This is a genomic window from Thermodesulfobacteriota bacterium, from assembly GCA_040757775.1.
Taxonomy (GTDB): Bacteria; Desulfobacterota; UBA8473; order UBA8473; family UBA8473; genus UBA8473.
The window spans coordinates 1-57,671 of the sequence record JBFLWQ010000018.1; the positions used below are offsets into that span (position 1 = coordinate 1).

General features: G+C 42.6%; 53 protein-coding genes (1 of these 53 running past the window's edge). 29 read left to right on the forward strand and 24 right to left on the reverse strand.

The annotated features are described in order from the left end of the window. The first annotated feature begins 120 nt into the window (after window positions 1-120). The 12 genes from AB1401_11050 (at window position 121) to AB1401_11105 (ending at window position 13,637) form a co-directional block, all read left to right on the forward strand. On the forward strand, window positions 121-1,224 hold the full coding sequence (locus AB1401_11050; protein MEW6615985.1) for a radical SAM protein: 1,104 nt from the start codon (window positions 121-123) through the stop codon (window positions 1,222-1,224). A gap of 107 nt (window positions 1,225-1,331) precedes the next feature. Beyond that, complete coding sequence (locus AB1401_11055; protein ID MEW6615986.1) at window positions 1,332-2,585, forward strand: 2-hydroxyacyl-CoA dehydratase family protein; 1,254 nt, start codon at window positions 1,332-1,334, stop codon at window positions 2,583-2,585. Window positions 2,586-3,002: 417 nt separating this feature from the next. Beyond that, window positions 3,003-3,593, forward strand: a complete 591-nt coding sequence (locus tag AB1401_11060; protein MEW6615987.1) for an AMP-binding protein — start codon at window positions 3,003-3,005, stop codon at window positions 3,591-3,593. Between the two features lie 101 nt (window positions 3,594-3,694). Then, window positions 3,695-4,741, forward strand: coding sequence for an epoxyqueuosine reductase (locus AB1401_11065; GenBank protein MEW6615988.1), 1,047 nt, complete (start codon window positions 3,695-3,697; stop codon window positions 4,739-4,741). A 257-nt stretch (window positions 4,742-4,998) separates the two neighbouring features. Then, a complete protein-coding gene (locus AB1401_11070) occupies window positions 4,999-6,048 on the forward strand; it encodes a hypothetical protein (protein ID MEW6615989.1) in 1,050 nt (349 codons plus the stop codon). 136 nt (window positions 6,049-6,184) lie between these two features. Then, window positions 6,185-6,952, forward strand: coding sequence for an acyl-CoA dehydratase activase (locus tag AB1401_11075; GenBank protein ID MEW6615990.1), 768 nt, complete (start codon window positions 6,185-6,187; stop codon window positions 6,950-6,952). Between the two features lie 101 nt (window positions 6,953-7,053). After that, window positions 7,054-7,845, forward strand: coding sequence for an acyl-CoA dehydratase activase (locus AB1401_11080; GenBank protein MEW6615991.1), 792 nt, complete (start codon window positions 7,054-7,056; stop codon window positions 7,843-7,845). A gap of 112 nt (window positions 7,846-7,957) precedes the next feature. Next, complete coding sequence (locus AB1401_11085) at window positions 7,958-9,082, forward strand: 2-hydroxyacyl-CoA dehydratase family protein (protein ID MEW6615992.1); 1,125 nt, start codon at window positions 7,958-7,960, stop codon at window positions 9,080-9,082. A 1-nt stretch (window position 9,083) separates the two neighbouring features. Next, window positions 9,084-10,343: a 2-hydroxyacyl-CoA dehydratase family protein gene (locus tag AB1401_11090; GenBank protein MEW6615993.1), complete on the forward strand. Its 1,260-nt coding sequence runs from the start codon at window positions 9,084-9,086 to the stop codon at window positions 10,341-10,343. A 5-nt stretch (window positions 10,344-10,348) separates the two neighbouring features. Beyond that, window positions 10,349-11,131 carry an AAA family ATPase gene (locus AB1401_11095; GenBank protein MEW6615994.1) on the forward strand — a complete coding sequence of 261 codons (783 nt, stop codon included), beginning with the start codon at window positions 10,349-10,351 and terminating at the stop codon, window positions 11,129-11,131. Window positions 11,132-11,334: 203 nt separating this feature from the next. Then, entirely contained in the window at window positions 11,335-11,988 is a 654-nt protein-coding gene (locus AB1401_11100; GenBank protein ID MEW6615995.1) for a TIGR00730 family Rossman fold protein, read from the forward strand. Window positions 11,989-12,017: 29 nt separating this feature from the next. Next, complete coding sequence (locus AB1401_11105) at window positions 12,018-13,637, forward strand: MBL fold metallo-hydrolase (GenBank protein MEW6615996.1); 1,620 nt, start codon at window positions 12,018-12,020, stop codon at window positions 13,635-13,637. 42 nt (window positions 13,638-13,679) lie between these two features. Here the strand turns inward: AB1401_11105 and AB1401_11110 are convergent, their stop codons facing one another. The 6 genes from AB1401_11110 to AB1401_11135 all read right to left on the reverse strand — a co-directional run bounded on the left by AB1401_11110 (window position 13,680) and on the right by AB1401_11135 (window position 21,528). After that, complete coding sequence (locus AB1401_11110; GenBank protein MEW6615997.1) at window positions 13,680-16,703, reverse strand: transglycosylase domain-containing protein; 3,024 nt, start codon at window positions 16,701-16,703, stop codon at window positions 13,680-13,682. Continuing rightward, on the reverse strand, window positions 16,704-17,471 hold the full coding sequence (locus tag AB1401_11115) for an ABC transporter ATP-binding protein (GenBank protein MEW6615998.1): 768 nt from the start codon (window positions 17,469-17,471) through the stop codon (window positions 16,704-16,706). Beyond that, entirely contained in the window at window positions 17,464-18,237 is a 774-nt protein-coding gene (locus tag AB1401_11120) for an ABC transporter ATP-binding protein (GenBank protein ID MEW6615999.1), read from the reverse strand. Before AB1401_11120 ends, AB1401_11115 begins: the two co-directional genes overlap by 8 nt. An 11-nt stretch (window positions 18,238-18,248) precedes the next feature. Then, window positions 18,249-19,433, reverse strand: coding sequence for an ABC transporter substrate-binding protein (locus tag AB1401_11125; protein ID MEW6616000.1), 1,185 nt, complete (start codon window positions 19,431-19,433; stop codon window positions 18,249-18,251). Window positions 19,434-19,477: 44 nt separating this feature from the next. Beyond that, complete coding sequence (locus AB1401_11130) at window positions 19,478-20,359, reverse strand: branched-chain amino acid ABC transporter permease (protein ID MEW6616001.1); 882 nt, start codon at window positions 20,357-20,359, stop codon at window positions 19,478-19,480. A gap of 116 nt (window positions 20,360-20,475) precedes the next feature. Further along, complete coding sequence (locus AB1401_11135; protein ID MEW6616002.1) at window positions 20,476-21,528, reverse strand: branched-chain amino acid ABC transporter permease; 1,053 nt, start codon at window positions 21,526-21,528, stop codon at window positions 20,476-20,478. A gap of 324 nt (window positions 21,529-21,852) precedes the next feature. Here AB1401_11135 and AB1401_11140 point away from each other — a divergent pair, with 324 nt between their 5' ends. The 3 genes from AB1401_11140 (at window position 21,853) to AB1401_11150 (ending at window position 25,133) form a co-directional block, all read left to right on the forward strand. Continuing rightward, window positions 21,853-22,572, forward strand: a complete 720-nt coding sequence (locus AB1401_11140) for a TIGR02266 family protein (protein MEW6616003.1) — start codon at window positions 21,853-21,855, stop codon at window positions 22,570-22,572. A gap of 149 nt (window positions 22,573-22,721) precedes the next feature. Beyond that, a complete protein-coding gene (locus tag AB1401_11145) occupies window positions 22,722-23,843 on the forward strand; it encodes an MFS transporter (protein MEW6616004.1) in 1,122 nt (373 codons plus the stop codon). An 81-nt stretch (window positions 23,844-23,924) separates the two neighbouring features. Next, complete coding sequence (locus AB1401_11150; protein ID MEW6616005.1) at window positions 23,925-25,133, forward strand: class I SAM-dependent RNA methyltransferase; 1,209 nt, start codon at window positions 23,925-23,927, stop codon at window positions 25,131-25,133. 49 nt (window positions 25,134-25,182) lie between these two features. Here AB1401_11150 and AB1401_11155 read toward each other — a convergent pair whose 3' ends face one another. From AB1401_11155 to AB1401_11235, 17 genes are all read right to left on the reverse strand, one after another. After that, window positions 25,183-25,395 (reverse strand): type II toxin-antitoxin system HicB family antitoxin, encoded by a 213-nt coding sequence (locus AB1401_11155; protein ID MEW6616006.1) that lies wholly within the window; start codon window positions 25,393-25,395, stop codon window positions 25,183-25,185. Further along, complete coding sequence (locus AB1401_11160) at window positions 25,395-25,649, reverse strand: type II toxin-antitoxin system HicA family toxin (protein MEW6616007.1); 255 nt, start codon at window positions 25,647-25,649, stop codon at window positions 25,395-25,397. Before AB1401_11160 ends, AB1401_11155 begins: the two co-directional genes overlap by 1 nt. Window positions 25,650-25,723: 74 nt before the next feature. Continuing rightward, a complete protein-coding gene (locus AB1401_11165; protein MEW6616008.1) occupies window positions 25,724-27,112 on the reverse strand; it encodes an ATP-binding protein in 1,389 nt (462 codons plus the stop codon). 82 nt (window positions 27,113-27,194) lie between these two features. After that, entirely contained in the window at window positions 27,195-27,506 is a 312-nt protein-coding gene (locus tag AB1401_11170; protein ID MEW6616009.1) for a DUF2442 domain-containing protein, read from the reverse strand. Next, a complete protein-coding gene (locus AB1401_11175) occupies window positions 27,487-27,723 on the reverse strand; it encodes a DUF4160 domain-containing protein (GenBank protein ID MEW6616010.1) in 237 nt (78 codons plus the stop codon). The genes AB1401_11170 and AB1401_11175 overlap by 20 nt, the downstream gene beginning before the upstream one ends. A gap of 96 nt (window positions 27,724-27,819) precedes the next feature. Beyond that, on the reverse strand, window positions 27,820-29,544 hold the full coding sequence (recJ, locus tag AB1401_11180; protein ID MEW6616011.1) for a single-stranded-DNA-specific exonuclease RecJ: 1,725 nt from the start codon (window positions 29,542-29,544) through the stop codon (window positions 27,820-27,822). Between the two features lie 262 nt (window positions 29,545-29,806). Beyond that, entirely contained in the window at window positions 29,807-30,022 is a 216-nt protein-coding gene (locus tag AB1401_11185) for a PIN domain-containing protein (protein MEW6616012.1), read from the reverse strand. Between the two features lie 245 nt (window positions 30,023-30,267). Further along, window positions 30,268-30,855, reverse strand: coding sequence for a DUF4919 domain-containing protein (locus AB1401_11190; GenBank protein MEW6616013.1), 588 nt, complete (start codon window positions 30,853-30,855; stop codon window positions 30,268-30,270). Between the two features lie 67 nt (window positions 30,856-30,922). Further along, the gene (locus tag AB1401_11195) at window positions 30,923-31,615 is read right to left on the reverse strand and encodes a hypothetical protein (GenBank protein ID MEW6616014.1); all 693 of its coding nucleotides are present in this window, start codon (window positions 31,613-31,615) and stop codon (window positions 30,923-30,925) included. Between the two features lie 297 nt (window positions 31,616-31,912). Further along, the gene (locus AB1401_11200) at window positions 31,913-32,911 is read right to left on the reverse strand and encodes a hypothetical protein (protein ID MEW6616015.1); all 999 of its coding nucleotides are present in this window, start codon (window positions 32,909-32,911) and stop codon (window positions 31,913-31,915) included. Between the two features lie 189 nt (window positions 32,912-33,100). Further along, window positions 33,101-34,318, reverse strand: coding sequence for a tetratricopeptide repeat protein (locus AB1401_11205; GenBank protein ID MEW6616016.1), 1,218 nt, complete (start codon window positions 34,316-34,318; stop codon window positions 33,101-33,103). Window positions 34,319-34,522: 204 nt separating this feature from the next. Further along, window positions 34,523-34,723, reverse strand: a complete 201-nt coding sequence (locus AB1401_11210) for a hypothetical protein (GenBank protein ID MEW6616017.1) — start codon at window positions 34,721-34,723, stop codon at window positions 34,523-34,525. 504 nt (window positions 34,724-35,227) lie between these two features. Then, a complete protein-coding gene (locus AB1401_11215) occupies window positions 35,228-35,566 on the reverse strand; it encodes a hypothetical protein (GenBank protein ID MEW6616018.1) in 339 nt (112 codons plus the stop codon). A 55-nt stretch (window positions 35,567-35,621) separates the two neighbouring features. Continuing rightward, window positions 35,622-35,780: a PIN domain-containing protein gene (locus tag AB1401_11220; protein MEW6616019.1), complete on the reverse strand. Its 159-nt coding sequence runs from the start codon at window positions 35,778-35,780 to the stop codon at window positions 35,622-35,624. Then, a complete protein-coding gene (locus tag AB1401_11225; GenBank protein MEW6616020.1) occupies window positions 35,768-35,971 on the reverse strand; it encodes a type II toxin-antitoxin system VapB family antitoxin in 204 nt (67 codons plus the stop codon). The genes AB1401_11220 and AB1401_11225 overlap by 13 nt, the downstream gene beginning before the upstream one ends. A gap of 353 nt (window positions 35,972-36,324) precedes the next feature. Beyond that, window positions 36,325-36,714 carry a HEPN domain-containing protein gene (locus AB1401_11230; GenBank protein MEW6616021.1) on the reverse strand — a complete coding sequence of 130 codons (390 nt, stop codon included), beginning with the start codon at window positions 36,712-36,714 and terminating at the stop codon, window positions 36,325-36,327. After that, window positions 36,711-37,028: a nucleotidyltransferase domain-containing protein gene (locus tag AB1401_11235; GenBank protein ID MEW6616022.1), complete on the reverse strand. Its 318-nt coding sequence runs from the start codon at window positions 37,026-37,028 to the stop codon at window positions 36,711-36,713. Before AB1401_11235 ends, AB1401_11230 begins: the two co-directional genes overlap by 4 nt. 450 nt (window positions 37,029-37,478) lie before the next feature. On the opposite strand from AB1401_11235, the gene AB1401_11240 reads away from it, so the two are divergent. Next, entirely contained in the window at window positions 37,479-37,715 is a 237-nt protein-coding gene (locus AB1401_11240; GenBank protein ID MEW6616023.1) for a DUF4911 domain-containing protein, read from the forward strand. A 21-nt stretch (window positions 37,716-37,736) separates the two neighbouring features. Here AB1401_11240 and AB1401_11245 read toward each other — a convergent pair whose 3' ends face one another. Then, the gene (locus tag AB1401_11245; GenBank protein ID MEW6616024.1) at window positions 37,737-38,435 is read right to left on the reverse strand and encodes a creatininase family protein; all 699 of its coding nucleotides are present in this window, start codon (window positions 38,433-38,435) and stop codon (window positions 37,737-37,739) included. Between the two features lie 393 nt (window positions 38,436-38,828). On the opposite strand from AB1401_11245, the gene AB1401_11250 reads away from it, so the two are divergent. The 13 genes from AB1401_11250 to AB1401_11310 form a co-directional block, all read left to right on the forward strand. Then, window positions 38,829-40,163 carry an HAD-IB family phosphatase gene (locus AB1401_11250; protein ID MEW6616025.1) on the forward strand — a complete coding sequence of 445 codons (1,335 nt, stop codon included), beginning with the start codon at window positions 38,829-38,831 and terminating at the stop codon, window positions 40,161-40,163. Next, a complete protein-coding gene (locus AB1401_11255) occupies window positions 40,138-41,283 on the forward strand; it encodes a DUF362 domain-containing protein (protein MEW6616026.1) in 1,146 nt (381 codons plus the stop codon). Before AB1401_11250 ends, AB1401_11255 begins: the two co-directional genes overlap by 26 nt. Window positions 41,284-41,396: 113 nt before the next feature. Next, on the forward strand, window positions 41,397-42,080 hold the full coding sequence (locus tag AB1401_11260; GenBank protein MEW6616027.1) for an alternative oxidase: 684 nt from the start codon (window positions 41,397-41,399) through the stop codon (window positions 42,078-42,080). Window positions 42,081-42,202: 122 nt separating this feature from the next. After that, the gene (locus tag AB1401_11265) at window positions 42,203-43,576 is read left to right on the forward strand and encodes a phenylacetate--CoA ligase family protein (GenBank protein MEW6616028.1); all 1,374 of its coding nucleotides are present in this window, start codon (window positions 42,203-42,205) and stop codon (window positions 43,574-43,576) included. Window positions 43,577-43,663: 87 nt separating this feature from the next. Beyond that, a complete protein-coding gene (locus AB1401_11270; GenBank protein MEW6616029.1) occupies window positions 43,664-45,196 on the forward strand; it encodes a class I adenylate-forming enzyme family protein in 1,533 nt (510 codons plus the stop codon). Between the two features lie 92 nt (window positions 45,197-45,288). Then, window positions 45,289-47,691, forward strand: a complete 2,403-nt coding sequence (locus tag AB1401_11275; GenBank protein ID MEW6616030.1) for a pyruvate formate lyase family protein — start codon at window positions 45,289-45,291, stop codon at window positions 47,689-47,691. 163 nt (window positions 47,692-47,854) lie between these two features. Beyond that, window positions 47,855-49,066: an ABC transporter substrate-binding protein gene (locus AB1401_11280; GenBank protein MEW6616031.1), complete on the forward strand. Its 1,212-nt coding sequence runs from the start codon at window positions 47,855-47,857 to the stop codon at window positions 49,064-49,066. Window positions 49,067-49,787: 721 nt separating this feature from the next. Continuing rightward, window positions 49,788-50,993 carry an ABC transporter substrate-binding protein gene (locus AB1401_11285; protein ID MEW6616032.1) on the forward strand — a complete coding sequence of 402 codons (1,206 nt, stop codon included), beginning with the start codon at window positions 49,788-49,790 and terminating at the stop codon, window positions 50,991-50,993. A 335-nt stretch (window positions 50,994-51,328) separates the two neighbouring features. Next, entirely contained in the window at window positions 51,329-51,778 is a 450-nt protein-coding gene (umuD, locus tag AB1401_11290) for a translesion error-prone DNA polymerase V autoproteolytic subunit (protein ID MEW6616033.1), read from the forward strand. 3 nt (window positions 51,779-51,781) lie between these two features. Continuing rightward, a complete protein-coding gene (locus AB1401_11295; GenBank protein ID MEW6616034.1) occupies window positions 51,782-53,041 on the forward strand; it encodes a Y-family DNA polymerase in 1,260 nt (419 codons plus the stop codon). After that, window positions 53,041-53,649, forward strand: coding sequence for an SOS response-associated peptidase (locus AB1401_11300; GenBank protein MEW6616035.1), 609 nt, complete (start codon window positions 53,041-53,043; stop codon window positions 53,647-53,649). The genes AB1401_11295 and AB1401_11300 overlap by 1 nt, the downstream gene beginning before the upstream one ends. Before the next feature lie 310 nt (window positions 53,650-53,959). Next, window positions 53,960-56,407 (forward strand): pyruvate formate lyase family protein, encoded by a 2,448-nt coding sequence (locus AB1401_11305; GenBank protein ID MEW6616036.1) that lies wholly within the window; start codon window positions 53,960-53,962, stop codon window positions 56,405-56,407. 465 nt (window positions 56,408-56,872) lie between these two features. Then, a protein-coding gene (locus tag AB1401_11310; GenBank protein MEW6616037.1) for an ABC transporter substrate-binding protein crosses the window boundary here: on the forward strand, window positions 56,873-57,671 show its 5' portion. It continues 407 nt past the right edge of the window; 799 of the gene's 1,206 nt are visible here — the first part of the coding sequence; the start codon lies at window positions 56,873-56,875; its stop codon lies beyond the right edge, outside the window.

The following is a 57,671-nucleotide window of genomic DNA, read 5'->3' on the forward strand; positions in this document are numbered from 1 at the left end:
AGCGAACCGTAGAAGGATACCCTCACCTGAAGGTGGGGGTATCCTTTATTTATGCTTAAGTATTTAACTTTCTTATTTACACAGGGCATTTTAATTCAGTGGTAAAGGAGAGAGAAGAGGATGAGTACCTCTTTAAAGTGTTTACACTTATCGCCATCAGACATTCTGGATTTTACCTGGGATAAATATCAAAGGAAGGTCTCCCGGCTGAATCGTCCTGTGGTTATTGCCTGGGGGCTAACTAATGCCTGTGATCTAAGATGCATTCATTGTGCGGTGGAAGCAGGGAAACCTGCCAAGAATGAATTGTCTACTGAAGAGGCATTTATGGCAATAGACAATATGGCAGAGGCGGGGACAAAACACCTGTTGATAGCCGGTGGAGAGCCACTTGTAAGGGAAGACATCTTTACTCTGGCAGACTATGGATCGAAAAAGCTATCGGTAGGGATTAATACCAATGGGTTTTCCCTTAACCGATCCGTAGCACAAAGATTGAAGGATGCCGGTGTTAATCAGATAAGAATCAGCCTTGATGGGGCTAAATCAAAAACCCATAACTTAATAAGAGGAAAAGACTCATTTGAAAGGGCGGTAGAGGCAATAGAAACCTGCGTCAGCCTGGGTTTTGCTGATGTGGGAATTGAGGCAACCATATCTCTATTAAACTATGATGAACTTCCTGAAATGATCAAACTCGCTTCTGATCTTGGAGTAGGTGTATTTGAAGCAGGGGATATGGCACCTGCAGGAAGGGCAAAGAAACTTGCACACTTCTGTTTATCGAGAGAGCAAAGGAGAGAAATGCTGAAATTCCTTGCTGAAATACAGGAGACTATACCCACGCTTATTATAACCTCCGAGCTGCCCCATATTTTTATAGTAAGTAAGAGCATGCAGAATAAATGCATCGATCCTTATTCAAAAGAAGTATCCCTGGGTTGTGGGGCAGGGATAGCAGGTGCCGGTCTCACAGTGGATGGCAAAATCGTACCCTGTCCTCTTGGTTTACTGGCAGAAGTTGGCGACATCAGAAGAGATAGGTTGAAGGATGTCTGGTTAAATTCTCCCTTATTGAAGAAACTGCAATCAAGGAAAGTAGGCGGTAAATGCGGGAGGTGTGAGTATCAGTACGCATGTGGTGGATGCAGAGGGGCAGCCGCTATAGCAGGAGACCCCATGGGAGAGGACCCCAGTTGCTGGCATGAACCTGCTCTCAAATAGATAGGTCTATACATATTTTCCTTGACCTTCCTATCTGACCGGCAGGCAAAGCTTTAGCTTTTTTAATATGCAATCCCCGTCCAAGAATCGGCATTAGGAGGTGTAATATGACAACAAAAATGACCGAGCCGGGAAAAAAGAGTTTACAGACAACATCAGAGATAGGCAAAGCTATAAAAGCGTATTACGGGCTTGTAAAGGCAGCAAAGGAGGAAGGGAAACCGGTGATCTGGTCTGCTGGACTGATACCCAGGGAGATCTATCATTGTGTTGATGCACCGATAATCGCGATTGAGCATCTCCCGCTTGTACTTGCATCCAAACAGTTATCCAGTCATTATTGCCAGATCGCTGAGGCAGACGGGCTTTCGAGGGATGTCTGTCCCTATCATAGGACTTTTGCAGGGTGTGCGATTGCTACGGAGCGTGATGCATATCTTGAGAAATTTTTTGTCCCTCCTGATCTTATAATAGCAAGCAATCTTCCGTGTATGTCCGAATCCAAGTCCTTCCTGTATTCGGTTAATCATTACAATTGTCCTTACTACTTCATTGATGCTCCAATAAATACATGGGGGAAAGAGATTCCTGACTATGCTATCGAGTATTATGCAGGTCAGTTGAAAGGCGCAATAGATTTTATGGGAGAGCACGGATACAAAGTAGATATGAACAAACTCAAAGAGGCCGTCCGGCTTTCCAAAAGGCTTATTGAACTCTGGAATGAGATAGACAACTGTAGAAAGACTGTGCCTACACCAATGAGTGCTGTTGATGGCAACACTGCGTGCTATCCGCTTTTTCAAATGAGCGGAACCGAGCTTGGGGTTACCCTTTATGAAAAAGTGCTTGAAGAGGTGAAGGGCAAGGTAGAGAGAAAGGAGGGCGCCCTTGACGATGAAAAGTTGAGACTTCTGTGGGTTGGGGTGCCTCCTGCCTATAACCTCGGGCTTCTCAACTATGTTGAGAAATACGGCGCCATCTTTGTGAAGAGCATGGCTGAGTATTTAGCCGGCGGTGCATATGACCCTGCCATTATTGATCCTGAGAGACCCCTTGAAAGCCTTGCCTACAGGCAGCTTGTTGACATAGCCAATCCAACATCAGCAAACTATGTTGATTTTGTTGCAAAAATAGTCAGAGATTTCCGGATAGATGGGGTTATTGTGGGAATTCAGAGGACTTGTGGATTGTTGCCAGGACGCACGAGATTGGTAAAGGATGCTGTATACGAACAGGTCGGAGTCCCGACAACAATCTTTGATATGGATGCTGTGGATTTGAGGGAATACGATGACACCACTGCGAAGGCAAATCTTGATTCCTTTATCGAAGCCTTGCTGGCTAGCAAGGCCGGGTAGACAATTTTTAAAATGTGCGTGCAGCTGAGCTTCGAATCGTAAGCCTTTAAAAGGAGGTGTTAAATGGTTATTGGTGATATTGTGAGGCGGTATGTCAAAAGGGTTTGCAAAAAGACAGCGTTGATTTTTGAACAAAAAATTTATGGGTTCTGTCAAAAGCGTTTACACTGGCGGTAGATAATTGATAAAGAAAGGGTAACTGACATTTTCTTACCAACTGCGTTTTTTCAACCGATTATAGAATGCCCTGACCTCGACAAGTATGATTACACTAGCTTACGCCGTATATTGATATTCGGATATTATCCCCCAGAGGTATGGCAAAGAGCGGTAGAGTTATTCGGAAGTATCTTTGTTATTAATCTATGGTCTTAGCAAGATAGGTTTCGTTTCTTTTCTTCCTCCTGAGGAATTTATATTCGAAGGTCTTCCAGAAAAGGTAAACAGGTAAAGTCTTGCGGTCGTGAACCATTATGTGTTGAAGCGAGGGTAGTAGATGAGCGAGGAGAGGACGTTCAACCAGGTCAGGTTGGAGAGGTTATTGCCAGAGGCCCTGATATGATGAAAGGTTACTGGAATGCCCCTGAGGCAACGGAACAAACCATAAGAGGAGGTTATGTCTACACCGGTGATCAAGCCACGGTAGATGAAGAGGGATATATTTTCCTTGTTGGTAGAAAGAAGAATAGTATTACCACTCAAGGCAATATGATTTTGCCTTTAGAAGTAGAAGAAGTCATCTTGCAGCACCCACAGGTGCTTGAGGTGGCAGTGATAGGCTTGCCGGATGAAAAACTGGGAGAGACAGTCAAAGCGGTGGTGATTAAAAGGGGCGATTATTTAACTGAAGAGGATATTATAGCATTATGCCAGGTAAACCTTCCTGACTACGCTGTTCCTCAATCGGTAGATTTTGTTGAAAGTTTACCGAAGACTGCCGGTACAGGCAGGATACAGAGATACAGGTTACGTGAAGAGTATATTCGAGCCTCTTCAAGGGGAGAGTAGCATCATTAAGAATAGGACGATAAGCCATTATTTAAGCGGGGTCGGGCAGAAATTGATGCTCGCTAAAAAGAAAAAAGCCCAAAAAACCAGGAGAGATGATTATGGAAGATTTGACTCAAATCGTAAAGGATATGGCCAAGAGCTACGGAGTTAGCAACGTTGGTATCGTGACCAACGAAACGCTAGAAGGAGGCCCTCCATCAACGGACCTATCGTATGTGTTGCCAAATGCAAAATCAGCGGTATGTTTTTCACTCTCTCTGAATGAGAAGGCGATCGAATCCTTTCTCAAAAAAGAGGACCGTATCGCCCATGAAACAGATCAGATCCGTACAAATGCCTTGGCAAGTGGGATCTCTTTGGAAATGGCCATGTTCTTGGAGCAAAAGGGTTATCCTTCGGTTGCCCAGGCAGCTAATGTTGTCTATAGAAGAGATACGGAAAAGGGACCCTTGGATATGCTACCACCTATTTCTCATAAATATATGGCCGTTCGTTCCGGAATCGGGCACTTTGGGTATTCTGGAAATGTTATCACAAAGAATGAAGGTGCCTCAATTGTCTTGGGGACACTTGTAACAGAAGCTGATCTCATTCCAACAGACCCTCTTCCAGAGGAAGACAACTACTGTGACAACTGTCGTTTATGTAATGCTGCATGTGCCTCTGGATTGATGTCGCAGGATGAAGAAGTTACTGTCACAATGCGAGGGTTCAAATTTTCCTATTCCAAGCGTCGCGACTATAATCGATGCGGCTATGTCTGTGGAGGCTTTACAGGGCTTCATCAATCCGGCAAGTGGTCGACGTGGGCACCGGGCAGATTTCCGATCCCAGAAAACGATGGCGAATTCCAACCCGCTATGCGCAAAACTGCCAGAGCATACCGAACGAGGATGTCTCATGGGAAAGGATTCTTTTCTTTCTTAATGCCCGGTTACAGAATAGAGTATACGTGTGGTCACTGTATGCTCGTGTGCCACCCGGACAAAGAGGTAAGAAAGAAACGATATGAGATGTTAATAGAAAGCGGCATAATAGTGGAAAATCCTGCTGATGGTTCCCGCGAGGCTGTCTCGCCAGAGGAGGCAACCAGACGAATTTCTTCACTGAATCCTGAGGTAAGGGCAATGTATGAGGAAGTATAGAAAAACAATGATTCAGGAAATTAAGGAAAGGCACCCTAAAAGTCATCCATCCATGATTGTGTTTTTAGCACACATTCACTAGTACTTGTGAAAGACAAAGGGTCTACGAAGTTTACAAATATCAAAAAAGTGATGATCTATGAAATTTAACTATGCAGGACTGAAACCATCGAATTTCAACCAAATGCCAGAGCAGTACATTTGGGAGCAAGATTTCCTAGTTGGGCAATGTTCGGGACAATAAAAAGGAGGATGCTGTGGCAATAGAGTTCAGAAAACTTGAGTATGATTCTTCGATTTTCAATCCAATGCAGGGGTTTGAAGAGGAAAGTCAGACTATCGAAGTACGTTTTGATCCATTGACCGGGGTGAGAAGGTTATTTAATGTAGATCTCGCAGAAAAGGCGAAACATGTGAACCAGCCTACCAATGAAAACTTTATAAAAATGATAGTAGAAAAAACAAGAAAAGGTTGTTTCTTCTGTCCGGAGAACATAGAAAAAGGAACGCCTAAATTCCCACCTGACATCTTGCCGGAGGGGAGGCTCAGGAAAGGCGATTCATGGATTTTCCCAAACCTTTTCCAGATTTATGAGATCAGTGCTGTCGGTGTCATAGGTAAAGACCATTTCCTAAAGCTCGATCAATTCTCCGTTGAAATGTTCATAAACTTCTACAGTATGATTATTGATTTCTGCCGAACTGTACATAGCAGAAAGCCGGAACTTAAATATGCAGCTTTTGGGATGAACTATTTCCCCCCCGCCGGTTCGTCTGTGCTCCACCCTCACAACCCGGTTTTTATGACCAGAGATCCCTTTCCATATCTCGATAGCATGATGAAGGAAAGTCAAAACTACCTGAACAAAAACTCCATAAACTTTTGGCAAAACCTCATAGATACGGAGAAAGAACTCGGCGAAAGGTATGTAGGGAGAACAAAAAGCGTTGAATGGATGGCTTCCTTTTCCCCTATATCAGGAAATGAGTTTACTGGTGTGATACCCGGGAAATCAAACTTTCTCGAATTTGATAAGAGTGATATAGAAGGTATTGCACGTGGTATTACAAAAATACTCTCCTTCTATAAGAATGACCTTCAAAAGAATTCCTTTAACTACGTTGTGTATTCAGGCCCTTTGGGAGAAAAAAGTAATAGTTTTTGGTCTAATATAAGGATAACCACCAGACCAAATTATTCAGACAATTATGTGAATGACATTCCTCTTGCCACTCTCTATTTCATGGACAATTTCTTCGACAGCATGCCGGAATATCTGGCCGGTCGGCTAAAGGAATATTTTTAGGAAGGCATAATATAAAATATTCCTTGACTTTTCTAAAGGGGGGAGGGTAAAACTCTAATTAATAGAGTGGTTGGATAGTTACTATCAATTTTTCATGAATCCTATCGATATGATTGTAGAGGAGGGAAAGTAAAAGATGATAACTGCAGGCATTGATCTTGGTTCCCTTAGCACCAAAGTGCTTATCTTAGAAGATGACAATATTTTGTCTACCAGTGTAATTACAACAGAAGAAGAGGGGGCTTTAGTCGTCAAAAAAGCAATGGATGAGGCCATTAAAAAAGCAAAGATATCTTTTGAGGAGTTGAAAAATATTGTTTCTACAGGTTATGGGAGAAGGTTGGTTCCTTTTGCAAAAGAATCTAAATCAGAAATGCTATGCCACGCCAAAGGAAGCCACTGGTTATTCCCAAAAGCAAGGACGGTAATTGATGTTGGTGCTGAAAGCAGCAAGGTAATACGTATTAATGAAGAGGGAGTAGTAGAAGACTTTGCCGGAAATGATAAGTGCGCGGCTGGAACAGGTGTTTTCTTAGATACTATGGCAAAGGCATTGGAGGTCTCTCTCGAAGACATAGGACAACTTTCTTTAGAATACAAAGAAAAGGCCCAGATCAGCAGTATGTGCGCAGTATTTGCAGAGTCTGAGGTGGTCTCTCATATACACAAGGGAATACCGCGAAACGATATCCTGGCTGGTATTCACGAGTCTATAGCTGACAGAATATTCGGCATGGTAAATAGAATAGGTATGAAAAATGATGTTGTTATGACTGGTGGAGTAGCGAAGAACATAGGTATGGTCAGGGCATTAGAGGAAAAATTGGGGATAAAAATATATATAGCGGAATATCCTCAATTGATTGGTGCATTGGGAGCTGCTCTTATTGCTCGAAATTCATAAAATCAGGAACCGGAGTAGGGGCGAACGGCCGTTCGCCCCTACTTTTAACTATATGATGTTCAAGCTATTTGGGGTCTGACCCCTCTTTAAGGAGGCAGAAAATGATAGTGGCTGGAGTTGATATAGGGTCATTAAGTGGCGAAACAGTAATATTAAGTGACGGCAAGATACTTTCGTATAGTATAGTTAGAACAGGGGCAGATAGTGCATTGACTGCTAAAAAAGCAACAGATGAAGCGTTAAAAAATGCCAACATCTCTTTTGAAGATATCGAGTATACTATAGCAACGGGGTACGGGAGGGTTATTGTTCCTTTTGCAAACGAAAATATAACAGAGATTTCATGCCATGCCAAAGGTGCCAATTACCTATTTCCTGATGTGAAGACCATTCTTGACATGGGTGGACAGGACTGTAAAGCCATAAGATGTAATGAGAAAGGGAAGGTAACAAATTTTGCAATGAATGACAAGTGTGCAGCAGGAACAGGTAGATTCTGTGAGGTAATGGCAGATGTACTGGGCATACCCCTTGAAGATATTGGTAAAACATCCTTAGAGGCTAAAAAGGATGCTATGATAAGTTCTGCATGTGCTGTTTTTGCTAAATCAGAGGCGGTTTCTCTGCTAAGAAGCGGTGTCCCAAAGAGTGAGATTCTCTCCGGGGTTCATGAGGCTATAGCAACCAGGGTATTCGCTTTACTCCAGAGGGTTGGGATAGAAGGCGATTTTGTTATAAGCGGTGGAATTGCAAAGAACATAGGGGTGATCAAAAAGGTAGCTGAAAAAGTCGGATTAAAACCACTCATGTCTGAGGAACCTCAGATTGTTGGTGCGTTAGGTGCAGCTCTCTTTGCAAAAGAGAGGTACAAAAAAGGGCAATCTCTTGCATAGGGTTGAGGCTAACAGGTGATAAGGAGATGTAACTACTCAGGAGACAGAATGATGCCAGAATATCTGGCTGGACAGTTAAAGGGGAGTTCGTAAAAAAAGGGAGGAAGTGAAAATGACATCTTTAGAAGAATTAAGCGAAATGTCTAAAACAATTGCCAATCCTGCTGTAGACAAATGGAAAGCCCAGGGTAAACCCGTAGTGGGGTTTTTCTGCTCCTACATACCCGAGGAGATTCTTCATGCGGCAGGCATCTTCCCCTACAGGATAAAAGCCACAGGCTGTACCAATACACCGGCTGCAGATGCTTTTTTATCCGCAGTCAACTGTTCCTTTGCCCGCAGCTGCCTGGAATTAGCGCTGGAGGGCGGCTATTGGTTTCTTGATGGAGTGGTGTCTATGAACAGCTGCGAGCATATCCGGCGTCTGTACGATATCCTGAAGCGTAAGGTAAAGACACCTTATTATCACTTTCTCAGTGTCCCCCATAAGACCGATGAAGAAGCGGTGAATTGGTACAGAGATGAGCTTGCTATCTTCAAGGCAGGTCTGGAAAAAGCGTTTGATGTCAGCATCACTGAGGAAAGTATCCGAAAATCAATAGCGGTGTATAATGAAACCCGAGACCTGCTGAGGAAGGTATACGAGTTTCGCCAAAGGGGGAACCCGCTCCTGACCGGGAAAGAAGCACACGAGATTGTTGTGGCTGCCATGTCGACTCCAAAAGAAGATTACAACAGGCTACTTAAGGGATTGCTGGAAGAGGTTGGTAAGCGGAAGGGTATCTCGACCCATAGTCCCAGATTGATGGTCATGGGAAGTGTTATTGATGATCCCGATTATATAGGGATTATCGAGGGTATGGGTTGCCTGGTAGTCACTGATGCCCTGTGTTTCGGAAGCAGGTACTTCTGGGAGCCGGTGAAGACCAACGGTGACCTCATGGAGTGTTTGGCACGTTCTTACTTAAAGCGTCCTGTATGCCCCAGGATGTCTGAGGATATTGGCCAAATCGTTACTTATACTAAGGGAATGGTTGAAAAGTTTAACGTTGATGGTGTCATCATGGAGAGAATCCGTTGTTGCGACCTTTGGGGAGGCACAACCCTTATCCTCCAGAAGAGGTTGGATGAACTGAACATTCCTCTTTTGGTAGTGGATCGGGAGTACATGACCAGCGGTGCGGGACAAATGAGTACCAGGGTTGGAGCATTTCTAGAAATGATAGGGAGGGGTTAAAATGACGCAAAAGAATATACGTGAAATTGAAAAGGTACATAATAGTATGCAGGGATTGCTCAATCATGTAGGGAGTAAATATCCTGAACGTAAATGGATGTATGAACCAGCAGCAAAGTATTTCGAGATGCTTTATGAAGATGTTGTCCAAAACAAACCTATAGCGTGGTATTTTTTCCTCCTTACTCCGGAATTGTTCCGTGCCATGGATATAGCTCCATTCTCAGGAGAGTATGCAGGTTCGGTAATTTCCTCCTTTCCCGAAGGCATCATCAAGTACGTGGACTTTGCTGAACAACACGTCCCTGAGTCGTTGTGTGCCATCAACAAGTACACCCTCGGTGCAGCCCTCTCCGGTGATTTTCCTTATCCGGATATGCTCATCCATATAGCAGCCCACCCCTGTGATTCGGCAAGTATTATTTATCCAGTTCTTGCCGAGTATCTTGGAGTCCCCCAGTTTTGTTTTGATACGCCTTACCTGGATGACGAGAGGAGCCATATATACTTTGCCAGTCAGTTTACTAAACTCATCTCCTTTCTGGAAGAGCAGACAAATCAAAAGTTAGACTTTGATAGGCTAAAGCAGGTTGTAGAATATTCTAACCAGGCACAGGAATATGTGCTCAAAGCTAACAAACTCAGGAAAGAGGTACCCTGCCCTATTTCGAGCCGGTCTTCTGCTATAGCTGCAGGTGCTATTTTGGGGCTTGCCGGAACCCCCTTCCTGGTGGACTGGTATAAGAAACAGTATGAAATGGCACTGGAACGGGTTCAGAGAAATGAGGGCGCCCTTCCAGAGGAGAAATTGAGAGTAGCTATGGTCTGGTCCTCCACGTTTTTCGACCTGGGGGTGTTAGAGTGGATGGAGAGGGAATATGGAGCTGTCGTCGTGATGGACCTGCTGAATCTTTGGGTCAATGAACCTATAGAAGACACCTCGAGTCTGTCAAAAATAGCCCGTGGTCTGGCATCTAAAATACTGAAAGCTCCTATGGGAAGGCACGGCAGAGGCCCCGTGGACACATTACTGGAGGAAGTTGTTGGTATATGCAGGGAATATAAAGCGGATGTGGCTATTTTTGCAGGACATGTGGGTTGTAAGTATGGCTGGGCGTCTGCCAAGCTGCTAAAGGATGTTATAAAAGAGGAAGTGGGAATTCCCACCCTGTTTTTTGATTTCGATGCTTACGATCCAAGGGTTGCCTCATCGGAAACCATTAAGGCAAAAATTGAACAGTTTTTTGACACTTATTTGTGAGGGGCATGATGTCAAGACCAGGGTCAGACCGGCAAAATGCGGGAAGGGTGATTGCTGTGAGCGGCAAGGGTGGAGCAGGGAAAACAGCTCTGGTAGCAATCATGGTCGGTGTACTTTCAAAAATGGAAAAATTTAAGATATTGGCTATAGATGCTGATTCAGCAGCGTGTTTACCCTCTGCAGTAGGTGCAACGGCATACAGGACAGTAGGAGACATCCGGGAAGAGATTATCAAAAACCCAGAAGCAAAGAGCAGGATTCAAGATATACCTATGCAGAAAGTGATAGCTGAGGTCATGGGACAAGGGAATGGATTTGACCTGTTGGTAATGGGTCGACCCGAAGGACCAGGCTGCTTTTGCGCGGTTAATGACCTATTAAGGTATGGGATAGAAACCCTTTCCAGGGATTTTGATATTACCCTCATTGATTGTGAAGCCGGCCCCGAGCAAGTCAACCGAAGGGTGCTTAGAAGCGTCGATACCCTGGTGATTGTTACTGACACCTCCACCAGAGGGATTCACAATGCTAAACTCATCAAAAAGATTACTGAAGAAAACAACGATACCAGTGAAACCAAAATGGGCATGGTTATCAACAGGGTAAAAGAAGAAAGTAAAGGAATAATAGAAGTTGCGGAAGAGACGGGGCTCAAAATCCTTGGCTATATTCCAGAAGATGAAAACATAACAAGATTTGACTCTGTCGGCAAGCCCATAATTGACCTTCCCAATGATTCTCCTGGCGTAGTAGCCGTTCGGGAAGTATTGCATCAAATAGGGTTCTAATAATCGCCCTCAGGGGTTCTAAATGCCATCCTGACGTTCTATTTCCCTAATAGGACAGTACCCTCCTTTCTTTGTTGATCGATTTGGCAATCTCAATTACCCATCAACCAAACATCCTTGACAATATGTAAACTATTTGATAGACAGTAGGGGCGAACGGCCGTTCGCCCCTGCCGTTCCGAAAAACAGGGAGGTAGATAGCCATGTCAGAAAAACAATACCTGATTGATGCAATAACTGTTTATGATTCCTGGCGACTCTTTAAAATTATAGCCGAATTTGTCGATGGTTTCGAGGCACTATCTGACATCTATCCCTGCATCTCTGTTTTTGGCTCTGCCCGAGTTCTCCCGGGTGATGAAACATATGAAAAGACTGTAGTTATTGCTAAGAAATTGGCTGAAAATGGCTTCAACATCATTACCGGTGGTGGGCCTGGTATCATGGAGGCAGCTAACAGAGGGGCAAGAGAGGGAGGCTCAAAGTCTGTCGGGCTAAATATTCGCCTACCTCTGGAGCAAAAAATCAACCCTTACGTAGATGTAAACCTGGAGTTCAAATACTTTTTCGTAAGGAAGGTAATGTTTATCAAATATGCTCAGGCCTATATAGGCATGCCTGGCGGTTTCGGAACACTTGATGAGATATTCGAAGCCATGACCCTGATCCAGACCAAACGGATAAAACCTTTCCCTGTGATACTTGTAGGGTCCGATTACTGGAATGGTCTGTTGGAGTGGATGAGAAAGAACCTCCTGGAAAAAAACAAGATATCCCCGGAGGATATGGAGAGGGTAATCATCCTGGATGACCCGGACGAAGTGGTGAAGACCATCAAGCGCACGGTAATCGTGTAGTAAGCAGGTATGGTATAAGGGGGAAGGCTATGAAAGTAAATTGTGCAGGGGCGGCAGGGACGGTAACAGGCTCCAACTACCTGATTGAGACGGAGGGTGTAAGGGTACTTGTGGACTGTGGCATGTTTCAGGGATCGAGGCAAATGGAGGAGCGCAACTATCTGGATTTCCCCTACGACCCCGGGACGGTGAGCCATCTTTTCTTAACGCATGCCCATATCGATCACAGTGGTCTCATCCCCAAACTTGTGCGGAATGGGTTTTCCGGCAGCATCCTGTGTACCCCCGCTACCGCAGACTTGTGCAGGATTATGCTGGCTGACAGCGCGCATATACAGGAGATGGAAGCGGAATGGCATAATCGCAAAAAGAGGCGCGCAGGCCGCAAACGCTTGATTGAACCTCTTTATACCCAGGATAATGCTGAGGCGGCAATGAAATATTTCATGCCAATAACTTACGGAAACGATGTTATCCTCTCTCCTCATATGCGTGCCCGTTTCAGTGACGCGGGACATATCCTGGGTTCTGCCATTATCGAGCTTTGGGTCAAAGAAAAAGACCGTGAGGTTAAGATAGTCTTTTCCGGTGATCTGGGTAGTATCAATCAGCCGATAATTTCAGACCCTACGTATATCCAGAAAGCCGATGTGGTCTTTATTGAATCTACTTACGGTAATCGTATTCATAAGTCCAAGGAAAGCACATATCAGGAACTCAGAGAGGTAGTCATTGCCGCCTATAAGGACGGTGGCAACGTGGTGATTCCAGCCTTTGCGGTGGAGCGTACCCAGGAGGTGCTTTATATATTAAACGAGCTTTACCAGAAAAAACAAATCCCCTATATGGATGTTTATATAGACAGCCCTCTTGCCATCTCGGCTACAGAAATCTTTCTAAAGCATCCGGAATGCTTTGATAAAGCAACTGTGAACAAATTGCGGGCAGGCAACCATCCGCTGGATTTCCCCGGGATGCATTTCAGCCGCTCGGCTGAAGAATCCATACGTTTGAACGATATCAAAAAGGGAGCCATAATCATCGCGGCCAGCGGAATGGCACACGCCGGCCGTATTAAACACCACCTCCGCTATAATCTCTGGCGTCCAGAGGCTCACATTGTGTTTGTGGGCTATCAGGCACAGGGTACCACGGGGCGGCTCATTGTAGACGGTGCCAGACGTGTAAAGATTTTCGGAGAAGAAGTAACCGTAAGAGCCAAGATTCACACTATCGGAGGATTTTCTGCTCACGCCGACAGGGACGGACTTCTTAAATGGCTCACGCATTTTAATCCAAAACCTTATGCTACTGTGATTGTCCATGGAGAACCCAGCAGCTCACTGGCATTTAGCAATTATGTCAGTGAAGAACTAAATATCTCTCCCATTGTTCCACAATTGGGAGAAACTATCGATCTGGACATCGCCATGGGCAAATTCAGGAAAGAAGGCATTGCGGTTGCCCCGCTGGAATTCAATGCCGAATTGGACGTTACATGGGAAAGGCTGGACGACATTATAACCCGGATTGGAGACATTGAAGATATTCCTGACTTCAGGATGCGAGAAAGCCTTACGCCCAAGCTTCGGGAAATCAATGAAAGGCTGAATGAAATCAGGGAGCATCTGGCTGGTAAGGAGATATGAGAACGGAAAATGGGGGAACGTGGAATATTAGCTTAGACTGAGTTAAGCCGCTTGCCCTTTCTCGGCAAAAAGTGGTTGCAGTGCCGACCACAAGGTCTTTAATACCTGAACCGCTAAAGCACTTGTGAATTCATATTGTGAGGCATTCGGACCTTCTACGTGGACAGTAACAATTCCAAAGAATCTGTCTGCATAAAAAACAAAGGTGCTGGTGCGATTGATGATCTTTGAGCTGACAACCCCTGCATCACGGCGGAAAGTTTCAACCCGGTTGTCTCCAGTACCAGTTTTCCCACCTACCTCAGCGGATGTGCCATCGGAGAGGGTAAAAGTATTTTTAATCCTTTGGGCAGTACCCCTTTCCACTACCTGCCTCAGGGCGTCCCTCAAAGATCGTGCCACTAAAGGAGACATGACCCTTTTCCTGGTATCAGGGGGTTTGCTAAGATGCGTTTCATAAGGGGTACCCTCTCCAAAATGAAGCCCTTTAAAACTGATCATTGGTTTATAAATTCCCTCATTGAGGATGATACCCATAAACTCTGCCAGGTTTACCGGTCTATCAGCTGAGCTTCCAATTGCAGTTGCCAGAGAGGGAACAAGTGTTCCGAATGGATATCCCATAGACCTCCATGTTCGATGAATCTCAGCAAATGCCTTTCGTTCGAGAAGGCTTCTTATCCTCAGATTTTGTGCGTTGTGAAAACGGGTCCTGAATATCCATGAAGAAGATAGCATCCTGGCATCTTTGCTTGCTTCCAGCACTTTATTCCAGAGGGACCCAGGATGGTCTTTCAGATAGAAGACCAACCAGACCTCAAGGGGATGCCTTCCCAGAAGGTAAGCCTCATCAATGAGATGGTATGATTTTCCTTGATAGGCTCTAAACATCTTATTGAGCAAAGCCAGGTTTATGGCATTTTCCTGGAAATGGGACTTTGCCGCTGTTACTAATTGCTCCAGGGTAGCTTCTGGATTTTCCTTCAAGTAAAGAATTACCCAGTTCCTCAGAGGATGCAGGGAAGATTGGCAGAGTATTGCAAAAGACTCTTTATAGGCTTTAGAGACATGAATCCGGTAATATTTTTTGAGGAATTCGACAGATTCCAGCTCCATCGCTTCTTTCAAAAGAGGTAACCGTTGAGGATTGTTTATTTCTGAAAGCAGAGCCTTCACATCATAGCCAAGATTTGCCATATAGTAGTCAACCACCTCCTTCATCAGCCGGATGAAGACAAGGTTCACTGATTGGCAAAACCCTTCTTCGACGGTAAAGAATCGGTTATCCTGATCCTTCTTAAAATTCTTAAACGTGTGCACTCCCCCCCCTGTGAAAAAAACCTGATTAGGATTACCAGAAATGCTCCTCTGCATGCTAGCCTTGAGTACCTCTTCTTGCGTTGCCTTTGGGTGATAGAGCAGATAATCCAGGACCCATTTGGATAAAGGGTCATTGACCTGCGACTTCTTCCTTAAAAGGTCGCTTTGGTCTTTCTCTGCAAAATAACCATAAAGGTAATCAATGACCATCAGGTAAGAAGCCAGGGTTCGAAGCTTCGCTGTAGAGCCCAACTCAAGTTTTATACCGGTAGTAACATTGAGGGGTTTATTCAGGGTATCAGCCTGAATCCTTAAAAGATTCCCCTCTGGACGGCTTTCAAAAAGGGCAAAACTGTATATCACATCTCCAGGATCTCCTTTGTTTAAAAGATAGGGTGCTAAGAATCCATTTTCCGCTAAGAACTCAGGAGCATAAAGAGAATTCAAGATGCTATTGACTTTCTGCTGGGTATCGAAGTCAAAGGTAGTATCAACAGTCATATCCAATCGATCCAGTTCATAAAGTGTCTCAATGCCCAGTAGCTTGAGTAAACTTATACGGACAGAGTCTGTTCCTTTTCGCTCCACGAGAGAAAGAGGGGGAGGGATAGGTGCACCGGGCCTGAATTCTAAATGGGCTGTCGTTGCAGCTTTTTTTAAAGCTGTACTGATGATTCCGTCCGCTTCTAAAAGGCGAAGATACCCATTCACTTTTTTCTCCAGTATGGTGTGGTCCTTTTGGAGATACAGGGATGGGTGTCGTGTGGCAATGATAAGCGAAAGTGCCTCTTTAAGTGTATTTGCCTTTCTATAAAGCACTTCCTGATTCGTTTCATTCATCTGCAAATCAGACATTAGCTGGTCTATGTTTTTACCAAACCATGCCCACATCCCTTTACCAATCCCGTTAATTTCACCGTACCCTTTAGCCGCTCCCAATGGCATTCCATTAAAGTATTCCCTGACAATTTCTTTGCGGGTATCGGTGGTATTAGGTCCCTTACGGTATGCCCATAAACTTCCTCCTACTATCTGTCTTATCTTGTCTACAGGACCTCTGGTCATACCCCTACTTGAGTGTCTGAATTTTACTATTTGGGTTACCAGGGTACTCCCCCCGATTCCATCTGGAATGCCAAAAAGCTTTTCACCGAGATATCTAAGACTCGCTAAGCCAAGACGATCCCATTCGATGGCAGGATTCAAGAAAGGGTGTTCAAAATCGAATAATTCCCGATTTTCCCTGTGAAGCAGAACCTTTACCAAAAGTGGCGGTATGGATTGAAAGGAGGGAAACTGTTGGGTATCCAGGGTAACGTGGTAGGCTTTAGCACCATCTCTATCATTCAGCCGTAATCCCCGATCATCCCTTTTCTCATAAGAGATCGGGATACCACTTCTACCGAGGAAAAGGGCAGTCTTCGATTGCCTTGCCTGTGAGGTTACTATATAACCTTTTTCTTTAAGACGCTTTTGAAATTTTGGTAAATCTGTATAGCCTCTGGAGATGTCAAACGGACCATCGATAGGAAAGGAGATATCACTGCTCTCCCCTCCTTGAAGTCTCCATGTTACATTCTTTGAGCACCAGGAAAAGATAGCTGCTTCCCATACGCTTGTCCTTATTTCATAAGCTATTGCCAGAGCTAACGCCGAAACAAAGAGAAAAGTTAATAAAATCTTACCATATGACCTGAGTCTCTTTTTTTGATGAGATCTCTCCCATCCTGAACTATCAATAGTAATTTACCTCCATCTCTTCTTTCTCTTATATCTCTGATAACCTTTTACTGACTCTTCCAGTTTTACTCCTAAGTAGAATTCCTTTACATCATCGTTTTCCAGGAGGACCCTTGTTTCATCGGACAGAACAATCCTGCCGTTTTCCAATACGTACCCATAATTCCCTATGTTAAGTGCCATCTTTGCGTTCTGCTCTACCAACAGAATAGTGATCCCTTCTCTGTTGATAGCCTTAATAATCTCGAATATATCCTTTACCAGTACCGGAGATAAACCCAGAGAGGGTTCGTCCAAAAGGAGGAGCTTTGGTCTAGCCATCAAGGCACGACCTATAGCCAACATTTGCTGTTCCCCACCGCTTAGTGTCCCTGCCAGCTGATTTTTCCTTTCCTCCAGGACAGGAAAGTGCTCAGAAACCCGTTTGTAGTCTTTCCTGATTCCGTCTTTGTCCCTTCGTGTATATGAACCCATCTTCAGGTTCTCAAAAACTGTCAGTTCGGGGAATATCTCCCTCCCTTCAGGGACATAGGATATACCAAGATGCACGATATCCTCTGTATCCATTCTGTCGATTCTCTTACCCATGAACTCTATAGTCCCCTTTTCAGGCTGGTCTTCCAACAGTCCCATTATAGTTTTAAGGATAGTGGTCTTTCCGGCACCGTTTGCCCCAAGGACGGTCTTTATATCACCTTCCTCCAGGTCCAGGGAAACACCGCGAATGGCATTGACAAATCCATAGCTGGTCTCTATGTTTTTTACCTTAAGCAATCGTATCTTCCTCTCCTAAATATGCCTTTAAAACTTCTTTGTGATGCTGCACTTCTAATGGCAGCCCTTCGGTTATCTTCTCTCCATAATTGAGGGCTAAAACCCTGTCAGAGATATCCATAACCAATTTCATATCATGCTCTATCAAAAGTATGGTTATACCAAAGTCCTCCTTTATATCCTGAATCCATATCATCAAATCTCCTTTTTCCTCCAGATTCATTCCGGCTGATGGCTCATCCAGAAGAAGCAACTGGGGTTCCAATGCCAATGCCCTCCCCAGTTCAACAAGCCTCCGGGTACCAAAAGGAAGATTTGCAACCAGTTGATTCCTGGCAGACTGTAAGTCAAGAAAATCTATGATACGTTCAACTGCCTCTCGATTAGCAACCTCTTCCTTTACCACCTTTCGAGTAAAGAAGGCGCTATTTAAGATATTGGTCTTCATCTGACAGTGCCTTCCTAAAAGAAGGTTATCAAGGGTAGTCATGTGGGAGAACAATTCAATATTCTGAAAAGTACGGGCGATCCCTTTTACGGCAATTTTGTGAGGCCTACATCTTATTATATCTTCTCCTTTAAATATTATTCTACCCGTATCTGGTTTATAAATTCCGCTAATACAGTTGAAGAGGGTAGTCTTTCCAGCTCCATTAGGGCCAATAATGGAATATATGGAATTCTCTTCTACCTGAAAGCTGACATTGTTTAAAGCCTTCAGGCCACCAAAGCGGATAAGTAAGTTTTCTACTTCGAAGAAAGGCATAGAAAGCCTCTTTATTCTTTTACCTCTAACCAATCACTGATCTTTACAGCTTTTCCCTTTACACACTTTCCTAAGAATACAGACCGCTGACCTTGCCGTTGATTCGGAGAAAATGTGATATTATGACCGATACCACCATTCCAGTTTTTTATTGTCTCCATAGCATCAGCAAACTTCTCCCGGGTCAGATCCCGCCCCGCACGTCTGAACCCCTCTATCATCGGCTCAGCAAAGAGAAATCCGGCATAGAAAAACATCCCCCATCTTTCATTGGGTGAAAATTCACCATGAGCCTTTTTATACTTGATCATAAGGGGGTGTTTAGAGTCAGGGAGCTCAGCAAAGCAATCAAATATCACACCCTCCCATAATCCTTTTGTTATATCGTACATCATCTCTGCATCGGATAGGGTACTCGTAGTCATCCATACTGGGTTAAAGCCTATCTTTGCCGCTGCCCCCATCGTCATAGCAGCATGTTTGGGCAAAAGCCAGAGAATTACTATGTCCGGATCAGACATCTTTAACCTCAACACCTGAGAACTAATATCGGTATCCAGAGGCTCTACGGAGACCTCTTGTACTAATTTAGCGTTGTATCCTTCCAGTGTCTTCTTTGCACCCATCAGACCCTCTTTACCATAGTCATCATTCTGATAAAAGAAAGCAATCTTCTTCTTTTTAAGAGTATTATAAGCATATAATGTCAGAATATGGGCTTCGTCAACATAGTTGGGATAGAGGGCAAAGAGATACCTGGTGGGGGGATTTGCCCATCTGCTGGAACCCGATGCCGGTCCTACCCATGGAATCTTTTGATCATTTAAGTATCTTTTAACTGCCATACCGGTAGCTGTTCCTACACCGCCTGCAAAACCGAATACTCCGACCCTGCCAACAAGCTCCTTAACAGCAGCAACGGTTCTGGGTGGTTGGTAAGCATCGTCACGAATATAGTGTATAAGCTTTCTTCCATGTATTCCGCCCTCAGCATTCAGCATCTTAAAGTAAGCTTCTGTACCTCTGGCAACTGCTCCCCACAAGGCTGCCGGGCCAGTCTGGGGGCTCCACTGTCCGATCTTAATGGTATCCTCGGACACGCCAACCTCAGATGCAATGGAGTTGCCAAAAAAGAGGGTCAAACAGATGAATAATAGCAAAACAACCAAAGTGTTTTTAAAACTTTTGATAAACATATTTGCCTCCTTTTTTAAGGTTAATGACACCAATAGCCTCCCTTTTAAACCTTTTTTACGTAATGCCTTGCCAAAAGTCCGCTGGGCCTTATACATAGAACAAGAACGATGATTGCAAATGCCACAACAGATTTGAACTCTGTTGATACATACCATCCAAACAGGTTCTCAACCACCCCAAGAATCCCACCGCCCAGTGCCGCTCCGGGCAGGCTGGTCATACCCCCTAAAACTGCCGAAGCAAATGCCTTTAATAGGGGGTCTATCATCATATTAGGGTCGAGTAAGGTAATAGGGGCAATCAGTACACCGGCTACCGCACCAATCAGAGAGCTAAGTCCCCATGTAAAAGAGAGAATCCTCTTGGATCTAATCCCCATAAGACGGGCCGCCATCTGGTTTTGAGCCGTTGCTTTCATAGCAATGCCCAATTTAGAATATCTGAAAAAGAGGAATAGAATAACCATCAGACTGATACAGACTGCAAAAATCCAGAGATTTAACTGGCTTATTACAATGCCTTTTAGATTATAAACCCTCGTATCCAATATAGGAGAAGGAAAACTCTTGGTTTCTGCCCCCCATTTCCATCCGGCAAAACCATACAGAACCATTTCTGCACCAAGGGTAATCACAATCAATCCTAAGAGAGTGGGGTTTTTGGTAGGTCTGAGGAACGCAAGCTCAATGATCATACCTAGAATCAAGGAAAATATAAGAGTCAGAGGAAAGGCAATAAGAAAAGGTATGTTATAGGTTGACAAAAGGGAATATGCAAAGAATGTGCTCACCATAGCCATCTCACCCTGGGCAAAGTTCAATACCTCAGAGGTCTTATAGATAATTACCATCGCCAGGGCGATTAAGGCATAACAGCTTCCTATGGCTAATCCACTGGCTATGATTTGGGATAGTTGGGTCAACATAATGTTATTCTCATGCTATTCATTGAAAGTAGAGCTTTGGAAAAGGGATACTTTTCCAAAAGAACTACATTTTTAATGGTCTCTGAAAGGTTCATGCCTACTAAAGTGTATGGATATTAAAACGGCCACTTTTTCCAATAGTATTTAATCTTTAGCCACCGTCCCCATAACCCTAATGGTTCGAAAATTATTATAACGATCAATATCAATCCAAATATTATGCTTGATACATTGGCTATCCCACTTATACTAAACCATCCCTGGGAGAGGAAAATTACCCCTTTCCCCAAGAGAGGGATTTCAGGGATATTATTCAACTGTATCTGCAAAATGGTGATTAATATTGCCCCAAGAATAGACCCCAAAATGGAACCAAGACCCCCTACCACAACCATAGCCAGGAAAGATATAGAAAGAAAAAAATTGAAGTTCTGGGGGTTGATGAACCCCAGAACAAAACCCATCAAACTCCCTCCAATACCAGTGTAGAACGCACTTACTGCAAATGCCAGAGTCTTATAGTAGGTAAGATTTACACCTATTGTCTCAGCAGCTATATCACTATCCCTAATAGCGATAAATGCTCGGCCTACCTTTGATTTAATTATGTTTATGGCCGCTATGGTCATACCTACTGTAACTATCATAATTAAATAATAGAGATGCCTATCTGTATTCAGTTCAAAATGCCCAAATGTTATCTTTGGAGTAACAATACCCATGTGACCACCAAAGAACCCTTCCCAATGTCCAATAATCTGGATGATGGCCATCCCAAAACCCATTGTGGCAATAACCAGATAAGGACCCTTTAGCCTCAATGCGGGAAGACCCAGAAGAAAACCAAAGACAGCAGCAATCAGACCGGAGGCAGGCAACGCAAATACAAAAGGGAGATGGAGTCTGGTCATTATCAGAGCCGAAGCATATGCCCCAATGGCAAAAAAACCAGCATGCCCCAGAGATATCTGCCCTGTGTACCCTACCAGGATGTTCATACCCAGCGCTACTATTACATTTATTAGCACCAGATTAAGATTATAGACGATATAACCCTTTGTAAACAGTGGTAACAATACCAGGAAGGCAATCAATAAGAAGAACCAGACTTTAACCACATTAGTTGGGAACAATCTGATGTCTTCCTGGTAGCCTCTTTTTATATCCATAGTCTCAGAGTCTTCCTAAATAACAAAAGCCTGCAAATTTTATTACATGAAGCACACAAATTTTTGACACGTTACCATATTTTTTGGCTTTCATCAATAAGTAAAATCATATCTATCTAAAAAGGGGGGTTTTTTTCTGCCTCCGTTGAATCTTACTGCATACCTGATGAACACCCTTGACAATAACAGGCTTCTCTGATAGGTAGTCGTACAAAAGAATCTTCTGGCTCCGACAACATATTGGGAAAACCTTTCAGGCAAACAGGTTTGGACTTTATAAGGATTTTTCCCATATGATTAATGTTTGAATAAGGAGGTCTTCCTATGTTTAATATAGTTTCTGAAGAAACTTATCAGGATGGCGACGTTATCATCAGGGAGGGAGATTCAGGGGACTGGGTGTATGTGATTCTGTCAGGCAAAGTTGAAATATCTAAGACGGTTGGAGGAAATGAATTTATCCTAGGATTGCTCCAGCCAGGTGAGATATTTGGTGAACTTGCTTTCTTAACAGGCATCAGTTCCTCAGAAGGTTTTAAGCGAACTGCTACAGCCCGTGCTGTTGGTGTAACTACCGTTGGAGTTATTGACCGGGAATTTCTGGACCGGGAATTTAACAAAATCCATTCAGACTTCAGGATGATTCTCACAACTATAGTGGAAAGGTTCAGGAAGATGTTGGGTAGGGCTTCCGATTTTTCATCGCGGAAAGAGACTCGTATTTTACAGACTTTGTCCTTAACCTACAAGGATAAAAAATCCTTTGCCAAAGCTTACACAGGAAATTTAAGCAATGGGGGGCTTTTCATTATAACCGAAAATCCCTTCCAGCAGGGCGAGCAGTTTCTACTCAAACTGCAATTACCAGGCCTTTCGGACTCTGTGAAAGTCAAGTGTGAAGTGGTATGGACGAGAAAAAAATCGGAAACACCAGAGACCTCTCCCCCTGGGATGGGAGTAAAGTTCATTGATATTACAAAAAAGAACCATCTAATGCTGGAACAGTACCTCAAAGAAATAGCCAAGGACGAAGAAAAACTTTAGGTTTCGCTTCACAGGGCTCGCCCTTCAAGACCTGAATTATCAAAAAACTCTTAGATAAAGTGAAAAGGATTGGCAACCGACTGGAAAGGTCTGACTCCGAATTGAGCTCAAGAATAGTCTCAAACCTATACGGCCCTTCATTTATCACGATGGGCATTGCGAATCTATTTACCGTATCGAGTTTCAGCAGCTTTTTCCTCTTCCCTATTTTCATTACACACCATGGAGGCTCAAAGGCAGACATAGGAATCATCATGGGTTTGTTTGCTCTCTCTGCTGTTCTTTGTCGTCCCTGGGTATCTGAGATGATCGACAGGATAGGGAGAAAGAGAAGCTATACCGTTGGATGCCTTATCATGAGTCTCCTGCCCGTCACGTATATGCTCTTTCGAGGGGACCTGTCCAGCTTTTACTTCCCCCTCATTTTCATCAGGTTTGTACATGGTGTTGGATTGGCAATCTGTTTCACCTCGGCATTCACCTACATTGCTGACATCGTCCCTAAAGACCGCCTCAATGAAGGGATAGGCATGTTTGGTGTCACAGGGCTTACGGGATTAGCAATTGGGCCTATTGTTGCTGAGATAGTTATCCGGTCTTTTGGTTTTTCCGTCTTCTTTCTTACCTCCGCCGTAATGGCCACCCTTGGGCTTTTGGTCCATCTGCCCCTCCCTGAGTCTTATGTCCCTGCCTCCCATGGGTCATCTCAATCCTTTTTCTCAGTGCTTGTCGAGAGAAAGTTATTTTCCGTGGCATTGGTGGCAATGCTATTTGGTTTTGGCTTAGCAGCTTCTGGCAGTTTTGTTTCCCCTTTTGCTAAAGAACACAATTTACCATTTATCTCCCTCTACTTTATCTCCTACTCTTCATCAGCTGTTGCCACAAGACTTTTAGGAGGGAGACTTGCAGACAGGGTTGGTGAAAATCAAATCATCCCCTATGCCATGGTTCTGACGGGCACAGGCCTTCTGATATTGATTTTCATGGGAGGATCTATGATATTAGTTCTTTCGGGGCTTCTGACCGGCTGTGGTCACGGGTTCCTTTTTCCAAGTCTAAATTCGTTGATCATCCGCAACCAGCCAATCAACATCCGTGGTAAGATTACAGGAATATTCACAGGAAGCATCGATGCAGGATCGTTTATAGGGTCTATTATCCTAGGTTACATTGGAGAATGGGCAGGATTTCAGGCACTCTTCTTGGTCGCGGGTCTCGCACTCCTTGCCGGGCTTTGGATATACAAGCCTAAAATAATACGGGATAAATGACTGTTTACTGTCCTATCTAGTAGAGTGTTTCGAAAGTAACATTCCGATGCTGTCATTTCGAGTGAAACGAGAAATCTTAAAGTGAAAGACCTGAAACAAAACAACTCAATCCCTAAGAACCTCAACATAGAAATAGAAAAGCTTGTCTATGGCGGTGAAGGGCTTGCAAGGACGGAATTTGGGGTTTTACTGGTACCCAATACTGTGCCTGGTGAAACCATCCTTGTGTCTTCTATCCATAAAAGAAGAGGAGTATTCCATGGAAGGCTTCAGGACATATTTAAACCTTCAGAACACAGGGTTCCACCATTTTGTGATAACTTTGCAAAGGGGTGTGGAGGCTGTCAATGGCAACACATAGATTATCTTGAACAGGTAGAGATAAAAAGAAGAATAATTGAAGAAACTCTGGAAAGGATTGGGAAAAAGACTGTTAAATTCCCGCCCCTGGTATTTGATCTCTGTTTCAAGGGAACCAGACTTCGTAGTCTCTTTCACATCTGTCACAAAAAATCAGAGATAGGTTTTTACCGCTTCAATACCAATGACATCATACCGATAAAAGAATGCCCTCTGTGTGTCTCATCTATAAACCATGCCCTCTCTACAATTCACGAAAATTATGATATGCTTAAATCTGCCGACTCCGCTAGCATAATTACAAACGGAAACAACGTTCAGTTATATCTTGAAGGAGTAAAAGGTAGCCCTCTATATTTTGGCCCTCAGTATATTGAGTTTCTCACAGGTGGATTCAAATACCTTGCCAATGCTAAAGTCTTCTTTCAAGGACATAGCACGCTGAACGGTAAGCTTATACAAATTATTAATGACTTGGTTGGAGAAAAAAGGGGAGAACTGCTTCTCGACCTTTTCTGCGGTGTGGGCTTCCTCTCCATCCCTGTTTCTTCTCACTTCAACCACGTCGTTGGCATTGACAATCAACAGGAATCTATACAGTTGGCAAAAGAAAATGCAAAACTCAACAGATTAACCAATATGGAATTTTACAGGCAGGACCTGGGATTAAAAAACTGTCTTTCCGGTATAACCTCTGTTGATGCTGTTATCATCGATCCACCACGAAGCGGGTGCCCGAAAATACTAATTGAAGAGTTGGCCAGGCTAAATCCCCCTCAGATCATCATGGTTTCCTGCAATCCGGCAACAATGGCTAGAGACATAAGGATGCTCATGAATAACGGATATGAAATTGTCTCTGGTTATGGTATAGACATCTTCCCCCAGACCTTCCATGTGGAAACCATCGTGAGTCTGATAAAAAAATGATGTCCTGAACAAGTCTGTAGAAAAACTACTTGAGTCTTTTTGTATAATCTCATGCGTAAACAAGACGACGACCTTTCGGTTCTGGAATAAAATCATTAAACTCTTCTGCTGTTTTTATCCAAAGTTGAATTGCTTCTTTAGCGTTTCTTAATGCTAATTCATAACTTTTTCCATGTGCCATACACCCGGGTAGTTCTGGAACTTCTGCTATATATGCATTGTCGTCATCGCTCCAATATATTATTATTTCGTATCTCTCCATTAATCTTGACCTCCTAGTTTATACTTCAATATCATATTTCTTACTTGTTTCACCTGGTAAGGCTTTGCCTTGTTGCTATCTTTTTGTAAATTTATTTTCTCTTCAATCCCTGCTTTTCTAAAAATATGATGACTTCCACTTACTCTCATCTCAAAGCCACAATGAAGCAATAAGTTGCACAAATCATTAAAGGCGATATTTGCGTCTGCCCTACCACCAAGTATTTGTTGTGTTAGTCGCTCATATTTATTCATTCTTTTTTACACCTAATGAGTCTGGAGAAAAACTACTTGACTCTTTTTGCCTAAAGGTAACTAGCTGGTTAGACCTACAGTTTTCTTTGAATTAATCTCTGGGTTAAATCTTCAATCAAATTTTTGCTTAAGGAGAATCCATTAAATGTCTCGAATAACGGCTGAACAACTTTATTTACATAATCTCCCAACGCTGATAAAGGAGTTTCTAAGGGAACATTGATGAAAGAAATTACCTCATCCTGATATGCCGATCTCCCTGGTGAAATGTATCGCCCAGGATTAGCCCACGATACCAATTCGCGACCACGTAATTTTGACCACTTGAATGCATAGGCAAGCTGCGTGCTTTCAGGATCACAGCCCATTGCCTTTGCAAATGAGATACCTACAGCAATTGCTTCAGCACACCTTATGACTGGCAACCCAAAATCTAAAAATTTCATTGGCTCAGGAGAACGTTGACTTTCTGAAATGTCATCTTGGAGTGTCCTCCTGAGATAGAAGCTACCTTTTGGATTAAACCTCATAAAATCAACTTCATCACTCGAACCACTAACTACAAGGGATTCCCAAACACCATCCATTACAAACGGTCTGGAATTTCTATCACTAAAATCTCTACTATCAAGCCAAACAGGCCAACCAGTATAGCGGGGGTTATTTGAATCCAGCAAATTGAGAAAGTCTCTATTTGCTGAATGTTGTGGTACCTTCCCGATAAAAAGTAATGCGACTTCCCAGTCTCCATGTTCAGGCAATTTCAATTTACGTTCAAGAATTACGGATTCGAATCTTTCTGCGCTTTCTTGAAGATACCCCCTAAGCAAATCTTCAATAGTTGGTTCTGACTCTGTTTTCTTTAAAATCGTAGATGCAAACTCTCCTACAATTTCTGGGTTTAGACCTCCTAAATGACGCCTGAGAAACCTTCCAATATCAGCTTCGCGATTATCGAAGCATACTTCAACTATTTTAGGCCAATCTTTCCAAGAAGCCTCCGTTGTGCTCGGAGTGTTATTGGCTCTTAAAGATCGAAGATAAACTGTATCCGCCTTGATCAATTTACGGCTGTTGACAACAAGTTCGGATTTTGTGGCAACCGGAGTCTTGACATCTGTAGGAATAATTATGACCGGATATCCCTGGCTTTCTTTTTGAGGAAACTCCACAATAACTTCAAAAGGCTCTGAAGCAAACCGTGATACTAAGCCTTGTATTTTATCGATATGAAATTTCTCTCTTACATTTGTTGGAACATTTTCAGTATCTGGAGTTAAAGTTTTATTATCAAATCCGATGATGAGATATCCTCCACCGTGGTTACGGAGCGCCAAAGCTGTCTTAACAATTTTAGCCATACCCTCTGGACTATCTGGATCAATCCATCTCTTTAATTCAACTGAAAGGCTCTCGCTTGGTCTTTCTATTAATTCTTGAATTCTGGAAGAGTCGATGTCCACTTTTAACCTCTTCTCATGTATAACGAGTCTGTATAAAAAGTCCTTTTACAAAGGGGTAGTTTCTCGATCAGCTTAGATTTTTTCAGGTTGTTATGCGAGATTTCCTTGCCTCAAGCCATTTCTTAAATGATGTTTGGCTTTCCCCAGACGGTTTACCAGCCAACAAGCCTTCAACACTTATATCTTCGTCAATATCCTCCCAATGGATTCCGTGACCTCTGCCAATTATCCTCCAATTAGCTCTTTCTTCCGGTGTGGCGTGCAAAAGACGAGGATACCAAGCTGTTGGAACTGATATAGTCCTTCCGTCGCTCATATCAACAGTTAGCGTATCCTCTGTTACTAATACGTCTTCTGCATACGGAATTTCAATCTCAATCGCTAAAGTAGTCATTCCAAGCCTCCAACATAACTTTTTGGTTTTCTTCGATAGTTTTGAGTATTCTTGATATTTCGATTCTGTTAAAGCCCCCACTACTGTATAGTCTCAATGGTTCAAGCCATATCTTGGCAATTTTATCATCACGCTCTATATGGACATGAGGCAGTTCATCTCGATCGCCTGAATAAAAGAAAAATCTATATGGCCCAATTCGTAGTATTGTGGGCATGTTTCGGTTCTTACCTCTTTATAATTTTTTGCGCATAACAATCATGGAGCTGTAAGTCATATTTTGTAAAAATTCTAAACCTGTAACTATTTGTTGTCAATCAGAATTTGGCGGAATGTTGTGTATATCCTTCAACCTCAATTGAATAGTCCTCGTTCCATTCCATTCGTTGATTTGAGGAGTAAAGGCTGCTTTTATGCCTTGATTAATTGGTAAAACATCTTTCCCCATATTAAAACCAATTGCATCGTATATAATTCCGCCTTCTTTTACCTTTAATTTTAAGTGCCCATTTCCAACTATGCTGGAACCTGAAACAGAAAGCATTGAAGAGTAAAAAGTGGGTTCCGGGTTGGAAGGGCCAAAGGGGGACAGCATTTCCATCTCCCCTAAGAATACCTCTGCTAATTCTCTCAGGGCTACATGAGCATCGATATGTATCCTTGGGATAAAGTCTTCTTCCGATAGTGCCTTCTTTACTATCTCCTCAAAGATATTCTGAAATTCAGGGATATTTTTTTCATCAATTGTTAAGCCTGCTGCATACTTATGCCCCCCAAAGCCTTCCAGAAGATAAGCGCAGCCCTTTAACCCTTCATAGAGATGAAAACCTTCAATACTCCTCGCCGACCCTTTACCAATCCCTCGATCCAGACTAATCATAACCGTAGGTTTATAATAATCCTCAGCTAATTTGGATGCCACTATACCTATTACCCCTGAATGCCAGTCAGGAGATGCCAGAATAATTGTCCTGCCGGTAAGTAACCCCTCATTATTTTCAACAAGTCCTTTCGCCTCTTCAATAATACGATTCTCAATCTGCTGCCTTTCTGTGTTCTCTGCGTCCAGAACGTTTGCGATGTCTTCTGCCTCTTTCAAATCCCCGGTAATAAGCAGTAGGACACCGTTATCCCCTCTGCTCAATCTACCGGCAGCATTTATTCTGGGGGCAAGCCTGAATCCAACCATGCCGGGGGTTATAACCGTGTCTTTCAATCCACTAACCTTTTTCAAGGCAATTATCCCAGGCCTTTGGCTATTGGTTAACTGCTCCAGACCAAATTTGACGAATATACGATTCTCATCAGTTAATGGCACAATATCGGCTATAGTACCCAGTGCAACCAGGTCAAGATACTCCTTTAGATTAGGTACCTTTTCGTTGTTCCAGAACCCCATATCCCTCAATTTTGTTCGGAGGGCAATAATCAGATTAAAGGCTATCCCTACCCCTGCCAGTGATTTAAACGGAAAATTACATCCCTCCTGCTTTGGATTCAATATCGCGTATGCCGGTGGAAGAGTATCGGGAACTTCATGATGGTCTGTAACGATTACATCAATACCGTTTCTTTGTGCAGAGATGATTTCCTGATGATTCATTATCCCGCAGTCTACAGTGATCAAAAGCTTGGTCCCAAGGCTACTGATTTTCTCCAGTGCCTCAGAGTTCAGCCCATACCCTTCAGACAACCTGTGAGGGATATAGTAAGACACATGGGTGTTTACCTTTCGGAGGAAAGTTATCAGTACTGCTACAGATGTAATGCCGTCCACATCATAATCACCATAAATAACTATCTTTTCATTTTCAATTATTGATTTAGTAATCCGTTCCAGTGCCTTTTCCATGTCCTTCATCATTAGGGGGGGATGGAGATGAGATAAACTTGGGAAGAGGAATTGATGTGCCTGTTCAACGTCCTTTATCCCTCTGTTTATAAGTAATTGAGAGGTAATTGGCGAGATGTTTAGCTCTCGGGATAAAAGCCTCTGAGTCTCTTTATCCGGTTCTTTAACACACCACCTTTTTTTCACCTGAAAATGCACCTATCCTGTCATTGCGAGCCCGCCAGAGGCAGGCAAAGCAATCCATCCTTTTCAACAGCACACTTAAGTGTGCTGTTGCAGAATCGCTTGCTATGGCGAACTTCTCGTAAAAATATTTTCCCCCCTCACCCTAACCCTCTCCCACAAGGGGAGAGGGAAGCAACTTTTATCTCTCTCCCACTTGATTGGATGAACACCAGCTTCTTTCCCCTCCCTTGATGGGAGGGGATGAAGGGAAGGGTGTTAAGCATTAACAAAATCGCTTTAACCCACAGTATTCTTCTATGGGCTCGAAATGCTTATCGTTGTGGAGGAGCGGAATGTCATTTTCAATGGCAACCGACGCTATCATGCAATCTATGGGCTGACTAACAGTTATACCTTTTCGGCGAAGTAGTCGGTATATCTCGGCTGAGCGTAAAAAAGTTTTGTATTCCATCGGGAGGAAAATCAGGGAATTGAACAGGTCTCTTGTCTTTCTGAACTATATTATCATGGAAATGATGTGTATATCAAGATAAAATAATTTTTCGTTATCCCAACTATATGCCCCTTTGGTCCGGCTCAGCCGGATTGCCAATAATTACCTTCTAACTTATTTATATTACTTAACATATTTGAGAACCGTCCCTGTTAATACCTGGCTCAACAAAAACCTCACAAGGATTGCCCATAAAACGTAGAATAGTAAAAAAGGAAAAGGGGGCAGTTTTATTTCTTTAATAGCATTTTGTTTATAGCTGCCATTGAAATAGAAACATCAAAATAAAATACTACTTTTTTGCCTTTTATTTCACATTCCATCATATCGCACATAATTCCTGATGGAGAAGATAAAACAGACTGTTTTTTTACTTTAGCCCCTAATGAACGTAAAAGCACATACTCCTCTCCAACAGAAATTACCTTAAACGGTGATTCTAAAGAAGTTCCATCTCCACTACTCGCAATTGATGCGATTAAACCACGAGCTGCAAATTCATGATTTATGCTTTCTCTAAACTGCCATCTGTCTCTCAAAATAAAAGAGCAAATCATATGGATTTCAGCGTCAAACGGGTATTGTTTTAGCCATTCATATGACGCTTCCAGAGCTTCATTGATTTTTTCATTTTGTAACAGTTCAAAAATTTTCTCCCGTTTCTCATTATTTTCCCAGTTTGGGCTGTAATTGTCAGATTTTGCATATTCCATACGCAAATTTGTAAACTGGGCTAAATCAAATTCTTTCCCGAAAGCAGATTGAAAGTGTAATGTGAATGATAGAATAATGATGGTAAATAGAATATGTTTCTTCATTTTTTTGTCCTTGTAAATTTTAAAGAGTTACCTAATTACTGAGCATTAACAACCGTCCCGTTAATACCTATTTTGCTCCTATTCTTTTAATAAATTCGGCACCGAAGTTTATAAAGGCTTTACCAATATCGGAACAGAAATCTAAAAATTCATATGCTTGTGTTTGGTCTTTTTCCAAATCAACTGTATAAGGTATCCCAAATATTTTGCGAACGACAATGTCATAAACGATCTCATCGGCAAGTTGAAAGCGCATTTTTTGAACACTTCCTACAGTATTTTTTAATTTTGTACACTTTTTTTTGCCCTTTTTTTCCTTAATTATGTCGTGAAGGGCATTGCGGGTTAATTTCGATTCATTTCTATCATTGTAATGAAATGATATATTATGTCTAATTTTGAGAAAATAATCTTCCCATGTTTTATCTCTACCATCCAGGCACCCACACAGCTTATCAAATCTTTCTTTTCCATGCTGAGACATTCTGTTTACAATTAGTAAGAGCCTAGAATCTTTTCTGATTTCGTCAATAATTTTCAGTCCTTCTTCAATATGTCCGATTTGTTGCCTAATAAAGTACATGCGTGCGCCCCAGATATATCTGGTTGTTTTGACTTCTTTATTCATGTATTTGCCCAGGCAAGTGTTTGCAAGAGAAATATCATTACATGCCATCATTAACTGTGGTATTATTGTTGCTAACTGTTCATCAAGATTTAACTTTTCTAAATCTATGTAAAAAATTCTATAACCTCCCACTGCTACCTCTTATTTCACCTGTTTACCCTTCAGTATCTTGCGCTTTAAAGCCTATATTCCCTCTTGCACTTCGGCTTTTGTAATAACCTTTTTTCTGTCCATCACATTGATAAGGACCTCCGTTATCAGCATTTCTGACACTAGAAGGTCTTCGGTGCTAACGATTTCTCAAATGTCTAATTTCTCTGCGATGGGTTACCTCTTTCCGAAAGGCTTGGGTAAAGCCGAAGTCGGGCACTGTCTTGGACTCACGCCCCTTACGTCCCGAAGTGGAAGATAATCAGAGCTTCCATTCGCCTACACTTGAGGTAATAGACCCTGCCTCTTTAATAATAACGTCTTAGAAACACCGAAAAGTGCTTTAATTTTTCGTGTTTCAATGTCAAATAGATGCCCGCTTTTAAGTTCACGCCACAGTCCAGAAAAATTACGTGCTAAACTGACGCGATACCTTACCTCATTAAACGGGCTTACTTGGGCTACAATGTGTTTATTATCAGGTGTCCAATTAACAGTCACCAAGTGGCCGTTCGTCTGACGTAATCTGACCCCGTTATCGTACAGGATAGGTATATTATCGAACTCCACTAGGGGGTAATGTGTCGATGCTCCGTAGCGAATATAGGACCTGATCACGTCAAAGTCGTCGCGGACAGCAAAATTATCTCCATGTACTTTAGTCATGTAATTGAAGGCGATCTTCGCTACACACCGAAGTAGAGCCTTATCGATTGTTGTTTGGATATTAACAGACAGTTTCTTACCATTCACTGCAGGCGGCTCATTAATACCTTGCTCCTTAACCTTAATTCTACGGGTTTCTAGTACTCCAATCAGTCTTGACTTTGTCTCCTCAGAGTCGTATATAATTTGTCCACCTTTTGAAGGCTCAGCATCAGCTTGTAGGGGCTTCGAAAGATCTGAGAGATCCGACTCGCTGACGTATATTAGTCCCTGTCCTGACTTGCGGGCAAAACCAACCTGGGGAATTGGTAATACGCCCCCTTCGTCCTGCAATTCGAGAATCACACCATTCCAGTCACCCCCGACCTCTAATGTAAATTTTATCCGCTTATAGCGAAGGTGTTTAGCTGCTTTGGGCTGTTTAACTCGATAATTCAAGCGGCGTATGGCTTCGAGGCTTCCTTCGGCTAAAACTGGCTCAAGATGCCTTCCAAAATGATCATTGCAGTTAGCACAAACGCAATAACGCAACGTCAGGTTATTTTTAAAAGTGCCAAGAAGTTCAGGAATAACATGTTCTTTGTTGAATGAGCCTAGATTATATTCATTCAAACAATATATACATTTCCTCACTAGCAAATTTTTAGGCTGTTTATCTTTATTTTCCAGGTATTACTTCTCCTTACCCCATGTAATTTTAGAAATCGAGAAGGGTTCGTTGTTTTATTATCTTATCCCCCCACAACCCCAACCCCTCTTCCTCGCTTCCCTCTCATACTTCCTGAATTTATCGAGATACTTTTACCAATCAATCCCTTGTTCTCGTAAATAATCTTGAGCACTTCCATCACCTAATCTGGCTGCTCTTTTATAATCTCTGAATGCTTCTATTCGTTTGCCTAATTCTTTATAAGCACTTCCACGAAGGTAATAAAGAAAGCCTTCCAGATGGTTTAGTTCTATGGCTTTGGTATAGTCAGCTATAGCCTGGTTGTAGTTGCCTAAACCTTCATAAGCCAACCCACGAGTGCTATAAGCAAATGCATTTTTAGGGTCTAGTTCTATTGCCCTGGTGTAGTCAGCTATAGCCTGGTTGGAGTTGCCTAATTTTTCATAGGCAATTGCACGATTTTTATAAACAAAGGCATCCATAAAGTTCATAATGTGGTTTTGCCTTAGTTCTATGGCTTTGGTGAAGTCAGCTATAGCCTGTTTGTATCTTCCTAATTTGAGGTAAGCAAGCCCACGATTGTTATAAACCCATGCATTTTTAGGGTCTAGTTCTATTGCCCTGGTGCAGTCAGCTATAGCATACCCATAGTTATATGAGTTATAATGAGCAACTCCAAGCGACACGTAAATCTTTGGATCTTTAGGGTCCAGTTCTATGGCTCTGGTGTAAGCATTTACGGCATCCTTATATTTCTTTGCTATCAAATAGGCAGATCCCTTCTCAAACCAATCCGTTGCACTTAGTCCTTTTACAGCCTCGTTGTATTCCCCCTGTTTTTTTGTGTCACCTTTAGCCAATGCCAGCTCACTCTTTAACCTCTCCATCTCCTTCAGATACTCTGCTGCTTTTCTCCTTGTCTCCTCAAGCTCCTTTGTCTTCTGATGGTCTTTTCGTAAAGAGTCAACAGACTTTATTACCTCATCAGGGTCAGCTTCAATCTTAGCCTTCAGCCAATATGTCTTACCATCCCATGTCTCTTTTACTATCTCTGTCCTTACTATCCCCGCTGTCAGGGTTATAATCTGGTCCTTTGTCAACTTAAAATCCTTTATCTCTGTCCTGCTCTCAAGATACGTCCCCAACTCCTCTAAAAGCAGCCTTTTGACCTGCTCTAAAGCAATAGCCCTGCATGAAAGTTTACTGTCAGCCTCACTCGCCTGGTAGGTGTACTCTCTTTCAAAGGTCACCTGTTTAGCTATTGATAAGTCAGTGGAAAGCAAGACCATCCAGATACTGAATGAATATAGTAAGAAACTTCTTAGCCTATGGTTGCTACTGGAATTCATTTTAAACCTCTTTATTTCTGGGTACGTATTGTCAAAAGTTTTTTGTATACTCACTCTGATGTAACTCTCGTGTCATTCCACCCCCTTCGCTACTTGTCATTTCGAGCGCAGCGAGAAATCTGTCTGTTCGCTCATATTTTGCCCTGAACAAAGTGAAGGGGCAGGCTCAGGGATAAATCTCTCATGTCCATTCAAAACAAGCCTTTACCAACCTGAACTTAGGTCATCCCACTTTGGGTTCATAAGATTCACCAATTGATTTTTCTTCTCTCTTCGCCATTTCTTTATCTCTTTTTCTCTTTCAATAGCAGCATTTACATCTTGTGTTTCTTCAAAATAAACCAGCTTGTTCACTTTATTGTTCCAGTTTGTAAGTAAATAAACATAATATCTTCTTTCAGTCATGAGGAAAGATTTCTCCTAACGTCGAAACAAGGATTTCTCACTCCGTTCGAAATGACAATGTTAGGAGATCATAGGGGAGAGCATGGAGACGGTTCTCAAATTATCATTCATTTACAAGTAATTAGAAGATAATTATTGGCAATATTACCAAAAGGCACTTAAAAATCTTCATTTCTACATTCTATTCTTTAACCATAATACAGCCTCTCTTCAACAAAAAAGGCACCCTCCTCTTTACTCCCTGTAATCTCAGAAATTAAGGAAAGACGCCCTTCATAATCACCCCTTTTTGGTTAGGGTTCACAAAATTGTCACCGTTACTTAACCATACACTTACCTATACCTTAATTATCAGACAAAATCCAGTCTTTTTTCGTCTTTTTAAACTCTTTCCATTAGGCAACACGGGGGGCAAATTTTACAAAAACTATAGCTGGTTTTAAGTTGGTTGCGGAGAATAGATGGGCATAAAAAAGCCGGTGAGGGGTGGATAGCGTTTTCCCATTAGGAGGCTTGGGCTAAATGGAAGGGAATTAATTCATTAAAAACGAAATTACGTGGAAACTGTCTAATAGACACCAACGCTTTTATCAGATAATAAATTAACCAATCGTGCATAGGTGCACGGCGGGAGAGTAGTTGAGGTATTGATTCTTCATCATTGGTATCAAGAACCGTTTCAATATAGCTCAGAAGAACTTCTTTCATTTTATGCTTCAGTTGCTCAGGCGATTCGGCTTCTATTGCCAGATTAAAATCAAGACAAAGGCCAAACCAGCAGTTATCCTTTCTTTGATAGCCATAACACCGTAAAATAAGATTGTCTGGTTTTACATTTGCCATAAGCTGCCTCCACCATTTAAGGCTGTATAATAATATCGGTACCTATGCGATAAAGTCAAGAAGAATAAATATACCTCAAAGATGGTACTAATTCGGCAAGAATGAGATCATTAATAACAATTAGGTTTTCATCAATTAAGAAATCAAGTCTTTCAGACCTATTTCCACTTCTGAAATATTCTATCCATATGGATGTGTCTACTAGTACCGACATTGACGCCCTCTAATTGCGTTAATGTCAATGTCCAAATCTATCTTGCCTTTGAATTCTTTTAAGCCTGATATCTTTGATTTTCTTATTAAATCTTCTAAGGCAGTGATTATGACTTTGGTTTTTGTATTAATTCTAGTAGTTTTCATGGCCTCATCAATTAAGTCTTCGGGTATGTCAAGCGTTGTTCTCATAATTGTCCTCCTTATTATATGCATAAGCTTAATATTCTATACATACGCTGTCAAGTTTTCGTCGAACATTCTCAATATAGATTACGCTAAAAACTATTAAACGAAAAGCCCATTCTTCAACAAAAAAGGCACCCTTCCTTTTCCATCCCTCTAATCTCAGGAATTAAAGAAAGACGCCCTCATAATCACCTCTTTATGCTTAGGGTTCACAAAATTGTCACCGTTACTTAACCATACATTTACCTATACCTCAATTATCAGGCAAAATCCAGTCTTTTCTCACCTTTTCGTTCTCTTTCCACTAGGCAGTATAGGGGGATGTAGCGTTTGGTTAGACGGTGTTTTACCTTTGTTCATCTGTTGAACAGGGACTTGATAGCGCGTAAGAAACTCTCCGCAGCCTGAATCGACCGCTCCGCTTGTGGCTGAGACACATGTGCTGTGCCCCCATAATCCCCAACATTGCGTATTTCAAAAAGCCAGTTCAAATCCTTGCCCTGTTCCTTGCTCAATTTCCCCGTCTTGACAAATTGCTGATGAATCGAAGCAATGACCCCGCTATGCTTGCTGAAATCCAAACCCTCGTTCAGCAAAACCGCTGTGGCTCCGTAAAAGGCTGCATAATAAGCACGCGACGCTGCAAAATCGTGGTAGCCTTTGACAGCCAGGTCTTTAGACGCCTGGATAGATTGCTCTGCTCGTTCAAGATTGGCGGCGATTTCGTGCTCGTATTCTGGAGTCATACCAGTATTCCTTCCCGTTTTGCGTTTCGATAGAGTTGAATAGTTCCGCGCTCAAATTCATCCGGAGGAACGGGTTTGGCAGAAATAAGCTGCTCTGACTCTAACTGGATGGGATACAGCACATCTATAACTTGACGCAGTTCTGAAAAATAGTCGAAGGGTTTGCTTAACAAAACGAGCAAATCAATGTCACTCATTGAGTCAGCTTGGTTGCGTGCTACAGACCCATACAGAATCAGACCCTTGAGTTGAGAACCATAGTGGCTTTCAAGAGCTGCTTTGCATTTTCTCACTACTTCACTTATTGTTGCCATTTGAATCACCCTCTTTCAATTCGTGCCACCGTCTCTTTCAGTGTTTCTTCTTTTTAACGAATAAAAGAGCTCTCTCATTTCGACTGCGCCCATTGCCTTTTATTCCTTCTATCCCTCTCTATAAATCCTTCTTCATACTCAAAAGGCAAAGGCAATTTCCTTGCGGTTTTCAAAGTAGTTTTTCAATGTTTTTATGTCCATATTCTCCTTTTTTTCCGGCGGTTTCCCCGCTGTATAATATGGTGAAGTGTACCCGGTATGATGGCTCTTACTATCCGTGCCATCTTTGAAATCTTACCGACATCTTCTAAGAATGTCAAGAATTAAGCGTACAAGGAAAAGCAGATTTGAGTTGCAAATTTCGGATTGAGGTGTTACAAAAAAGTTCTGAAAAGGGGTACTTTTCCAAAGCTCTCAGAGCTATCACAGGAATTACATGGAGTATACTTCTTGAAGACTATAGAGAGATATTTCAGGGTTCAAAAAGAGAATATTGCGTTCATAAAGTTTATTCTCGAAGCCTATGATGGGATGGCAGTGATGAGAACATTAGACCCCTTTGAAGGTGTGGTTGAACTAATAATAGCCCCTGATTTTGAAAGGGAAGTGAACGAACTACTGGATAACCTGAGGGGCGAGTTTGAAGTGCAGCCCATTAACCCCCCAACAGATATAAAAGAGTTATAGCGTCAAATTTTTCCTTTCTCCCTATCCTTTGAATTTCTCAAATTCCTCTTTTAAGTTGACGATTTTATTCACTGCTACATCAAATATCCTTTTGCCTTTATCATCACTGGCTTTTTTAGGGTCACCCCAAACACCTGTAGGCCAGTATTTTCTTTTATCCCTTACCAAAAAATAAGGGGGCATCTGGGGGCAGGAACTCTCTCCCAACCCTTTCACCAGGTGTGGCTTTAAGTATAGTATCAGAGACGTCTCCAATTCCCCGGCATGACCGTCTCCCTCAGTCTCAATAACATCCAAACATTCCTTCTCGATCAGGTCAAATAATGAAACTACAGCAATATTTACTTCAGGGAGTTCATTGAGTAACAACTCTCCGACTTCAGTCAGGGAGGACATATGTGTTCCACCGGCATGACCGGATATTATTATAAAATTTCTCATCTTCTGGGTATAAAGGGATGTCACCATCTCTTTAACAAGACTCCTAAAGGTATCTCCTGAAATGTTAATGGTGCCTGGATGTTGGCTTGTACTGCGGCATAACCCGAAGAAAACAGGAGGGGCTACAAATACATCCACCTTCCTGGCTGCTTCTTTTACCATTTCATATACATGAATCATGTCTGTAGCCAGAGGAAGGTGGGGGCCGTGTTCCTCTGTGGTTCCGACAGGCAAAATAACTGTTTTAGTTTTTTTCAACCCTTCTTCAAATTCAGTCATCGTCATCTCCTGAATTATCATATTTGACCTCCGTTATGGGATATGTTTTTACTGGACATATACATGAACTTATTCTAACATCAAAACTTAATTATTAATATCACAGCAATTTCAGATGGTCAACATATCCCTGTAACCGTTCACGGTTCTCAGTTTAAAGTTCACGGTTTGTATTCAATGAATTATATAAAGCTTAGTAGCCTGTTTCATAAATACGGTCACATAAGAATAATCCACCCCCACCCTGCCCTCCCCCTTTGAGGGGGAGGGTTTGGGCGGGGGTGAAGCCGAAAATACGTTAGCGAATTTATGAACCGGGGTACTTAGATTCAAGTTTTTGCCAACTGTTAACTGCAAACCGTAAACTGTGAACGGATAACCGGATAAAATGAAATGAAGCCCAAAAACTCAAAGTATCCTGTCAAGAAGCTCGTTTTATGTGATTTTGATGGAACAATTACCAAGGAAGACGTCGGGTATGATTTTCTGAACAGGTTCACAAGGGAAAGCTGGGAAGACATTGATAGAGACTATCGAGCAGGTAAGATAGGCTCAAGGGATGCATATGCCAGAATTGCCAGACTGATAGTCGGCACAGAAGAAGAAATGGTGGATTTCATATGTCATCACTCAACATTGGATCCCTACTTTAAAGAATTCTATAACTCCTGTAAAGACAAGGAAATTGATTTCAAGATTGTAAGTGACGGCTTTGGTTTGTATATCAATGCATTGCTTAACTACCACAATATCAGTGATATTGAATACTTCGCCAATAGAATTATATTCAAGGGCAAAGATAGTATAGAGATAGAATTTCCCTTCTACAACCCTGAGTGTGGTAGTTGCGGGAATTGTAAAAGAACAATATTAAAAAGATTCCGGGGCCAATATGACCATATTATATTCATCGGTAACGGACTATCCGATAAATGCATCGCTGAAGAGGCTGATGAGGTATATGCAAAAGACACCCTTTACTCTCACTGTATCGAGAAGATAATCCCCTGTTGGAATTATAGCAACTTTTCAGATGCAAAGAAAATCCTATCCAAAGGTATCAGAGGAGTAATCTTTGATTTGGATGGGACGTTAATTAACTCTGTTGACTCGATCCATGAGGGGTTCAATTATGTTCTAAAATCTTTTGGCTATCAGCCGATTAAAATCAGTACATTAAAGGCACTATTTCAAAACTCTATAGTGAATACTATGAATCAACTCGTTAGTCCTGGTGAACTCGATGACGCAATGAGATTATTCAAGGAAAAATATATTGAACTAATAGCGGACACCCCGCCCCTGTTTTCGGATGTAAGACAGGTTGTTAAGAGCCTGAAGAATTCAGGGTTAGCTCTGGGAATAGCAACAAATATGGAAGGAAGATATGCCAAAAAAATCTTGAGACAATCAAAGATTGAAGGATATTTTGAAGCGGTAATTGGAGTTGATGACCATGGAAAACCAAAACCTGATCCAGATGTCATCTTTGATGCTCTAAGGGGCATGAACTTACCGGAGGAAGATGTGGTATTTGTCGGAGATTCAATGATTGACATTGAAACAGGCAAGAACGCAGGGGTTGATGTGTATGCTGTACCTACAGGGTTTGAAACGAGAGAGACTCTGTCGCTAAATATGCCCAGGAGGATATTGAACCGGTTGAAAGACCTGATAGAGATAGTTGAAGATAGGTTCCCTGATGAACAGTACTGCCGATTCATGTAAGTCAAAAGTAGCTATAGTAAAGTGTAAAGATTATCAGGAAGAAAAGGTCTATGAGGCTGTCAGGGAATCCGTTGACCTTCTGGGGGGAATTGGGGGTTTTATCAGGAATGGGGACAGGGTTTTACTCAAGCCCAACCTGCTTTCAGGCAAAACGCCAGAGAATGCTGTTACTACCCATCCAGCTGTTGTATCCGCGGTTGTCAGGCTGGTTAAAGAGGCCGGGGGAATTCCCTGTATTGGAGACAGTCCGGGCGTTGGAGGCCTAAAAAGGGTCGCTGAAAAGACTGGGATTAAAGAAGTCGTTGATACAATGGGGGTTAAGCTTGTAGAATTCGACAAGGTAGTAGACGTAAACAATAAAAAAGGGCATATATTTAAGAGGTTTGAAGTGGCTAAAGCCTTTTTAGAGGCTGACGTTATCATAAATCTTCCCAAACTCAAGACACACGGCCAGATGCTCCTTACACTCTGCGTTAAGAACAATTTTGGCTTTGTTGTGGGTAACAGAAAGGCAAAGTGGCACCTGAAAGCAGGGATAGATGTGAATTTTTTTGCCCAAATGCTTCTTGATCTTTATCTTCTGATCCAGCCTCAATTGACCATAATGGATGGGATTGTTGCAATGGAAGGGGACGGGCCCGGGAGTGGTACCCCCAGAAAGGTGGGGCTTATATTTGCGGGTATCGACTGTGTGGCCATTGACACTGTGATATGTCAAACCCTTGGCATTCCGTCAGACGATATTTATACCATCAGGGCAGCAAGGCAGAAAGGGATAGGCAAAACTGACTTAAAAGAAATTAATGTGCTGGGAGAGGATTTGAAAAAGATAAATATAAGAGATTTTAATCTGCCAAAAACCCATGATATCGGATTTCGTATTCCCAAATTTCTGTCCAATTTTTTAAAGAATATTATGACCTCAATGCCAGAAATAGATTACACAAAATGCAGATTATGCCAGGTTTGTGTTGATTCATGTCCCTCCCAAACTATGAAGACTGCAAATGGGAAGATAAACATAGATTATAAGACCTGCATCAGATGTTTTTGCTGTCAGGAACTTTGCCCTGAAGGGGCAGTAGGTATAAAACGAGGTTGGTTATCGAATATCCTGTAACATACCTGTTAAAATGCAACTTTGCACTTTGTATTTGACGATATGAGATATAGATGGTAGTTTTTAGAAGATATAGAGCCGAAACCTGTAAAACACTAGAAAGGAGATAATCTGTGGAACAGATAAATATCAATCTGAAGAAAGAACAGGAAGCTTCTCTGGCTCGGCCACGCTACAAATACTCACTGGCAGCTCGATGTTTTTTTCTCTCAATGGACCTGGTTACAGGCAGGAAAGTGACCCTTGCTAAAACAAAGCTTATCGAAACACTTGCCAGCATTCCCTATCGGGCATGGGAAATTCGTCAATATGCACGTATGACACAGCATTATCGAAACCAGGAGATGGTGCAACATGCCCGCAGGATCATGGTATGGGGACGGGAAGCACAGGACAACGAATATTGGCACTTGCTTGTTATTAATGAGAAAATGAAAGAAGATGGCATTAAGGACCCGTGGTACTTATTCCCTGTTATACCCTTTGTGATGGTCTGCTTTTATGTTATGTTAACACGGACAATGGCACTGCTTAATATCCGCAGGGCATTCCTGTTTAATGCAGAGTTCGAAGATCACGCCGAACACGTGTATGCGCAGTTTGTTAAAGAAAACCCCGAATGGGAAAAACAGTCTGTCAATAATGAGCTGGTAAAACAGTACGGCGTTTTTAATACTTGGGCAGATGTGTTCAGGCGCATTGGACTTGATGAACGCGACCACATGAACAGCAGTTTTTTATTCTGTGGTAAACCCGAAAACATTGTAGAATACGATGGCATGCCGATAATTAAATAGCCTGGTTCTTCCGCGTAATCTGGATTATCGACATCCCCCTTCTGACAGTTGTTCTAGATTTTGTGCCCAATTACCTGGGACACTTTTGTATAATTGTATAAATATAAAGGAGGTTTTTTTCAATGCCTAAAGATCTATGGAATGAGAAAATGGAGACCATCTCCCGGGAAGAACTGGAGAGAATAAGGCTGGAAAGGTTGGGCATCCAGTTAAAGTACTGCTACAGTCATTCTGAATACTATAAAAAGAAATTTGACGAGGTTGGGTTCAAGCCGGAAGACATCAATAGCTGGGAAGATTTCCGGAAGCTGCCGGTTCTCATGAACAAAGAGGATGAGCGGGCGGGTCAGCAGGAATCCATGGAAAGGTTTGGACACCCCTTCGGGATGCATCTTTGTACCGCCCCTGAAAAAATCATATCAGCAAACGGCACTACCGGCACGACAGGGCTTCCTACCTTTACCTATTCCTTCACAAGGCAAGACCTCGATACACTTATTGAAGGTATGTGCCGCGTATACTGGCTTTTAGGCTTCAGACCCGGGAACAGAATACTCTATGCCTTTCCCTTGAGCGGAGGGATAAGCACAAGCGGGGGGATATGGATTAATCCGCTGCGGCATATGGGGTGCCTTCCTCTGGAGATTGGTGCCGAGGCGGGAATAGAACGCATACTGAGAATGGCTACACTGACCAATCCTACCGTCCTGATGGCTTCTCCATCTTTTGCTATGTCTCTTGCAGAGAAATGTAAAGAAGTGACGGGAAAGGAGATAAAAGAACTGGGGTTTAAGAAGCTTCTCCTTACCGGCGAACCCGGACTCGGTATACCGGCTATTCGCGGGAAGATGGAGAGCGCTTATGCTGCAAGGTGGTATGAGTGGACGGGGGTTATGGGAGAAACACTGTGCGGGTCATGTGATGCGGAACAATACCAGGGGGTCCACGAGGTTATTCCCGAAACACACATTTACCTTGAAGACCTCATTGACCCGGTTACTAAGAAATCTATCGAGGTGAGAGACGGAGCCACCGGCGAGGGAATTTTTACCTCTTTGCATCGTGAAGGAACACCTTACATCAAATATGCCTATGGCGACATAATCCAGGTCTTTACCAAGCCATGTGAGTGCGGTTACCCTGGTCCTGGGTACAGGTACAGGATTATGGGAAGGATTGATGATATGCTGGTTGTAGACGGAACAATGGTTCTCCCGTCAATGGTAAAGAATGCTGTCACCTCTTTTGTACCCAGAGTGACCGGTGAGATGCGGATAGTTCTGACTGAGAAGCCCCCCTATTTAAAGTCACCCTTAAAGCTGAAGTTAGAACATGGGACTGATATTGTATTTGAGACTATGGAAGATCTATCAAGAGAGATAAAGGTGAAAATACAAAGGGACCTAAATATTTCATGTGAAATCGAGTTCCTCCCCCCGGGTTCTCTGGAACGGTCCGCGTGGAAAACCCCAATTTTTGATAAAAAATATGAGTAGAAGCAGGGTGAATACAGGGGGCAGAGAGAAGGGCAGTATTTTTATCTGGTTTGAACAATACGGCATGAATAAATAGGAGGGGAAAGCATGATAAAAGATATCCTCAAGAGCAACGCGAGAAGGTATCCTGATAAAACAGCAATAATTTTCAAAGATACAAGGTATACTTACAGGGAATTTAATGACCGTATCAATAGGCTTGCAAATGGACTGGTCAATTCTGGATTGAGGAAGGGAGATTGGATAGCTATAGTTACTGATGACTGCATTCAGCAGGTGGAGATATTTTGGGCAGGGGCAAAGACTGGAATAGTATCATCTATTCTCAACCCTGGTATATCCGATAGGGACCTTTCCCACATTATCGGCAATGGCAATGCCAGTGCGGTCGTGTGCAGTTATAAATATAAGGACAAAATCGAATCTCTGCGCCCCCAGCTCGGGAGTGTAAAAGAGTTTATCCTGTTTGGGGCATCAGGCGGGAAAGGCTTTAAAAGCTATGATAGCCTTATTTCGTCATCGTCTCCCCAGGAACCAGAGGCTGAAATCAGTGAAGACGATTTGCTATACTTTGCCAATACGAGTGGAACAACGGGGCTACCAAAACAGGTAATGCATACATATAAGAGCCTGCTTGCAACAGCCCTTATGGATCTGAATGCTCTGAATTACGATATCAGGGCAGGGAATGTTTTCCTTGTTGCAGCTCCTCTATTTTGGGGTTATATGATTGCCCGAACATCAATTCCCCCCTTCTATGCAGGTTGTCCGTTGGTTATCCCACCTGATTTTACACCTGAGGGTCTTCTCGAGATTATTCAAAGAGAGCGCGTAACAAACATCCTCACGGGCACAGCCTTTTTTCAACCTATCATTGACTACCCTGGCTTAGAAAAATATGACTGCTCCAGCTTGCGCAATATATTTACCTACGGATATTTTCCTCCGGAAATATGGCAAAAGGCAATAGAACTTTTTGGGCGCATCTTTCTTTTAGGTTATGGTCTCAGTGAGATAGGGCTGATCTCTCTACTCCCTCCTGACGACTTCATCTTTGAGGGTCCCCAGGAGAAAGTAAAGCGTGTAAGGTCCTGCGGAAAGGAGGGATTTTGTGTTGAGGCAAGAGTAATAAATGACCAGGGAGAAGACGTTAAGCCAGGCGAGGTTGGTGAGGTTATTGCTAAGGCGGACAGTCTGATGAAAGGTTACTGGAACAATCCTCAGGCAACAGGGCAGACTATACGGAATGATTATATCTATACCGGGGATTTAGCCACAATAGATGAAGACGGATATATTTTCCTTGTGGGCAGAAAGAAGGACAGCATTACTACCCAGGGAAAGATGCTCCTGCCCCTTGAAATAGAGGAGGTCATCTTGCAGCATCCACAAGTTCTTGAGGTGGCAGTAATAGGCGTGCCAGATAAACAGCTGGGGGAGGCAGTTACAGCAATAGTGGTAAAAAGGAATGGTGACATCACTGAAGAAGAGATCATTGAACTTTGTCGGGGAAAACTCCCCGACTATGCTGTTCCCCGGTCTGTAGATTTCGTCGAAAGCTTACCCAAGACTGGCTCAGGCAGGGTGCAAAGATACAAATTACGAGAGAGATACTTATAGCTTCAGTGGCTAATGGTTTATATAACAATAAAAAAGGGGCTTATCCTCAATATTGAGGGAACAATGACCACCCTTTGAATGGAGGATGAAAAATGGAAGGAAAGGTAGAGTTTTTAAAGAGTAAGCTTGTTTCAAAGGCAGTTCGCAATGTCCGAACAGGTTATGAGAAGGATGAAGCAGGGCGAGGGATGTACCGTCCTGAGGTCAAATTAGACTTACAGAGGTCGCGTCTTCTTACGGAGTCGTATAAAGAGACAGATGGAGAGCCTATGGTTATACGAAGGGCTAAGGCACTGGAAAACATCCTTACAAAGATGAATATCTATATACAGGAATGGGAAAGGATTGTTGGTAATCATGCTGCCACTCCTCAAGGGATCTATTACGGTATTGATCAGAACTGGCGTTCGGTAAAGAGGATAGTGAGTGGTGAAGAAGGCCAGACTCTTCTCGATGATGCTGGTAGAAAGGAGTTAGCAGAGCTTTGCGAGTACTGGAAGGGAAAGTCAATGAGTGACCGGCAGCAAGAGATGTTTACAGGAGATACGTTGGGTAAATACTGGAAATATGAGGGGACATTTCTCTGGACTCACTGGTCTGAATTGGGCATTCCCAATTATGAAAAGGTATTGAGAATCGGACTGAAAGGGATAATCAAGGAGGTGGAGCATAGGCTCATAGAGATCGACCGAACAGTCCCTCTGGACTACATCGATCAGAAGGAATTTCTTCAGGCGGTTCTCATCTCTCTGAAAGCGGTTGTGAGGTTTGCAAATCGTTATGCTGAGAAAGCCCGTGAAATGGCCGCAAAGACTGTTGATCCAGCCGATAAGAAGCGACTGGAGGAAATTGCAGATACGTGCCAATGGGTCCCCGAGAATCCACCCCGGTCGCTGCTTGAGGCATTACAATCATTCTATTTTAGTCATGTCGTGAGGTACATAGAATTTTCCTCTTTGGGTGTCGGAGTACGGTTCGATAAAGTCTTCGGGTCTTATTATGAAAGAGATCTTGGAGCCGGCAGAATCACCAGGGATGAGGCACTGGAGCTCATGCAGCTTCTGTGGGTGAAGTTTCAGGAACTGGGGACTACGTATTCGCCAACAGTATCAAGTGTGTATGGAGGTGTAGCATCCCTTCAGGGAATTACCCTTGGGGGAGTTGATGATAAAGGGGAAGACGTTACCAACGAAATGACATATCTGGTTCTAGAGACGGCAAAGACTATGAGGCTGCTGGAGCCGAGTATTGCATTACGGTATCATGATGGCACCCCGGACAATCTTCTTTCGGAAGTCACTGACGTTATCCGTACAGGCATAGGATATCCTTCCCTGTTCAATGATAAATCCTTAATTCCGGCTCTGGGCAAGTGGGGTGTCCCCCTTGAAGAAGCACGAGACTATGGTATAACTGGATGTGTCTACCTGGAGATTCCAGGGAAAAATATTGCGCGAAGGGCTATAGGGTATTTTGTGCTTCCTAAGTGCCTGTGGTGGGCTCTTCACCAGGGCGTGGACCCCAAAACAGGGGAACAATACGGAGCACCAACCCCTGACCCCAGAACCTTCCAGTCAGCAGATGACTTGATGGACGCCTATCTGGAACAGTTACGCTTTTTCTGGGGCAAGTTCGTCGCGATAGAAAATATATGTCGTTCTCTATACGAGAAATATCTGCCGAGACCGTTTTATTCGGCTCTGTTAGACGGATGTATCGAGAAGGGCAAGGATACCAGGCAATGGGCATATCCATCTATGATTCATGATCTTGGTATAATTATCGGCCCAACCAATGTTGCCGATTCTATTACTGCTGTCAAGAAGGCTGTTTTCGAGGATAAAAAGGTTTCGATGGATGAGCTTATCAAAGCCATGGACAACAACTGGCAGGGGTTTGAGGATATACAGCAGATGATGATTCAGGCGCCTAAATATGGAAATGACTGTGATTATGCTGATGAGATTGCCGTCGAAGTGCACCATAGGACTTCCGAGGTAATAGCTGAATTTACGGATCGGTTTGGGAATCGCTGTAAAGGTGACGGAAGCGGCGTTTCGGCCACGTATGGGCTTGCTCATGATACCCCTGCTACGCCTGATGGGAGAAGGGACGGAGATCCGTTTTCTGATTCAACTCTGGCTCCGATCCAAGGGGGAGATCATAAAGGACCTACGGCGGTGCTGAAGTCAGCCAGCAAGATAAGTACGGAGAAGACATATAATCATCTTCTTAACCAGAAGTTTCTGCCCTCGGTTCTTGAAGGGGATACAAAGCAGAATTTTCTCAGCTATTTGAAAACATGGGGGGATCTGGGTATAAGTCACATCCAGTTCAATGTTGTAGATCATAAGACGCTCTTGGCTGCTCAACAAAAGCCAGAGAATTACCAGGATCTTATAGTGAGGGTAGCGGGCTACAGCGCCTATTTTGTGGATTTGAGCAAAGGACTGCAAGACTCTATTATCAAAAGAACCGAACAGAATTTCGGATAATAGTTGTACCGCCTTATGCCATGGGGCGGGTCAAAACGATGCTTTTTACAGAAGCTCCCATTAATAACTGGAGAACACCTCTCCATTGTTATAGGTTTTTTAAATACGAATGGAAATGCAAACTAACTCAATATTACATTTATATCCATTACAGGAGGGTACCATGAAAAAATTATTGGTTGTTTCGTTCACATTATTAATGAGTTGTCTTTTATCAGTGGGAGCAGGGACAGGCTATTCAAAAGAGGTTAGAGGAGTAACTGATGATACCATAAAGATCGGGGTCATGATGGGTCAGACCGGCCCAACCGCCGACAGCGGGATTCCATATGCTGCTGCTGCCCAGAACTACTTCAGGTATATTAACGAGGCTGGAGGAATCCATGGAAGAAAGGTAAAGGTTCTTGTTGAAGATGAGAGATACAGCATACCCATAGCTATTGCTGCCTTCAAGAAGCTTGTATACAAAGACGAAATATTGGCGCTGTTGGGCGCAGGAGGAACAACACCTGTAGTTGCATTATACCGATCGATAGAAAAGGAAAAGGTGCCGACACTTCCAGTCAGTCTCGCTGAAAGCAACATAAAGCCCCAGAAGAGGTATATATTTATTCCCGGTGGGACATATAATGAAATGATGTACGTGCTTTGTGATTACATAATGAATGATCTCCCTTTTAAGAAACCAAGGATAGCCGTGGTAGTACCTGATCATGAAGCCGGTCGTCAGGACTTTAATAGCTTCGTGGAAAGGTTAGAGCAATACGGGATCAAATTGGCAGACAAAGAAATTGTGAATTTTGGAGCTATTGAAGCCACCACCCAGGTACTCGCCATTAAAAAGGCAAACGTCGATTGTGTGGTAATTGGTGGCTCAGTCGTTCAGAACTGTAATGTACTTCTCAGGGAACTAAAAAAATATGGTCTGGCGATACCGGTGCTTGGAAGCTGGGCCACATGTACCGAGTACCTGGTTGAGGTAGCGCGTGATGCCGCTAAGAACTACTATGGCACTACTAAATTCGCCTCGTGGTATGATGAGGGCTCTGGAGTGAGGCTAATGAGGGAGATAACAAAAAAGTATAAAACCAGTGAGATGAAGTTATTCACAGGCCGGTTGTACACTGCGGGATGGTTTACTTCTATGGTGGCGGTTGAAGGTATGAAGAGAGCAGGAAGAGATCTGGATGTAGAAACTTACGTAGGTGGCTTTGAATCTATGAGGAATTTTGACAGCGGAGGTATATCAGCCCCTATCACGTACGGGGAAAATAACCATTACGGAAATAGAAGCTGGAAAGTATATAAGGCTAATGTGGAAAAGAAGATTCTAGAGCCTGTTACGGATTGGAGAGACCCCAAGCACCTCAAGTAGTTGAGGTATGCCGGTGGGGAAAACTGTTTACTCTATTCACCAAACAAAAAAGGGGTGAGCAATTGAATAGCTTACCCCTTAATGCTCGTGGTGCCGAGACCCAGAATCGAACTGGGGACACGAGGATTTTCAGGAATTTGCAATTGCCGAACAAGAGATAACAGGATAAAATAAGAGCAAAGAAATTAACTACTTAGCTCTTACCTGTTATATCTTCTTTTTTGTGGATTTGGCTTGTTATGGTAGCAAAATGGTAGCAGAAAAAAGACCCCCTGGGGGGTATGGCCCGATGTGGGGTGGATAAGTTTCATACTTTCGCCCCGTACGTTTTTTTCGAAATTTTGCCTCCTATATACAACCTTATAAAAACGGGCTCAGAAAAGGCGAAAAAAGACTGGATTTTGACTGATAATTGAGGTATAGGTAAGTGTATGGTTAAATGACAGTAATGAGTTTCTAATTCTAATCATAAAGGGGTGATTATGAAGGGCGTCTTTCTGAATTCTCCAAGAATGTAAGGAGTAAAGAGAAAAACGCTTTTTTTGTTTAAGAATGACCTGTTCAATTCTCAAAATATACATAATTTGCGTAATATTTTAAAATACGCTCTTCGATGTGTTTACTAAAACTTTATATTCCATTTATATACATTAAACTCTTTGCCGAAAGGCGAAGTTTTTTACCATTCTTTGAATGGAACAATAAAGAAGGGAGATTTTGTATGCGGATGAGAAAGGATGTATTGTTGGCAGTTGGGTTGTTGGTGAGTATTTTTTTGATTTACGGCTCTTTTAGCCACGCAAAAGATGTGAGGGGTGTTACAGATAAGCTGATAAAAATAGGCACCATAATGGACCATACAGGTCCTGCTGCAAGTTCCACAGTCCCAATGGATAAAGGCATCCAGCATTATGCCAGATATATTAATGAACTTGGGGGTATTCACGGAAGAAAGTTACAAATTATTTCAGAAGATGACCACTATTCAATACCTACCGCCGTTGCGGCATATAAAAAATTAGTTTTCAAAGACAAAATATTTTCATTAATAGGTCCTGGTTCAGGGAGTTTTGTCCCGCCCTTAGTGAATAGATGGCAGAACGATAAGTTGCCGACTATGTGTTTGCCATTCACTGAACTTGCTGTAGAGCCTTTTAAAAAATATGTATTTATTGCCGTTGAGACCTATGAGCGGCAGATGATGGCTCTTACAGACTACCTGGTTAAAGACTATAAGTTAAAGAATCTGAGGATTGGGCTAGTACATCCTGATACCGAGGCTGGTAAAGGCGATGCGAAGGCCGTTCTTTCGAGGCTGAAGGAATATAATATAGAACCTGTAACAGAAGAGATAACGATAGTGGGTGGACTTGATGTAAGCACACAGGTGATGAGTTTGAAGAGGAAAAATGTCAATTGTGTCATGAATGTCGGAGTAATGGCCTCGATGGCTGTTACCCTGCTCAGGGATTTAAAGAAGTTTGGATTAAAGGTGCCGGTCTTCAGTAACTGGGCGATAATGCTTTCTGATGAGGTAACTGAACTTGGTGATGCTGCAGGTCAGTCCTATATATCAAGCGGCCTCGTTCCGTGGTATGCTGAAGGACCAGGGGTAGAAGAGATGAGGAAAGTCACATTGAGGTATTTACCCGGAGCAGATAAGGCTTATGGTGGTACAGGACATACTTACGGATGGGGGAAGTTAAGAATTTTAAGCGAGGGGATAAGAAGGGCTGGCAAAGACCTTGATGAAGACGGATTAATAAAAGCCCTTGAGAGCCTTAATAATTATGATACCGGTGGAGTCCTTGCTCCTATAACGTATACCTCGAAAAGCCACAGAGGAGCACAGGGGACAAGGATCTACAGAGTAGATCCTCTCAAGAAAAAATTTATCCCTGTAACAGAGTGGAAGAAAGTGGATTGATCGTTGCTTAAATAACTGGGTAGGAAGAGTAGTCTCTTAAGGATGCCGAACAAGAGATAACAGGATAAAATAAGAGCAAAGAAATTAACTAGTTAGCTCTTACCTGTTATCTCTTCTTTTTTGTGGATTTGGCTTGTTATGGTAGCAAAATGGTAGCAGAAAAAAGACCCCCTGGGGGGTATGGCCCGATGTGGGGTGGATACGTTTTATATATCCACCCCACACATTTTTTTAATTCAACTTTTCCCCACCATACTAATCAATGAATTGCTAAATTCATTCATTTGATTTAAATTATAATTGTTAATATACAATAATTATTGTATAGTTATACAATGTCGTCTTTAAAAGTTCATTCATCTAAAATATTGGATATTTATTCTGCATCTTCGGAAACCGAGCTTCTATTACCGATAGTTCCAGGGGGGATTAGCGCAGGATTTCCTTCACCTGCACTGGATTTTGTAGACCTTTCAATCGACCTGAATAAACACCTTATTAAACATCCTGCGGCAACTTTCTATGGGCTGGTGAAAGGTTCTTCTATGCAAGATGCTGGAATTGGTAATGGTGATTTATTGGTGATAGATAAAAGCATTGAGCCTGCTGATGGTAAGGTTGCGGTTTGCTACATCGACGGAGAGTTTACTATTAAAAGAATAAAAATCGAAGAAAATACCTGTTGGTTACTTCCGGCAAATGAAGACTATAACCCCATAAAAATAACACCTGAGAATGATTTTCTTGTATGGGGCATTGTAACGCACGTCATTAAATCCTTCTGATATATGTTTGCATTAGTGGACTGTAATAATTTCTACGTTTCCTGTGAAAGGGTATTCCGCCCTGACCTTATAGGGAAACCTGTAGTTGTCTTATCTAATAATGATGGCTGTGTAATAGCCAGAAGTAATGAAGCAAAAGCAGTTGGCATCCCCATGGGCACACCCGCCTTTCAAAATGAAGGACTGTTTAAAAAAAATGGCGTCCATGTCTTCTCTGCAAATTTTCCTTTATACGGCGATATGAGCCAGCGGGTAATGAGCATCTTAAGCGACTGCTCACCGGAGATCGAAATTTACAGCATAGACGAAGCGTTCCTGCAGCTGAAAGGTTTTGAAAAATATAATCTGCAGGAATACGGGGAAAAAATGCGCCGCCGTGTCATCAAGTGGACTGGTATACCGATCAGCGTCGGTATCGCATCTACAAAAGCATTGGCGAAGGTTGCTAACCGTATTGCCAAGAAATTTCCTGAAAAAACTGCTGGTGTATATATAATCGATGATGAAGAAAAACGGGTCAAGGCATTAAAGTGGTTGAAAATCGAAGATGTTTGGGGTATCGGGCGGCAACATACTAAACGCTTAAATGCTGTCAATGTTAATACTGCCTTTGATTTTGTACAACTGGATGATGCATGGGTTAAGAAAAACATGAGTGTTGTTGGATTACGCCTGAAACATGATTTGCAGGGGATACCGACTTTAGCAATGGAATTACCACAACCTAAAAAAAGTATCGCTACTACCCGTTCGTTTGATGAAAATTATATCGATTTTGATCGGCTAAAAGAAAGAATTGTTACGTTTGCGGTTTCCTGTGCTGAAAAACTTCGCCAGCAAAAATCCTGTTGTAACGCCGTTATGGTTTTTATACACACCAACGGGCATCGGGAGGATTTACCACAATATAGCCGTAACATTATTGTTAAGTTTCCATTTGCAACAAATTCCAGCATAGAACTGGCGAAATTTGCAACACAGGCATTGGAAAAAATATTCAGGGATGGATTTCATTACAAAAAAGCAGGTGTTATTGTAATGGACATTAGACCCGAAAACCAACATCAGTTAAAATTATTTGAAGACAGCAACCCGAAACATAAACCTATCATGCAGGCAATCGACAATATCAATGCTATTTTCGGGCAGCATACAATTAAACTGGGTTCACAAGATTTGGATAAAGTTTGGAAAATGAGACAGGAAAGATTGTCCCCGCGTTATACCACCGATCTTAACGAAATAATCACTGTACACGTCTAATGTGCTTTTTCTTTAAACAATCCAAGACTGCCGTTGAACTGTCTAATCGTTTCAACGCCGCGTTTGACAGTCCAGATTCTTTTTCGCCTTCTAACTACAACGGCTTCCAGTTTCCTAAAACGCCGGTGATTACCAATTCTGAAAAGACAAAAATTCAATTATTTTCCTGGGGACTGATTCCACATTGGGCAAAGGATACTGCAATCAGAAAGCATACCCTTAATGCCAGAATCGAAACCATTCACGAAAAACCCTCTTTCAGGGATTCCGTAAGTAAACGATGCCTTGTGCTGGTTGATGGTTTTTATGAATGGAAATGGTTAGATGAAAAAGGGAAACATAAACAAAAGTATTTGATATCCATGCCAACAGATGAACCATTTGCCTTTGCAGGACTCTGGAGCGAATGGGTGGAAAAGAAAACTGGTGAAATATATAAAACCTATACCGTCATTACCAAACCGGCAAATGCGTTCATGAGTGAAATACACAATTCGGCGAAACGGATGCCTTATATCTTAACAAGAAGCAATGAATTTGATTGGCTAAATGGGAAAAGGCTTCAAGATTTTGATGTCGAATTAAAAGCAATAGAAGTGGCGTTGTAAGATTGGCAGCAAAATGTTAGTAGAAAAATAACTGGGTACGGGGGGGTATGGGCAGAGGTGGGGTGGATAAGTTTTATATATTCACTACATACGTTTTTGTGAAATTTTGCTCCTTAATACAGCCTTGTAAGAAAAGCGAAAAAGGACTGGATTTCACATGATAATTGAGGTATAAGTAAGGATATGGTTAAATTCTTCAATTCAAATCGGGGGCAGGGTATTACGGCCTGTTCTGAGCTGTTATCAAAAGACCGGATTTATTAGTACGAAATCCCCAATTGATGGGTTCAAAAGGAAAGGAGGTACGTAAGTGAGCGAGAGGACACAGAGTCTGAAGAAAAACGTAGTGATCAAAACTCACCGATTGGTTTCCCGTGGCCTGGAAAGAGAGAGGGGAAGCAGTGAAGGAAGTCCCTTCCGTCAAGAGATGGAGGTAGGACTTTGCATGGATAGAGCGAGGCTCATTACAGAAGCCTACAAACAAAACGAACACGAGCCTATGGTTATAAAGAGGGCGAAAGCCTTTGTTCATATCTTGGAAAACATGACCATTTACATCGAACCCCGTCAAGTATTGGTAGGTAATTTTGCGAGTAGTCCGAATAAGGTAGCACACTACCCTGACCTCCAGTGGCGCTGGCTAGAAAAAACTATCTGCACCCCAAATGGCGCGTATAAGGATCTACTTTCTAATGAAGAAAAAGATGAAATGATCTCAATACACAAATACTGGAAGACGAGGGCGGTCCACGGTATGGAAAGAGACCTCATACCGGAGAGCTCGAAAGAACACCTTTTCTTCAAGGGACTTTCCTTCTGGGCCTATCAATGGGACATGGGCACTCCTAACTATGAGAAGGTTTTCACCATCGGACTCAATGGAATAGCCAGAGAAACAGACGAGAGGCTAAGACAATTAGATCAAGATTATGAAGCATTAATCATAAGCCCCAAGGACTATCTGGATCAAAGAAGAGACCTAACGGCGATGAGAATAACTTTGGAAGGTACCATCAAGTGGGCAGAAAGATATTCGCAACTGGCCATGGAAATGGCTGCCGATGAAGAGGATGGGGAAAGAAAAGAGGAGCTGGAGAAGATCGCAGATATTTGCAAGTGGGTTCCTGCCAACCCCTGCAGGACATTTCATGAAGCACTTCAGTGCTTTTGGTTCATCCATCTGCTTGTAGGATTTATAGAAGAACCTCAAGTAGGGAGCGGTACAAGATTCGACAAAATATTCTACCCTTTTTACAGAAAGGATCTCGATGCGGGCAGGATTACGAGAGATCAGGCACAAGAACTTCTTGAGCATATGTGGGTTAACTTCCTGAGCACAGGATTTCTCCACCCGCCTGTGTGGTCAGGTTCGGGCGGGGGAGGCCTTGGCTGGCAGACAGTTACGATCGGGGGGGTCGACAGCAAGGGTGAAGACATCACTAACGAAATCACCTATTTGGTTTTGGACTCCATTAAGGAAATTAATATGTTGCAGCCACCCCTGGCTCTAAGGGTTCATGAAAAGACGCCCCGAGAGCTGTTATTGAAAGCCACGGAGGTGCTCAGTACCGGTGTCTCTCAACCTGCCTTTTTTAACGACCGTTTTAATATCCCCAGACTTGTCAGCTTCGGTGTTCCAGAAGAAGAAGCAAGGGATTACGCTATTAATAGCTGTATGTGGCCCGTAATCCCGGGTAAAAACATAGTTCACAGAAATCCCACTGCTGGATCTGTTATGGTACCGAAAGCTCTGGAACTTGCGTTAAACCAAGGGAAGGATATAAAAACTGGTGAACAGCTTGGAGTCTCCACGAAAGATCCTTCCGACTTGAAATCGATTGATGAAATAATGGGTGCATTACTGGACCAGATTGATTTTGCCGCAAGGGGCCTTTTCTCTATATCAAACATAGCAAACAGATTGTATGAAGAGTACCTCCAAAGGCCGTTCCTTTCGGCCTTACTCGATGGGTGCATAGAAAGGGGCCAGGAATTGCGGAAGTGGACGTACATGCCATATAGTGACGTTATGATGATAGGAGGCATTAACGCTGCGGATTCATTAACGGCTATAAAAAAACTCGTCTTCGACGATAAGAAGTTAACAATAGAAAACTTAATAACTGCCTTAAAGAATAATTGGAAAGGCGCTGAAGAATTGCGACAGATGTGCCTGAATGCACCTAAATTTGGCAATGATGAAGATTACGCCGATTTGGTCGTTAAGGAATTGTACGAGAAGATTGCAGAAAGATTGAGTAGTATAAAGACGTACACGAGCGGTCAATGGGTTCCTGGAATAGTAGATGGAAGTGCGGCGACGCTCCATTATGGTTATTCCGGACTAACAGCCGCGACCCCTGATGGAAGATTTGCAGGGGAGACATTCGCGGATGGAAGTATTTCACCGATCATGGGAAGAGACAAGAACGGTCCAACCGCGGTCTTAATGTCATTATCTAAGTTAGACCATCGAAAACTCTGGAATACTTTACACAATCAAACGTTTTCTCCACTATATCTGCAAGATCAATTTGCCGGAGTGTTTACAGATTACCTGAGAACATGGGCAGACATAGGGAGTCACCATATTCAGTTCTCCGTTGTTGACAGTGAGACTCTAAAAGCCGCTCAAAAGCGACCCCAGGAATACCACGAGTTGATTGTGCGCGTCTGCGGCTTCTCTGCGTATTTCATTGACCTAAGTGAGGGCTTACAGAACACAATAATTGACAGAACATTACAGTGCATCGGGTAGCGAACGGCTGTATTCTCGATTCTCAACTGTTGTTAGCCGAGAAACTATCAATCGCAAGACGAGTGTCTGAGCGAATCGATGCCGTAGGCCTAGCGTCACGAGAGAATTGCCAAAATTGACTAGAGGGAGATACCCAAATGGCAGGGGGGGAGTATGGCCCGATGTGGGGCGAACAAGTTTCATACATTCCCCCTGTACGTTTTTTGTGAAAATTTAGCGCCCTTAATACAGCCTTGTAAGAAGAGCAAAAAAAGACTGGATTTTGCCTGATAGTTGAGGTATAGGTAAGTCTATGGTTAAGTAACAGTGATAATTTTATAAACCCTAATCACAAAGGGGTAATTATGAAGGCGTTTTTCTTTAGTTCCTGAGATTATAGGGAGCAAAGAGGGGGACGCCTTTTTTGTTTATGTCCCTTAATCTTTTGGAAAAAGGAAGAATATTTTGGGAAAGGAGGCTAAAGCTGTGAAACAGAAAATTTTTAAATGCCCCATCTTGATAACGCTTTTTATAATTCTTTTTATCGCCCCCATTGCGTATGCAAAGGAAGTGAGAGGAGTAACCAAAGATTTAATCAAAATAGGGGTTATATATGATCAGACAGGGCCGGCAAGTCCTTTGACTGTTCCTGCCTCCCAAGGATTTAAAAACTATTTTCGGTGGGTGAATGAAAAAGGTGGAATCAATGGACGAAAGATAGAACTGATAATTGAAGACGACAGGTATTCTATCCCTTTAACTATATCTGCATATAAGAAGCTTTTGCTGAGGGATAAGATACTTGTATTATTGGGTCCGGCATCAAGTCATGGCATGTTTGCCCTTACCTCTACTATTCTTAAGGATAAGCTGCCCTCTATTCTTCCCCCTTCGTCTGACCGAGTTGTAATACCGCCCAAGCGCTATATGTTTGCAAATGGGTCTACATATGAGGATCAAATTCAATTCATATATCAATATATAGTTAGAGATCTTAAGAAGAAAAATTCCAGGATTGCCTTTATTTATAGCGATACTGAACATGGCAAGCTTGGTTTGAAGGCAGCAAAAGAACACAAAGATGAATATGGAATAGACATAACTACTTTTGAGATTGTGAACCCAGGAGTCTTGGATGCTACTTCTCAGGCACTCCTTATCAAGAGAGAGAAGCCGGATTTTATTGTAATGCATCTTCTGATTGACAATTCGATCGTAATGATGAAATCAGCAATGAAGGTGGGCATAAAAGAGATACCGTTTCTGGGGACACAGTATACGTGTG

Coding starts and splice junctions, on each gene's coding strand:
- AB1401_11050 (MEW6615985.1), top strand. CDS start 121: ATGAGTACCTCTTTAAAGTGTTTACACTTATCGCCATCAGACATTCTG.
- AB1401_11055 (MEW6615986.1), top strand. CDS start 1,332: ATGACAACAAAAATGACCGAGCCGGGAAAAAAGAGTTTACAGACAACA.
- AB1401_11065 (MEW6615988.1), top strand. CDS start 3,695: ATGGAAGATTTGACTCAAATCGTAAAGGATATGGCCAAGAGCTACGGA.
- AB1401_11075 (MEW6615990.1), top strand. CDS start 6,185: ATGATAACTGCAGGCATTGATCTTGGTTCCCTTAGCACCAAAGTGCTT.
- AB1401_11080 (MEW6615991.1), top strand. CDS start 7,054: ATGATAGTGGCTGGAGTTGATATAGGGTCATTAAGTGGCGAAACAGTA.
- AB1401_11085 (MEW6615992.1), top strand. CDS start 7,958: ATGACATCTTTAGAAGAATTAAGCGAAATGTCTAAAACAATTGCCAAT.
- AB1401_11090 (MEW6615993.1), top strand. CDS start 9,084: ATGACGCAAAAGAATATACGTGAAATTGAAAAGGTACATAATAGTATG.
- AB1401_11095 (MEW6615994.1), top strand. CDS start 10,349: ATGATGTCAAGACCAGGGTCAGACCGGCAAAATGCGGGAAGGGTGATT.
- AB1401_11100 (MEW6615995.1), top strand. CDS start 11,335: ATGTCAGAAAAACAATACCTGATTGATGCAATAACTGTTTATGATTCC.
- AB1401_11105 (MEW6615996.1), top strand. CDS start 12,018: ATGAAAGTAAATTGTGCAGGGGCGGCAGGGACGGTAACAGGCTCCAAC.
- AB1401_11120 (MEW6615999.1), bottom strand. CDS start 18,237: ATGCCTTTCTTCGAAGTAGAAAACTTACTTATCCGCTTTGGTGGCCTG.
- AB1401_11125 (MEW6616000.1), bottom strand. CDS start 19,433: ATGTTTATCAAAAGTTTTAAAAACACTTTGGTTGTTTTGCTATTATTC.
- AB1401_11130 (MEW6616001.1), bottom strand. CDS start 20,359: ATGTTGACCCAACTATCCCAAATCATAGCCAGTGGATTAGCCATAGGA.
- AB1401_11135 (MEW6616002.1), bottom strand. CDS start 21,528: ATGGATATAAAAAGAGGCTACCAGGAAGACATCAGATTGTTCCCAACT.
- AB1401_11140 (MEW6616003.1), top strand. CDS start 21,853: ATGTTTAATATAGTTTCTGAAGAAACTTATCAGGATGGCGACGTTATC.
- AB1401_11145 (MEW6616004.1), top strand. CDS start 22,722: ATGGGCATTGCGAATCTATTTACCGTATCGAGTTTCAGCAGCTTTTTC.
- AB1401_11155 (MEW6616006.1), bottom strand. CDS start 25,395: ATGGAGAGATACGAAATAATAATATATTGGAGCGATGACGACAATGCA.
- AB1401_11160 (MEW6616007.1), bottom strand. CDS start 25,649: ATGAATAAATATGAGCGACTAACACAACAAATACTTGGTGGTAGGGCA.
- AB1401_11170 (MEW6616009.1), bottom strand. CDS start 27,506: ATGACTACTTTAGCGATTGAGATTGAAATTCCGTATGCAGAAGACGTA.
- AB1401_11175 (MEW6616010.1), bottom strand. CDS start 27,723: ATGCCCACAATACTACGAATTGGGCCATATAGATTTTTCTTTTATTCA.
- AB1401_11190 (MEW6616013.1), bottom strand. CDS start 30,855: ATGAAGAAACATATTCTATTTACCATCATTATTCTATCATTCACATTA.
- AB1401_11205 (MEW6616016.1), bottom strand. CDS start 34,318: ATGAATTCCAGTAGCAACCATAGGCTAAGAAGTTTCTTACTATATTCA.
- AB1401_11210 (MEW6616017.1), bottom strand. CDS start 34,723: ATGACTGAAAGAAGATATTATGTTTATTTACTTACAAACTGGAACAAT.
- AB1401_11215 (MEW6616018.1), bottom strand. CDS start 35,566: ATGGCAAATGTAAAACCAGACAATCTTATTTTACGGTGTTATGGCTAT.
- AB1401_11220 (MEW6616019.1), bottom strand. CDS start 35,780: ATGTCGGTACTAGTAGACACATCCATATGGATAGAATATTTCAGAAGT.
- AB1401_11225 (MEW6616020.1), bottom strand. CDS start 35,971: ATGAGAACAACGCTTGACATACCCGAAGACTTAATTGATGAGGCCATG.
- AB1401_11230 (MEW6616021.1), bottom strand. CDS start 36,714: ATGACTCCAGAATACGAGCACGAAATCGCCGCCAATCTTGAACGAGCA.
- AB1401_11235 (MEW6616022.1), bottom strand. CDS start 37,028: ATGGCAACAATAAGTGAAGTAGTGAGAAAATGCAAAGCAGCTCTTGAA.
- AB1401_11245 (MEW6616024.1), bottom strand. CDS start 38,435: ATGACTGAATTTGAAGAAGGGTTGAAAAAAACTAAAACAGTTATTTTG.
- AB1401_11250 (MEW6616025.1), top strand. CDS start 38,829: ATGAAGCCCAAAAACTCAAAGTATCCTGTCAAGAAGCTCGTTTTATGT.
- AB1401_11255 (MEW6616026.1), top strand. CDS start 40,138: ATGAACAGTACTGCCGATTCATGTAAGTCAAAAGTAGCTATAGTAAAG.
- AB1401_11265 (MEW6616028.1), top strand. CDS start 42,203: ATGCCTAAAGATCTATGGAATGAGAAAATGGAGACCATCTCCCGGGAA.
- AB1401_11270 (MEW6616029.1), top strand. CDS start 43,664: ATGATAAAAGATATCCTCAAGAGCAACGCGAGAAGGTATCCTGATAAA.
- AB1401_11275 (MEW6616030.1), top strand. CDS start 45,289: ATGGAAGGAAAGGTAGAGTTTTTAAAGAGTAAGCTTGTTTCAAAGGCA.
- AB1401_11280 (MEW6616031.1), top strand. CDS start 47,855: ATGAAAAAATTATTGGTTGTTTCGTTCACATTATTAATGAGTTGTCTT.
- AB1401_11285 (MEW6616032.1), top strand. CDS start 49,788: ATGCGGATGAGAAAGGATGTATTGTTGGCAGTTGGGTTGTTGGTGAGT.
- umuD (MEW6616033.1), top strand. CDS start 51,329: ATGTCGTCTTTAAAAGTTCATTCATCTAAAATATTGGATATTTATTCT.
- AB1401_11295 (MEW6616034.1), top strand. CDS start 51,782: ATGTTTGCATTAGTGGACTGTAATAATTTCTACGTTTCCTGTGAAAGG.
- AB1401_11300 (MEW6616035.1), top strand. CDS start 53,041: ATGTGCTTTTTCTTTAAACAATCCAAGACTGCCGTTGAACTGTCTAAT.